Raw genomic sequence first — 56,038 nt, 5'->3', positions numbered from 1 at the left:
GAGGGCCGCCACCGCCAGCAGGGCCCGGACCGGCGCGGCGCGGAGCACGGCGGACCGCTGGTCCATGCCGCCTCCTCCTCCGCCGTCCTCGGCCGCCCTGCGCCGGCACCCTCCGGCACCGTCGGGGCACCGCCGGTGCCCGCCCGCATCCTCCCGCATCCCCCGGCGGGCGCGGAACCGGGATCAGGGCTCGATCAGCCCCGCGCGGATCGCGTAGCGGGTCAGCTCCAGGCGGTCGCGCAGCCCGAGCTTGTGCAGCATGTTCGCACGGTGCCTCTCCACCGTCTTGACGCTGATGACCAGTGTCTCGGCGATCTCCTTCGAGGAGTGGCCCTCGGCGACCAGTTTGAGGACCTCCTCCTCCCGCGCGGTGAGCACCCGTTCGGGGACGTCCCCGCCCTGCCGGACGCGGTCGAGGTAGCTGCGGATCAGCGCGGTGACCGCACCCGGGTAGAGGAACGGCTCGCCGCGCATCGCCGCCCGGCACGCCTCCACCAGGTCCCGGTCGGCCACCGACTTCAGCACGTATCCCGAGGCCCCCGCCTTGAGCGCCTCGAAGAGGTACTGCTCGTTGTCGTACATCGACAGGATCAGGATGCGCAGACCGGGATGGCGGGCGGACAGCTCCCGCGCCGCCTGCAGACCGGTCATACGGGGCATGGCGACGTCGAGGACGGCCAGGTCGACGGGGTGCTCGCGGGCCGCGGCGACGGCCTCGGCACCGTCGCCGGCCTCGGCGACGACGCTCAGGTCCGGTTCGCCGTCGAGGATGAGCCGCACCCCGCGGCGCACCAGTGCGTGGTCGTCGGCGAGCAGGATGCGGGTGACGGCGGGCTCGGGCGCGTTCACGCGGCCGCCTCCTCTCCGGTCGTGTTCGTGCCGCCGGTCGTGTTCGTGCCGCCGGCCGGCGGTGCCGCGCACGGGGGCCCGCCGTCCACGGGCACCGCCAGGCGTACCCGGGTGCCGCCCTCCGGCGCCGGGCCGATGTCCAGGTCCGCGCCGACGAGCAGCGCGCGCTCCCGCATGCCGCGGATCCCGGCGCCCTCCCGGGCGGAGCCGATGCCCCGGCCGTTGTCGCACACGCTCAGCACCACCCCGCCGGCGGTGCGCCGCAGCCGCAGCTCGACGCTGTCGGCACCGGCGTGGCGGGCGGCGTTGGTCAGGCTCTCCTGGGCGACGCGGTACAGGACCAGCTCCCGCTCGCCGTCCAGCGGCGGCAGCCCGCCGCCGAAGCGGCGGCGCACCGTCAGCCCGGTGTGGGTGGAGTAGTCGGCGGCCAGCGCGGTGAGGGCGCTGACCAGGCCGAGGTCCTCCAGCACGCCGGGGCGCAGCCTGCGCGCCAGCCGCCGCACCTCGTCCAGGCTGCCGCGGGTGGTCTCCTGGGCGTGCTGGAGTTCGGCGCGCAGCTCCTCGTCCGGGGTGCGGTCGGCCGCCCGCTTCAGTTCCAGCAGCACGGCCGTCATGCTCTGGCCGACCTCGTCGTGGAGCTCCTGGGCGATACGGCGGCGCTCGGCCTCCTGCGCGGACAGCACCCGGGCGCTGCTGGCGGCCCGCTCGGCCTCCAGCCGGTCGAGCATGTCGTTGAAGGTGCGGATCAGATCGGCCACCCCGCCGTGCCCGGCCACCGGCAGCCGGTGGCCGGGCCTGAGCAGGTCGACCTCGGTCATCAGCCGGGTCAGCCGTTCCAGCGGCGCCAGGCCGACGCGCAGCAGGGCGGCGTTGGCCACCAGCATCACGGCCAGGCCGGTGACCAGGACGACGGCCTCGGTGAGCAGCACCGGCACCGAGACGGTCACCGGCGCCCACAGCAGCAGCGCCGTGGCCGCACCGAGCACCAGGGCGTTGAGCCCGAAGATCCGCCAGAACAGGGACACGGCGTGCACTTCCTCCTCGATCACCTGCGTCCCCACCACTATCCGCCACCGGCGCGGTCCGACCGGCCTCGCCCGGCCCTCCCCGCCAGCCTGCCGCGGCGGGGCGGCGCGGTCGATCGGTGGCACGGGCCATCCCTTCCGGGTCCGGCTCCTCTCCCCCATCCGGTGCGTGCAGCCCTCCCCCACCCCGGAATGGGTGACACCACCGATGGACCGCACGCGGCGCGCCGTCCATGGTGGGAGCGCAGGGGCGCGTGGCCCCTCTTCGGGGACGGGCCGCGCGCCCTCCCGTATGCCATCGGTCTCCCTCACCCTCAGCCCGGAAGGAACACGACCGCGATGACGATCGACGCGGGCCGCTCCGCGGACCCTCCCGAACGCCTCCGGGCGCACGACGTGCGCCTGCGCCTGGAACACGAGCGCGACTCCCGCCTCTCCCAGCTCGACGCCGTCGAGGAGGCCGCGGACCAGGCGTCCGCGGACCTGCTGGCCGTCCGGACGGACGCCGTACGCCGGGTGCTGGGGGAGATCGACCTGGCGTTCGCCCGGCTGGAGAACGGCACCTACGGAGTCTGCGAGGGCTGCGGCAGCGCCATCCCCGCCGAGCGGCTGGAGATCCTGCCGTACGCGAGCCGCTGCGTCGGCTGCCAGCAGCGCACCACCTGACGCCATGGGGGGCGCCGGGGCGTGGACACCGTACGCCCGCGCCCCCCGTGACGCCCGCCCCCGCGTACCATCCGCGCCCGCAGAGGACGTGACCCATTGAACGACCAGGCCGCCGGCGTCCACGACGCCGCCCTCACCCAACGGGAACTGGCCGCGCTGCGCGAGGACCTGGAGGAGCAGCGCCGCTTCCGCCTCGACCAGTTGCGGGAGTTCGGCCGCCACCGGCCCGTCTCCCCCTCCGCTCCCCGGCAAGGGCCCGCCCGGGCCGGGACGGCGCGGGCGGATACGGCGCGGGCGGATACGGCGCGGGCCGAGATCGACGCCCGGCTCGCGGAGTCCGCCCGGATGGTGCTGGCGGACGTGGAGGCCGCTCTGGAACGGATGGACCGGGGCGGCTACGGACGCTGCCTGCTGTGCTCCCGCCCCATCCCCGCGCGGATGCTGGAGATCGTCCCGCAGACCCGGTACTGCGCGCACTGCCGGCGGACCGGAGAGACGCGGCGGTGACACCGGGGGGCGCCGCCCCTCCACCTCCCGTACAAGACGGCGGGGACCGCGGCCTCCGCCGCGATCCCCGCCGAGTTCAGTCCGGCCCGTCCGGCCCGTCCGGCCCGGTTCAGCCGAGTGCCTGCGCCAGATCCGCCACCAGATCATCGGCGGCCTCGATGCCGACCGACAGGCGCACCAGGTCCGAGGGCACCTCCAGCGCCGAGCCCGCCGCCGAGGCGTGCGTCATCCGGCCCGGGTGCTCGATCAGGGACTCCACACCGCCCAGCGACTCCCCGAGCGTGAACAGCTCCGCCCGGTTGCACACCTCGACCGCCGCCTCCTCGCCCCCGGCGACACGGAAGGAGACCATGCCGCCGAAGTCGCGCATCTGCTTGGCCGCCACCTCGTGCCCGGGGTGCGTCTCCAGCCCCGGGTAGTACACCTGGGCGACCTTGGGGTGGGAGACGAGCAGTTCGACGACCCGCGCGGCGTTGGCGCAGTGCCGGTCCATGCGCACCGCCAGCGTCTTGACACCGCGCATCACCAGCCAGGAGTCGAACGGCCCGGCGATGGCCCCCATCGCGTTCTGGTGGAAGGCCAGTTCGTCGCCCAGCCCGGTGTCGGCGGTGATCAGCGCACCGCCGACCACGTCGGAGTGGCCGCCCATGTACTTGGTCGTGGAGTGCACCACCACGTCCGCGCCGAGCGCCAGCGGCTGCTGGAGGTAGGGGCTGGCGAAGGTGTTGTCCACCACCAGGCGGGCGCCCCCCGTACGGGCCACGTCGGCCAGCGCCGCGATGTCGGCGATGCCCAGCAGCGGGTTGGACGGCGTCTCCACCCACACCGCCTTCGTACGCGGGCGCAGCGCGGCGCGTACGGCCGCCGGATCGGAGGAGTCCGCCACGTCCCACTCCACGCCCCACCGCTCGGCGACCTTCGCGAAGAGCCGGAAGGTGCCGCCGTAGGCGTCGTTCGGGATGACGACGTGGTCGCCGGGGGTGAGCAGGGTCCTCAGCAGGCAGTCCTCGGCGGCCAGTCCGGAGGCGAAGGCCAGCCCGCGCCGGCCGCCCTCCAGCGCGGCGAGGTTCTCCTCCAGGGCGCTGCGGGTCGGGTTGGCGCTGCGGCTGTACTCGTAACCGCCGCGCAGGCCCCCCACCCCGTCCTGTTTGAACGTGGAGACCTGGTGGATCGGCGGCACCACCGCTCCGGTCGCGGCGTCGGGCTCCTGCCCGGCGTGGATGGCGAGGGTCTCGAAGTGCTGCGCCGGGGTCCGCGCGGTGTTCCGCGCCTCGTCCCGTGCTGCGTGCTCGTCACTCATGGCCACGAGCCTAGTACCGCGGGCCGTACGGTGGAGGTATGGAAGCCCTGCTGTTCCTCATCGCCATCGCCGCCGTCGTCGGGCTGCTGATCGTGCCCGCGGTCCGCCGCCGCCGGGAGCTGAACGGCTCCGGGGGCTCCCCCGGGGTCCGGGCCGCCGGCGATCCGGACCGCTACGGCCTCGTACCGCCGGAACGGCTCGACGTGAGGCTGCCGGGCCCCGACCCGGAGCTGGTCGAGGCACTGGAGGAGACCCAGCGGACCCAGGACTGGCAGCCCGTCGCCCGGCTGCTCGCCCTGACCGGCGACGACTGGGAGCTGCGCTGGCAGCGCGTGCAGTCGCTGGCGGGCGCCGCGGCCGTGGAACTGGCGCGCTCGCGCACCACCCCCGCGCCCCCCGAGGCTCCGGCGGGCCCGGCCCCCTCGGCGGACCAGCCCCCCTCCCTCACCAAGGAGCAGCCGGCCCCCGCGCCCGCCCCGGACGCGCGCTGGCTGCGGAACTGGCGCACCGCCTCCCCGCGCGACGCCGGCTGCGCACAGGTGTACGCGCAGTTCCTGGTCTGGCAGGCGCTGGGCGACACCGGCTCGGCCGACCGGCGGATCATCCTGGAGGAGGCCCGCGAGATCGCCCGCGAGGCGATCCGGCTCGCCCCGGCCGACCCCACCGCGTACATCACCGACCTGTTCGCCGCCCGCGCCCTGGGCGTGCGCCGCCCCGAGTTCGAGGAGCGGTGGGAGGAGGTGCGCAGGCGCGCGCCGCACCACATGGGCGCGCACCTGGTGGCGCTGCCGTACTGGTCCGCCAAGGGCCACGGTTCCAAGGAGGACGCCTACGCCTTCGCGCAGCGCGCCGCGGGCGAGGCCCCCGAGGGCAGCCTGCTGCCGGCCCTGCCGCTCTTCGCGGTCTACGACCACCTGCCGGAGGCCAACATGGTGCGCGGCCTCTACCGGAGCGCGGTGGTGGAGCAGGCCGTCGAGGGCGCGCGGTACGCCCTGCACCACGCCCCCGCAGACCATCCCGTCGCCCCGCACGTGCGCCATCTGCTGCTGTGCTTCCTGGTGCGCGCCGAGCGGTACGCGGAGGCCGTGGAACAGGTGCGGGCCGTCGATGGTTATGTCGGTGCGCTGCCCTGGGTCGACGGCGGCGACCCGGTGGCGGAGTACGCGGCGTACCGCGCCCTGGCGGTCGCCGGCTACGAGAGCCTGGGCGGCGACGCCGCGCACACCCCGCCGGCGCACTGAGACGTACGACGGCGTACGGCGGACGACACACGCCGTACGCCGCCCGAGGCGGCACCGGGCCCACCGGGCCCGCCGAGGCCACGAGGAGAGTTGAGCATGCTGTTCGGCCACTTCAAGAAGTCCCTCCCGACGGCGGAGGAGGCCCTCAAGGGCCGCCCGGAGCGCCCCTACACCGTCCCCGAGACCCACACCGTCCTGGGCAACCCCCTGCTGGGCCCCTACCCGGAGGGGCTGGAGACCGCCGACTTCGGCCTGGGCTGCTTCTGGGGCGCGGAGCGGAAGTTCTGGCAGACCGACGGGGTGTGGACCACCCTGGCGGGCTATCAGGGCGGTCACACCGAGAACCCGACGTACGAGGAGGTCTGCTCGGGTCTGACCGGCCACACCGAGGCCGTCCGCGTCGTCTTCGACCCCTCGAAGGTCACATACGAGGAGCTGCTGCGGGTCTTCTGGGAGTCCCACGACCCCACCCAGGGCTTCCGCCAGGGCAACGACGTGGGCACCCAGTACCGCTCGGCGGTCTACACCCACTCCCCGGAGCAGGAGGCCGCGGCCAAGGCGTCCCGCGACTCCTACCAGGCCGTCCTGACCTCCTCCGGCTACGGCGAGATCACCACGGAGATCCTCCCCGCCGGTCCCTTCTACCCTGCCGAGGCCTACCACCAGCAGTACCTCGACAAGAACCCCGGCGGCTACTGCGGCATCGGCGGCACGGGCGTGAGCTGCCCGGTGGGCGTGGCCCGGGCCGAGGGCTGAGCCCCGGGTCGGCCGCTGCCCCGGCCACGTCACCGCGATGCCCCCGGCCTGCCCGCACAGGACCGGGGGCATCGTCGTCTCCCTTGCGTGTCAGCCGAGGTAGGGCCGGTCGCGGTGCTCCAGGAAGTGCCGGAGCCTGAGGCGCTGGGTGTGGTGCATGGGCAGGGAGTCGATCTCTCCGGGTGGCACGAACCGCAGCTCGGTGGACTCGTCCGAGATCGCCGGTTCGCCCCCGGTGACGCGGGCGGTGAAGCAGACGTTGAACTGCCGCCGGACCTCGCCGTCGCTGTAGGCGATGACGTGGCGGGGGTCGGTGTAGGTGCCGACCAGGCCGGTGATCTCCACGTCGAGTCCGGTCTCCTCCTGCACCTCGCGCACGGCCGTGCCCGGCAGGGAGTCGGTCATCTCCATGCCCCCGCCGGGCAGGGCCCACAGATCGTTGTCTCGGCGGCGCTGGAGCAGGATGCGGCCCTCCTCGTCGGTGACGACGGCGGAGGCGGCGACGACCAGGCTGTTGGGTTCGGGGGCGTCGGGGTCGTCGTAGTACTCGGTCCGTGCCATGCCTCACTCTTCCCGTACCGGTGTCGCCGTCGCCCAGACGGCGTCGAAGCTCTGCGCGTAGGTCCCGAAGACCTTGCCGCTGTCGTGGCGGCGCAGGTGCCACACGGGCGCCCCGTAGGCGTTGACACCCCACACGTGGGCGTTGACCAGCATCTGGCCGTCTGCCCGGTAGAGGGAGTTGTAGAGCGTGGTCCCGTCCGTGCGCCGGAACGGCCCCGGGGGGCGCGGGCCGGTCGTATCGTCCTATGCTGCGCGCAGTCATGGCGGTGCGGCCGTCCGGAAGCGGGTTCACGCCGTCCGAGCGCCGGGGTCCGCCGGTTCCCCGAAGGTTCTGAGCGACACCAAGGAGACTTCCAGTGCTCTCACGGGACGAAGCCATCGGCTCGGCACGCCGGTTCCTCGACGAGGCGTTCCCCGAGGGGGAGTTCACGATCGTCGTACAGCCCGAGCTGACGCAGGAGCACCCGGTGGCGTGGGCGGTTCGGTTCGACTCGCAGGAGCACATCGACACCGGGAACATGGCGCTGGCGCCTTTCGTCCGCGTGGTGGTCGTGCCCAAGGACGGCAGCGGGCCGCACTTCCCCCCGACCCACCAGCCCCTCGGCGAGTACCTGGGGGAGCTGGCCAGGGACACCTACACCACCGGCGCCTGACGGGCTGTCGCCCGAGGACGGACGCACCCCCCGGCGGCGGCGCCGGAGGCGGCCACTAGTGTGTGCCCCCGTCATCGGGGCGCCCGGCGCGCCCCGCCGGGTCTGTGGGGGTTGTTCTCGTCGTGCTCAGGTATCTGCCGTTCCTCCTCGTGCTGGCGTTGTGGATCTACGCGTTCATCGACTGCCTGCTGACGCCGGAGGAGGAGGTGCGGCACATACCCAAGCCGGCGTGGGTCCTCATCGTCCTGTTCTTCGGCCAGGTGCTGATCGGCCCGATCGCCTGGTTCGCGGTGGGCCGGGCGCGGCGCACCCACCAGGCGCGCCGGTACGGCAGCACGCCCTCCGAGTGGCACCGCAATCACCGGGGTGTGCCCGCGCCGCAGAAGGCTCCCGACGACGACCCGGAGTTCCTGCGGTCGCTGCGCGAGGACAACCGGAGGGACGAGTCCCTGCTGAAGGACTGGGAGGCGGACCTGCGCCGCCGCGAGGAGGAGCTCCGGCGGCGCGGCAGCGGCACGGGCGGCGAGGGCGACGCGTCGCGGGGCTGAGCGCCCGCCGGGCGGCGGTGAGCCCGGGCGCCGGTGCCCGGGCTCACGGCACGTCCTCGTCCGTCGCCGTCACGCAGGCGCGGGGCCAGCGGGGCTTCCCCTCCGCCGCGTCGGCGTCCACGCACGCCGTCAGCTCGAACTCCCCGGAGGCGGGGACCATCCGCGTGTAGGCGTCGTGCCCGAACTCCACGTTGTCCACCGCCACCTTGTCGTCGGCAGTGGTGATCCGCACCCTGTCGCCGATCGCGGCCTGGCGGATCCGCCCCCACGCCGCCTCGCAGACGGCGCTGTATCTGATCTGCAGGCTCACCGGTTCCGTCCGCTCCGCCAGGGTGACCACCTCCGTGTCGCAGCCCGGTTCCTTGGGGTCCAGGTGGAGGCAGGTCGCCCCGGAGCAGCTCTCGCTCGGGACCGGTATCTGTTTGCCGTCGGCGGGAGGCGTCACCGCCTTCGGCGCGTCGCCTCCCCAGACCTTCTCCACCACCACGGGTGTGAGGGCTCCCAGGAGGGTGATCAGGAGCGCTCCCATCAGCGTCTGCGGGCTGTGCCGGGAGGCCCGGTCCGCCAGCCGCCGCCACCGCGGCCGCCGGGCGGGCGGGTCCCCGGGGGTGCCGGGTTCGGGCGGGGCGGTGTCCGGCGCTCCGCGCTCCGGGGAGCGCGCCTCGTCGCGGTCGGTCACGCCGTCTCTCCTCTCGTCCATGTGCGGTGCGGGGGTACAACGTGGTTTTTCCCGCACCGTTCGTCACCGAGGGGGAACGGCGGATCACTTTCGGCCAGATGTTCTCGGCCCGGAGCGGACGCGCGCGTGGGCCGCCCGCGCGCGGCGGGCAGCCCACACCGGGCGGGGCCGTGTGGCGGGGTCAGGCCGAGACGGTCTGGAACTCCCGCACGAACGCCTCGTTGAACGCCTTGAGGTCGTCCGGCTTGCGGCTGCTGATCAGGGTGTTCGGTCCTTCGGTGCAGACGGAGACCTGCTCGTCGACCCAGTTGGCGCCGGCGTTGCGCAGGTCGGTCTTCAGGCTCGGCCAGGAGGTGATCTTCCTGCCGCGCACCACGTCCGCCTCGACCAGCGTCCACGGGCCGTGGCAGATCACCGCCACCGGCTTGCCGGTCTGGAAGAACTCCCGGACGAAGGAGACGGCGCTGTCGTCCGTCCGCAGGAAGTCGGGGTTGGCGACGCCGCCGGGCAGTACCAGCCCGTCGTAGTCCTCGACCGCGGCCTGGCCGACCTGCTTGTCCACCTCGAAGGTGTCGGCCTTGTCGAGGTGGTTGAAAGCCTGGATCCGCCCGCCGGTGGTGGACAGCAGGCTCGGGGTGCCCCCGGCGTCGATCACGGCCTGCCACGGGTCGGTCAGCTCGATCTGCTCCACGCCCTCGGGGGCGACGAGAAAGGCGACCTTCACTTCTGCCACGTCCTTTCGGCAGCTCGGGTCCTCGGTGCATGCTCTGTACTCCCCCGTACTCGGGTACGGGTTTCCGCCGGAAGCCGTCCTATGCCGCTTTCCATGCCTTTCCGGGCAGAACGTTCCCGTTCTCCGGCCGGGAACGCGGACGGCCCGCCGGAGCGGATGCTCCGGCGGGCCGCCGCCCGTGTCGCGGGCCGCCCTGTCACCGGTGGCTCATGCTTGTCACCGGCGGCTCATGGGCACGGTGTCGCCCGGGTGACCGCGGAGGTCACCTGGTGCGGTAGGCGTTGACGATCGTCTGGGACAGGGTGTTGCCCTTCTTGTCCTTCACGTTCGCCTTGAAGGAGACCGTCCCCTTCCTGCCGGGGTTCTTGAAGGTGATCTTCCCCTTCCTGACGGTGGTCTTCTTCCAGTTCTTGCCGCCGTCGAAGGAGACGTGGACGGTCAGCGACTTCAGGTTCTTGCCCGCGGCCGATCCCTGGACGGTGACCGGTACCGGCATGGTGGCCTTCGCCTTGGCCGTGCCGTCCAGGGCCAGCTTCGGCGTGAAGCGCACCGCCGTCGCCGGGAGGGCGGTCTCCTGGGAGGTGCGGGCCGAGGTGAAGGTGTAGGAGGCGCTCACCTTGGTGCTCAGCCTGGAGACCTCACCGCGGCTGAGGGTGGTGACCAGCTTGTACTGCGCCTTGCCCTTGGGGAGGGTGAAGCCGGTGTAGTCGAGGATCTCCTTCTCCTCGGCGTACTTCTTGCCGTTGCGGTACAGGGTCGTCCGCGCCGAGTCGTACAGGCTGTCGCCGTGGTTGCCGGCGCCGTCCGCGAGCGGGTTCAGCGTGCCGTAGAGGTCGTCGCCGTCGCGGAAGATGCCGCTGTACTCGTCCAGGTGGGGCCCGAAGACGCCGTTGTTGAAGGTGCGCTCGTAGGTCCTGCCCGCGGTGTACTTCCGCTCGTCGGCGTAGTAGCCGGCCTCGAAGTCGCCCTTGGCGTCGAACTGCATGAAGTACTGCGACCACCGGGCGCCCTTGGCCTTGACGTAGACCGTGGTGGTGCGCGGGAGCTTGCGCTCGGCCCCGGTGAACGAGCCCGTGTGGGACGGCACGGTGGCCAGGACGCCGAGGCGGCCGGGGACCGAGGCGCCCTGCCGGACGTTCAGCCTGGCCATCTCCGACTTCTCGGTGTGCGTCTTCAGGCCTGTGTAGAAGCCGCCCTCGCGGACGTGGAAGGTGTTGTAGTCGGTGTCCTTGCGGGTCCACACGGTACTGGCGGTCGAGGTGGCCTCGACGCGGCCCGTGCCGCCGACCTGCGCGGTGCGCAGACCCCGGTCGCCGTCCCCCGTGCCGCCGTAGACGCCGACGAAGCCGTCGTCGCCGAGGGCGCCGGTGTACTCGACGGACAGGTCGATCTGCTTCGCCTTGCGGTCCGGCACCGTCATCCTCACCTCCTTGGCCTTGCGGGCGTCGAAGGTGAGGGTGGTGTCACGGTCGAGCTCGACCGCCGGGGCCATGAGCCAGTCGCTGCCCTCGTACTCCTCCTCCGTGCTGCCCGGCAGGGCGATGTCGGTGGACAGGACGTAGGTGCCCTTGGGCGCCCGGACGGTGGTGGTGCCGTCCTTGCCCGTCAGGCTCTTGAACATGTCGGTCCGGTAGCCGATGAGCATGCTGCTCCACAGGGGAGCCGGCCTGCCGTCGCGGCCGAGGGTGCGCACGGTCAGGTCGTAGGACTCCACCTCGCGGTCGACGGCGCCCGCGGTACGGACGCTCTGGCCGCCGCCGGTCGCGGTGACGGCCACGCTGTAGCCGCCGTTCACGCTGCCGCCGAGCCGGGTGTCGGCGGTGATGCCGACCGCGGCCGTACCGCCCGCGGGGACGGTGACCTCGTCGGCGGCCAGGGTGAACATGCCCTTGGGCGCGGCCTTGCCCCGGGGGCCGGTGCCGGTGGCGGTCAGGGAGAGGGTGACGTCCTCGGTGCCCAGGTTGCGGTAGGTGATGTCCTTGGTGATCGGCTTGTCGTCGCCGTGCGGCCACTGGGCGGTGCCGAAGGCGATCGACACCGGTTCGGCGACGATCGTCTGCTTCAGCGCCTTGTTCACGTCGGCCCGGCCGGATCCCTGCTGGAAGGCGGAGTAGCCCTTGCCTGGCTTGGTGGAGGCCGTCAGCGCGCCCTTGATCCGCTCGCCGGTCCAGTCGGGGTACCGCTGGGCCAGCAGTGCCGCCGCGCCCGCGACGTGCGGGGTGGCCATGGAGGTGCCGGAGATGGAGACGTAGCCGGCGGCGACCGGGTCGCCCTCCTGCTCGACGATGCTGCCCTTGGCGGCCGCGGCGCCGATGTCCACGCCGGGGGCGGTCAGGTCGGGCTTGACCGCGCCGTCTCCGGTGCGCGGGCCGATGGAGGAGAAGTCGGCGAGCGCGTCCTGCTTGTCCACGGCGCCGACGGTCAGCGCGGCGTCCGCGCTGCCGGGGCTGGAGATGCTGGAGGCGTAGGGGCCCTCGTTGCCGGCGGCGATGACGAAGAGGGCGCCGCTGTCCCGCGACAGCCGGTTGACGGCGTCCTCCATCGGGTCGATCTCGGGGGTGTCGCCGCCGCCGAGGCTGAGGTTGACCACCTCGGCGCCCTGTGCGACGGCCCACTCCATCCCGGCGATGATCTCGGAGTCGTTGCCGTAGCCGTCGTCGTCGAGGACCTTGGCGTTGAGCAGCTTCGCGCCGGGGGCCACGCCCTTGTACCGGCCCTTGGACTTCGCTCCGGAGCCGGCCGCGATGGAGGCGACGTGGGTGCCGTGCCCGTAGCGGTCCCTGGTGTCCTCGGAGGCGGAGAAGTTCTTCTCCGCGGCTATCCGTCCGGCGAAGTCGGGGTGGGCGGCGTCGATGCCGGTGTCGAGGACGGCGATGGTGACGCCCTTGCCGTCGTAGCCGGCCTTCCAGGCCGCCGGGGCGCCGATCTGCGCGGTGCTCTTGTCGAGCGCCGCCTTGCGGATGCCGTCGAGGGAGACGGTGGCGACTCCGGGCGCCGCCGCGAGCTGTCCGGCCGTGGACGGGCGGGTCAGGGCCTTCCACGCGTCGGCGGCCCGGTTCTCGGCGACGGCCAGCGCCTCGCCGTTGACCGACCGGAGGGTGGCGCGCACGGTCGGGTCGGCCTCTGCGTGGAGTTCGGCCCTGGCCGCGGGCTTCGCGCCGCGGTAGGTGACGATGACCGGTACGTCGGTGCCGGTCCTGTCGCGGTACTGCCCGCGGCTCAGCTCTGTGACGTCGAACAGCCGCCGGTCGAGCCTGCGTTCGGCGATGAGCCGGGTGACGTCCTGCGGGATCACATAGGTGTGGCCCTTGGTGCGGACGACCCGGACGGGTACGTCCTCGCGTCCTTCGGCGCGGACCATCCCGGTGACCCTGCCGCGCCGGTCCAGCACGACCCGGTCGCCGGTGACGAGGGTGACGGAGTGCCGGCCGCGCTCGGTCCGGTCGGCCTCCTGCGGTGAACCGGCCCGGGACGGCTGTGCGTTCGGGGCGTCGTTCGGACCGCTCTTCGGGGCGGCGGACGATGCGGTGGTCAGCCCCATCGTCAGTGCGACGGCCACGGCGGTGGCTATCGCGGCGGCGCCCGCTCTCTTGCGTTGTGTCAATTTTCCCCCTGGTGAGTTCATCACCATGCGTGGGGGACCCCTGCGGCCCCCCGGCGCGATCAGTCTGCGGGAGGCCGGGACGCCCGCACCATACGGCCTCGTATGGGACAGGTGTTCTGGGTGTGACGCCGCGCCGGTCCCCCTCGGTCCGGGTGGTCGGCGCGGGCACTTCCGGCTCTCGCGACGGTGAGGACGCTCCCGGGGCTCCTCCGGGTTCACCTTCGGTCCGGTCTTCTGCGACATCCCCCGTGATTTTTCCCTTTCATGGTTTTCCGGGGTCCGGCCGCGGACCGCCCGGCGAGGGCCGCGGGAGACGGCGGGAGACGGCGGAAGGCGGCGGAAGGCGGCGGAAGGCGGCGGAAGGCGGCGGAAGGCGGCGGAAGGCGGCGGAAGGCGGCGGAAGGCGGCGGAAGGCGGCGGGGAACGGCGCACCGCGCCGTTCCCCGCCGCCTTCCGGTGGAGCTGTGCCCGGGAGCGGGGGATGCCGTCAGCGGGCCGTCACGGGGCCCTGGAGGGGATCAGAGGGCGGATCCGGCCTTCCAGTCCTCCCAGGACATGTTCCAGCCGTTGAGGCCGTTGTCCGGGGTGATCTGCTTGTCGGGCGAGTTCTTGACCACGACCACGTCGCCCAGGAGCGAGTTCTCGAAGAACCAGGCGCCGTCCTGGCTGGGGTCGTTCGCTCCCTGGACGTCGTTCAGTCCGACGCAGCCGTGGCTGGTGTTGACGTTGCCGAAGACCGAGTCGGCGCCCCAGTAGTTGCCGTGGATGAAGGTGCCGGAGGTCGACAGCCGCATGGCGTGCGGCACGTCGGGGATGTCGTACTCGCCCTTGCCGTCGTCGTCGGTGAAGCCGACGGTCGCGCCGTTCATCCGGGTCTCCTTGTACTTCTCGGAGATCACCATCTGGCCGTTGTAGGTCGGGGTCTCGGGCGCGCCCGCGGAGATCTTGAAGGTCTTGACGGTCTTGCCGTCCCGGACGACCTTCATGGTCTTGGTCTTCACGTCGACCGTGCTGACCTGCGAGCGGCCGACGGTGAAGCTGAAGCTCTTGTCCTGGACGCCGGTGATGCCGTCGGAGCCCTCGACGCCGTCGAGGTTGAGGTCGACGGTGACCTTGGAGCCGGCCTTCCAGTAGTCCTTGGGCCGGAAGTCCAGGCGGGTGTCGCTGAACCAGTGGCCCACGACCTCCTGGCCGCTGGTGGTGTTGACCTCGATCGCGGCCTGGACGTCCTTCTTGTTGGCGATGCCCTTGTCGAAGTTGATGGAGACGGGCATGCCGACGCCGACGGTCGAGCCGTCCTCGGGCGTGAAGTAGCCGATGAAGCTGCTCTCGGGCGAGACCGTGGTGAAGGTGGAGTTCTCCAGCGCCTTGCGGCCCTCGGCGTCCTCGGCCTCGGCGGAGATCGTGTACCGGGTGGCGCGCTCCAGCTGGCCGTTGGGCTTCCAGCCGCTGCCGTCGGCCGCGAGGGTGCCCTCGACCTCCTGGCCGGTCGCGGTGGCCTTCATCGTCACCGAGGTGAGCTTGCCGCCCTTCACCTCCACCCGGGCCGCGTGGATGCTGGCGTTGTCCGCGCCGTTCTTGGGCTTGATGACTATTCGGGCCTCGGAGGACTTCTCCGCCGCCGCCCTGTCCACCTGGGCCTGCCCCTTGTCCGGCTTCTTCGCGGAGTCGGCGTCGGAGTCGCCGCCGCTGCCGCTCTCACCCCCGCACGCCGACAGTGTGAGCACTCCACTGAGCAGCGCGGCCGCCGCCACGACACCCCTGCGGCGCTTGCCGTCCCTCATCACACGCTTCTCCATCCGCTTACGAACCTCTGGCTCCCCGTTCCGCGTCCCACGCCGTCCGGTGAAGGCGAAGCGGGACGTCCACCCCACGGCCGCACGTACGAGAACGCGAGGGAACTGTGACCCGTTCCACCCAGGGTAAGACTGTGGGGTAAGACACCCTTCCGTCACCAGGGGTTGCACTGGCGGGCGGGAATTCCCCCGCGGTTCCGGATCGTTACCGGCAGGCCCGCTCCCTGTGACACCCGATCACATCACAGCACTTTCCTCCTGTCACGGCGCTTATATGGCAATGTGACCGATTTCGCATGAGATGGCCGCGCGGCGGGGGCCGCGGACGCCGACCGCCCTTCACGCGGCCCCCCTCCCGTCGTTAGCATCGGTCGCAGCACCGCCTGTCCGCTGTACCGAGGGGGCCCTTCCGTGCGAGCACACCGTCGACCGCTGGTGACCGCCGCCGTCGCGGGCGGCCTCCTGTGCGGTCTGTGGTTCGTACCGTCCGCGAACGCCACCGGCGACGGCGAGCCGGCCGCAGCCGCCTCCCGGGCTCAGGCCGGGGCGCAGGTCCAGACCCAGGCCCAGACCCAGACCGGTTCCGGGGGCGAGGTGCTGCTGGCCGACACCGGCAGCTTCGACACCACGCCCTACCTCGTCGGCGGCCTCGGCTTCCTCGGCGCGGGCGCCGCCCTGCTGGTCAGCGCCCGCGTCCGCGCCGGCCGCGAGGGTCTCACGCCAGCGGCCCGGTGACGGCCTCGGCCGCCGCCACCAGCCCTCCCCCGCGGACGAACGCCTCCGCCGCCGCCAACTCCGGCGCCAGATAACGATCTTCCCCCGGGCCCCGCACCCCGGCCTCGCGCGCCGCGGCCACCACCGCCGAGGCGGCGGGCGAGGGGGTCAGCCCGTCCGCCGCGCGCAGCTCGACCGCGCGGGCGGCGGCGCACAGCTCCACGGCCACCACGCGGGTCAGCCCGTCGACGGCGGTGCGCAGCTTGCGGGCGGCCGACCAGCCCATCGAGACGTGGTCCTCCTGCATCGCCGAGGACGGGATCGAGTCCACCGAGGCCGGGACCGCCAGCCGCTTCATCTCGCTGACCAGGGCGGCCTGGGTGTACTGGGCGATCATCAGCCCCGAGTCCACGCCCGCGTCGCCCGCCAGGAAGGGCGGCAGCCCGTGGCTGCGGTTGCGGTCCAGCAGCCGGTCGGTGCGGCGCTCGGAGATGGAGGCCAGGTCGGCCGCGGCGATGGCGAGGAAGTCCAGCACGTAGGCGACCGGAGCGCCGTGGAAGTTGCCGTTGGACTCCACCCGCCCGGTCTCGGGAAGCACCACCGGGTTGTCCACGGCCGCCGCCAGCTCCCGCTCGGCGACGGTGCGGGCGTGCGCCAGGGTGTCGCGCCCGGCACCGGCGACCTGGGGGGCGCAGCGCACCGAGTAGGCGTCCTGCACGCGCGGGGCGTCGTCCTGGTGGTGGCCGGTGAGCCCGGAGCCGGCCAGGACCTTGAGCATGTTGGCGGCGGAGGCGGCCTGGCCGGGGTGGGGGCGGACGGCGTGCAGCTCGGGCGCGAGCACCCGGTCGGTGCCCAGCAGCGCCTCCAGGGTGAGGGCGGCGGTGATGTCGGCGCAGGTGAACAGCCGGGCGAGGTCGTCGCAGGCCAACACCAGCATGCCGAGCATGCCGTCGGTGCCGTTGAGGAGGGCCAGCCCCTCCTTCTCCCGCAGTTCCACGGGGGCCGGCCCGTGCTCGGCCAGCAGCTCGGCCACCGGCCGCACCCGCCCGTCGGGGCCCTCGGCCTCCCCCTCGCCCATCAGCGCCAGCGCGCAGTGCGACAGCGGCGCCAGGTCGCCGGAGCAGCCGAGCGAGCCGTACTCGTGGACGACGGGCGTGATGCGCGCGTTGAGCAGGTCCGCCATGGCACGGGCCACCTCGGGCCGCACCCCGGTGCGGCCCGAGGCCAGCGTCTTCAGCCGCAGGAACATCAGCGCCCGCACCACCTCGCGCTCCACGCGCGGGCCCATGCCTGCGGCGTGCGAGCGGACGATGTTGCGCTGGAGCTGCACGCGCAGCCCGGCGGGGATGTGGCGCACGGCCAGGGCACCGAAGCCGGTGGAGACGCCGTAGACGGGGTCGGGGGCCGCGGCCAGGTCGTCGACGATCCGGCGGGCGGCGGCGAGGGCGGCCAGCGCCTCGTCGGACAGTTCGACGCGGGCCAGGCCGCGGGCGACGGCGACGACGTCCTCGGCGGTGGTGCCGGAGGGGCCGATCACCACGCGGTTCTGCATATCCATATTCAGGAACACTAAAGAGTGAATCGAGTTCTGTCACGACCTTGCCGGGACCGCGCCGGTCCACGTGAGCCGCCGGGTCCGCGCACCGGTGCTCACACGTCCAGGCCGCGCAGCCGGCGGCGGTCGCCCGGAGCCCCGATCCGCCCCTGCTCGGCCTGGTCCGCCAGGCGGACCACGGCGTCCCCGGCGCAGCCCGCACCGCCCTCTCCCCCGGCCTCCCCGGCGTCCGCTCCGCCCTCGCGCCCGGCCACCACCGGCTTGTCGGTGCGGGCGGCCTTGGCCCGGTACTGGGCGGCGTCGGCGAGGCGGAACAGCCGGCGGGCCGAGCGGACCGGGCCTATCGGGTCGCCCGTCGAGGCGACCCCGCAGGCCACCCCCTGCCCGGTCTCCAGCTCCGCGGCCCGGCGGCACACCTCGTCCGCCACCCGGACCACCTCGTCCGCCGACGGCCCCACCGCCAGCAGGCAGAACTCGTCCCCGCCCAGCCGGGCGGCCAGGGTGTCCGGGAGCATCGCGCCGCACAGGGACAGCACCGAAGCGAAACGTTCCAGCAGCCGGTCGCCCGCCTCGTGGCCCAGCACGTCGTTGACCCTCTTGAGCCCGTTGACGTCGCAGACCAGCAGGCTGACCACCGTCCCGTCCGCACGGTGCCGCTCCAGCGCCTCGTCCAGCCCCACGTCCACCGCCCGGCGGTTCGCCAGGCCGGTGAGGGGGTCGGTGAAGGCCAGCCGGCGCACCTCCTCCAGCCGCTCGGTCTGGGCGATCCCGGCCGCGATCACCGACGCCAGCGCCTCGGCGAAGTCCGCGTCGGCACGGTCGAAGACCGGCTGCCCGATCTCGCGCGCCACGTACAGCTCGCCCCACGCCCGCCCGTCCACGACGACCGGGGCGATCACGCAGCAGCCCCGCCCCCTCCGGCGCAGCGCCGACGGCCGCCGCTCGTGGGGCGCCCCGGGTCCGTACCGGGACGCCCGGCTCCCGCCGGAGGCCGTCTCCACCCAGGCGCGCGTCCCGGCCCCCGGGCCGCTCCCGGGGCGCAGGCCGGTGATCTCGGGGAAGTCGTGGACCGGGTACGTCTCGTCCTCGGGGAACTCCTCCTCGTCCCCGCGCCGCTCGCCGGCGTTCACCAGCACCCGCAGCAGGCCGCGCTCGCGCTCCCAGACGGACAGGGCCGCGAAGGAGCCGCCCAGCGCGGCCCGCGCGCCCTCGGCGGCCGTGCGGGCGAGGTCGCGCAGGGTGTGGGCGGCGGCCATCTCCTGCGCCAGCCCCACCACGGTCCTCAGCCGCGCGTCGTCACCCATGCCGTACCCGATCCACACGACCCAGGTTATGGGCCTTCACTCCGGGTCGCCGACCGGCTCGCACCGGCCCGCTCCGGCTCACCGGGCTCGTGCCCGCTCAACTCCGGGTCACTCCCCCGGCCAGCGCGGGGCCCGCTTCTCGTTGAAGGCGGCCACGCCCTCGGCCCGGTCGCCGGAGAACGCCACCGAGCGCCAGGCCGCGTCCTCGACCTCCAGACCGGCGCGCAGGTCCATCCCCCATCCGGTGCGCAACGCCCGCTTGGCCGCCCGCAGGCCCACCGGGGAGTTGGCGGCGATGCGCCGGGCCAGCTCCAGCGCCTCGGCGCGGTCCTCGCCGCGGGCCGCCAGACGGTCGACCAGACCCAGCTCACGGGCCTCCTCGGCCTCCACCCTGCGCGCGGTGAAGATCAGCTCGGCGGCGCGGGCGGCGCCCACCCGGCGCGGCAGCAGCTGGGTGCCGCCGCCGCCGGGGATCACCCCGACCGACACCTCCGGCAGGCCGACCACCGCGGTGGGGTCGGCGACGATCAGGTCGCAGGACAGGGCCAGCTCGAAGCCGCCGCCGAGCGCGAACCCGTGCACGGCCGCGATCGTCGGCACCGGCAGCTCCAGCACCCCGGTGTAGGCGGCGCGGGCGTACGGCCGCTGCCGGGACAGGTCGGCGTCGCTGAAGGAGTTGCGCTCCTTCAGGTCCGCGCCCACGCAGAAGGCCCGCTCGTGGGTGGAGGAGAGCACCACGGCGCGCACCCGCCGGTCCGCGGCGAGCGCGGCGCAGGCGTCCCCGATGTTGCGGGCCATCTCGGTGGAGACGGCGTTCATCGCCTTCGGCCGGTCCAGCACCAGCTCGGCGACGTGCCCGTCCGGCTCCCGCCGCACCGCGACCCACTCGCCGAACCGCTCCTCGCCCACGCCCTCGCCCTCGCGCACGCTCACGTCGTCCACACAGCCCTTCCGGTTAACGATCGCTCACTGGTGTACGGGCGCATCATGCCATCCGCCCCGCCCGGCGGTCAGGGGGCGAGCGGCGGACGACGGGCGTGCGCAGGGGCGGGGGGGAAGGGGAGGGGAGGCGGGACGGCGGTCAGGATCCGGAGGGGCGGCGGGTCAGCAGCCAGGGCTCGATGACGCCGAGACCGCGTACCGGGCGCTGGTAGAGGGGACGGAGCGCGAAGCGGTACGACGCGCCGGCGTCCGTCTCCTTCTCCGACTCCGGCGCCTCCCCGGCGGCGACCAGCTCGGCGCGCAGCGCGCCGTCCACCAGCACCGCGTCCTTGGGCGCTATCGAGGTCAGCCGGCTGGCCAGGTTGACCGTGTTGCCGAAGACATCGCCCATCCGGGTGGTGACCGTGCCCAGGGCCATGCCCACCCGCAGCTCGGGCATCGTCGCGTCGTTGGCCAGGGTCTCGATCAGCCGCAGCCCGATCTCGGCCGCGGTGCCCGCGTCGTCGGCGACGTAGAGCACCTCGTCGCCGAGCGTCTTGATCAGCCGGCCGCCGTGCGCGGCGACCAGGTCGGCGGCGGTGGTCTCGAACGCCTCGACCAGCTCGCCCAGCTCCTCCTCCTCCAGCCGGCGCGTCAGCCGGGTGAAGCCGACCAGGTCGGCGAAGGCGACCGCCAGGCGCCGGTCCACCATCTCCTCGTCGTCGGCCGCCTGCACCACCCGGCCGGTGGCGGCGGCGAGCTGCCGCCGCCAGACGTACACCAGGAACTCCTGGAGCTCCGGCAGCAGCAGCTCGACCAGCGGGTAGGCCACCTCGGTGCGGGTCATGCCCGGCTCGGGCGGCTCGGTCAGGCCCTCCAGGAAGGAGTCGATCTGCCACTCGGCCAGCCGCGCGGTGGTCTGCCCGGTGGACCGCGCCACCTGCACCGCCATCGCCTCGCTGAGCAGCCCCGCCTCCACCAGGCCGGCCAGCCGCCGCAGTGCGATCACGTCCGTCTCGGTGAGCGCCTTGGCCTGGCCGATGTCGGCGAACCCCATCGCGCGCCAGAAGCGGGCGGCCAGCTCCATCGGGACGTCGGCGGCGCGGGCCGCCTGGAAGGGCGTGTACTGCCGCCCGGCGCCGAGGATCAGCTGCTCGATGCGGAGCGCGAGGGGGTCCTCCTCCGGATGGGCCGGGTCGCCGGCCGCCTCGCCGTCCGTCGTCGGCTCTTCGGCTGGGGTGCCCGAGTCGTCCACTGCCCTTCCGATCCACTCACTGCCGCCGCGCCCGCCGCGCTGGGTCGACTCAACGATACGGCAGGTGTGCCCTGGCTCACTCTCCCGGCGACCGCCCCCGCGGCCGTCCCGGCGACCGCCCCTACGCCCCCTCCGGACCGGGCCTGAGGTGCACGATGTCGCCCGCGCCCACCGGCTGCTGCACGCCCTCGCCGCCGGCCAGGACCAGCCGTCCGCCGTCGTCCACCGCGACCGCCTCGCCCAGCAGCTCCCGCTCCCCGGGCAGCACCGCGCGCACCCGCCGGCCCAGCGTGGCGCAGCCGGCGGTGTACGCCTCGCGCACCCCGCTCGCCTCCGGGTCGCCGTCCGCGTCCCGCCAGCGGCCGTACCACTCCTGCAGCGAGCGCAGCACCGCGCGCAGCAGGGTGTCGCGGTCGGTGACGCGCGCGCCCGCCAGGGCCAGGGAGCCGGCCCCGGGCACCGGCAGCTCCTCCTCGCGCAGTGTGACGTTGAGCCCGATGCCCAGCACCACGGCGGCGGGGCCGCCGGGGCGCTCGACCCGTTCGGAGAGGATGCCGCCGATCTTGCGCTCCTCGTCCCCGAAGCGCACCAGGACGTCGTTGGGCCACTTCAGCACCACGTCCGCCCCGGCGGTGCGGGACAGCGCGGAGGCGGTGGCGACCCCGGCGAGCAGCGGCAGCCAGCTCCACCGCTCGGCGGGCACCTCGGGGACCAGCACCGCGGAGAGGAACAGCCCCGAGCGGGCGGGCGCCGTCCAGGTGCGCTCCAGCCGCCCGCGCCCGGCCGTCTGCCGCTCGGCGACCAGCACCTGTCCCTCGCGCGCCTCGCCGCGGGCGGCCCGCGCGGCGAGGTCGGTGTTGGTGGAGCCGGTGGAGTCCACCACCTCCAGCGAGGTCCACAGCGATTCGGGCCGCACCAGCGCACGGCTCAGCGAGGCGGCGTTCAGCGGTGGGCGTTCCAGGTCCGACCAGGGATTGTCCGACGGGTCGTTCGGTGTCATGCAAGACAGATTAGGTGTGGCAAACGCCGCACCGCCGGATCACTCCCGCGCCGATACGCTACGAGTCGGTAGCCAGACGCCATGACGACCAGACGCCACGACGAGGAGCCGCAGCCCGTGTCCGAGCAGCAGAGCCCAGCCCCCGAGGACCAGGATCGTCACACGACCGCGGGCAGGATCGCGGATCTGCGACGGCGCATCGAGGAGGCCACGCACGCGGGTTCGGCGCGCGCGGTGGAGAAGCAGCACGCCAAGGGCAAGCTGACCGCCCGCGAGCGGATCGAACTGCTGCTGGACGAGGGCTCGTTCACGGAGCTGGACGAGTTCGCCCGCCACCGCTCGACCAACTTCGGCCTGGACGCCAACCGCCCCTACGGCGACGGCGTCGTCACCGGTTACGGCACGGTCGACGGCCGCCCGGTGGCCGTCTTCTCCCAGGACTTCACCGTCTTCGGCGGCGCGCTGGGCGAGGTCTTCGGCCAGAAGATCGTCAAGGTGATGGACTTCGCGCTGAAGACCGGCTGCCCGGTCATCGGCATCAACGACTCCGGCGGCGCCCGCATCCAGGAGGGCGTGGCCTCCCTGGGCGCCTACGGCGAGATCTTCCGCCGCAACACCCACGCCTCCGGGGTGATCCCGCAGATCTCGCTGGTGGTCGGCCCGTGCGCGGGCGGCGCGGTCTACTCCCCGGCGATCACCGACTTCACGGTGATGGTCGACCAGACCTCGCACATGTTCATCACCGGCCCCGACGTCATCAAGACGGTCACCGGCGAGGACGTCGGCTTCGAGGAGCTGGGCGGCGCCCGCACCCACAACTCCACCTCCGGTGTCGCGCACTACATGGCATCCGGCGAGGAGGACGCGGTCGAGTACGTCAAGGCGCTGCTGTCGTACCTGCCCTCCAACAACCTCTCCGAGCCGCCCGCCTTCCCCGAGGAGGCGGACCTGGAGACCTCCGAGACCGACCGCGAGCTGGACACGCTGATCCCGGACTCGGCCAACCAGCCGTACGACATGCACGACGTGATCGAGCACGTGCTGGACGACGGCGAGTTCCTGGAGACCCAGCCGCTGTTCGCGCCGAACATCCTCACCGGCTTCGGCCGGGTGGAGGGCCACCCGGTCGGCATCGTCGCCAACCAGCCGATGCAGTTCGCCGGCTGCCTGGACATCGACGCCTCCGAGAAGGCCGCGCGCTTCGTGCGCACCTGCGACGCCTTCAACGTCCCCGTGCTGACCTTCGTGGACGTGCCCGGCTTCCTGCCCGGCACCGACCAGGAGTACGGCGGCATCATCCGGCGCGGCGCCAAGCTGATCTACGCCTACGCCGAGGCGACGGTGCCGCTGATCACCGTCATCACCCGCAAGGCGTTCGGCGGCGCGTACGACGTGATGGGCTCCAAGCACCTGGGCGCCGACCTCAACTTCGCCTGGCCCACCGCCCAGATCGCGGTGATGGGCGCGCAGGGCGCGGTCAACATCCTGCACCGCAGGACGCTGGCGGCGGCGAAGGACGACGAGGAGCGCGAGGAGCTGCGGGCCAAGCTCACCGCCGAGTACGAGGACACCCTGCTCAACCCGTACGTGGCCGCCGAGCGCGGGTACGTGGACGCGGTGGTGGTGCCCTCCGAGACGCGCCGCCACATCGTGCGGGGCCTGCGCTCGCTGCGCAACAAGCGCGAGTCGCTGCCGCCGAAGAAGCACGGGAACATCCCGCTCTGACCGCCCGCGACAGCGAGGAGACCGTGACCATGATCAAGGTCGTACGCGGCAATCCGACCCCCGAGGAACTGGCCGCCGCCCTGGCGGTGGTGCGCACCCGGGCCGCGGCTCTCGCGGCGGCGGGGTCCGGCGGGTCCGGCGCCGAGCGCGGCTCGGAGTGGTCGGACCCGGCCCGCACCGTCCCCGGCCGCCGTCTGCCGCACCCGGGCCCGCGGGCCTGGCGGACGGCGTACTGGCCCGCCTGAACCGGCCCGCAACGGGGCGCACGCGCCGCGCACGGGCGGGCGGGGGCGCCTGAGTACGCGTACTCAGGCGCCCCCGCCCGCCGTGGCGCAGGATCGGGAGCATGCTCTGGTCCGACCCGGCCGACGAACCCCCCGAGGAGCTGCGCACCACCCAGGCGATGCTCCGCCGCGCCGGCTGGCTGCTCGCCGTCGCCATGGTGGCGGTCTTCCTGCTGCTGTGAGCGCGGCCCCGGACCGGGGCGGCCGGGAGGCTTCCTAGGATGGGCCCATGGCCCACAACACCGCGCCCCGCCGCCGTCTCGTCCTCGCCTCCCAGTCCCCCGCCCGGCTCGGGCTGCTCCGGCAGGCGGGGATGGCTCCCGAGGTGATCGTCAGCGGTGTGGACGAGGACGCCCTGGACGCCCCCACCCCGGGCGAGCTGGCCCTGCTGCTGGCCGAGGCGAAGGCCGACGCCGTGGCCGGGCGGCCCGAGGCCGCCGGCGCGCTCGTCGTCGGCTGCGACTCGGTGCTGGAGCTGGACGGGCGGCCGCTGGGCAAGCCGGCGGACGCCGAGGAGGCCACCGCCCGCTGGAAGGACATGCGCGGGCGGGCCGGCGTCCTGGTGACCGGGCACTGCGTGGTGGACACCGCCACCGGCCGCCGCGCCTCGGCGACCGCCGCCACCACCGTCCGCTTCGGCGAGCCGAGCGACGAGGAGATCGCCGCCTACGTCGCCAGCGGCGAGCCGCTGCACGTCGCGGGCGCCTTCACCCTCGACGGCCGTTCGGCGCCCTTCGTGGACGGCATCGAGGGCGACCACGGCAACGTCATCGGGCTGTCGCTGCCGCTGCTGCGCCGCCTCCTGGCCGAACTGGGCGTCCCGATCACGGAGCTGTGGGCCTGAGGGGCGGCCCGGCCGGCCCACCCGGCGCGGCGGCCGGTCCACCCGGCGCGTCCGGTTCCCCCGGCGCGCCCCGTTCCGCCGTACGGCCGCGGGGGGCGTAGGCCACCAGGGTCAGCACCAGCAGTCCCAGCACGAGCATCACGGCCGCGAACGCCGCCCAGCCCACCAGCCCGACGGTGAGGGCGCCGACCACCCCGTGCACCACGGCCGCGCCGGCCAGCATCGCGCGGGCGAAGCGGGCGGGGGGCCGGTCGGCCAGCCCCGTACGCAGCAGCAGGCAGGCGCACAGCAGCAGATAGGCGCCGAAGACCGCGCCGCCGATCCAGGTGGAGACGGCCATCAGACGCGGGTCCAGCCCGGCCAGGGACATGTCCTGACGGTCGACCATGAGACCCAGGACCCAGTGCAGCCACCCGGCGCCGGCGGCTTCGGCCGCGAGCACCGCGGCCGCGGTCAGGGCCACCGGTCTTCTGTGCGCCATCCCGTCCCCCACCCGTCGTCCCGTGGGCGCGCGGCGCGCCGCCCCTTCGACAGCGCGCATGCTACTAACGGGTAACGGCTCGGGAAAGACCCCGCACCCCGGCAAAGAATCACCCCGCCGTTCGTAGGAATCCCACAAAAAGTCGGAGACGCTCGCTTCCCGCCTGGACAGTAACCTTGACCACACCGAAGATCTCCAGCCGGATGCGAGATCCCGGCGTACCGTGTACCCACAAGGGATTTGGGCTCCCCGGGTCCCCCGGGATCACATTCCGTGTGGGCAAGCTCACGCCCCTGGGCGACTCGGCCTGCGGTGTCGCCGATACCTAAACTCACATCGCTCATACTGTTGCGGCCCAGCGCCAAGGAGGAAGCCATCGTGCGCAAGGTGCTCATCGCCAATCGCGGTGAAATCGCTGTCCGGGTCGCCCGGGCCTGCCGGGACGCCGGGATCGCGAGCGTGGCCGTCTACGCCGACCCGGACCGGGACGCACTCCATGTGCGGGTGGCGGACGAGGCCTTCGCGCTCGGCGGTGACACCCCCGCCACCAGCTACCTGGACATCGCCAAGGTGCTGAAGGCCGCCGCCGACTCCGGCGCGGACGCGGTCCACCCCGGCTACGGCTTCCTGTCGGAGAACGCCGAGTTCGCCCAGGCCGTCATCGACGCCGGGCTGAACTGGATCGGTCCGCCTCCGCAGGCCATCCGCGACCTGGGCGACAAGGTCGCCGCCCGCCACATCGCCCAGCGCGCCGGCGCCCCGCTGGTGGCCGGCACCCCCGACCCGGTCTCCGGCGCGGACGAGGTGGTGGCCTTCGCCAAGGAGCACGGCCTGCCGATCGCCATCAAGGCCGCCTTCGGCGGCGGCGGGCGCGGCCTGAAGGTCGCCCGCACGCTGGAGGAGGTCCCCGAGCTGTACGACTCGGCCGTCCGCGAGGCGGTGGCCGCCTTCGGCCGCGGCGAGTGCTTCGTGGAGCGCTACCTGGACCGGCCCCGGCACGTGGAGACCCAGTGCCTGGCCGACAAGCACGGCAACGTGGTGGTCGTCTCCACCCGTGACTGCTCGCTGCAGCGCCGCCACCAGAAGCTGGTGGAGGAGGCCCCCGCGCCGTTCCTGACGCCGGAGCAGAACGCCGAGCTGTACCGCGCCTCGAAGGCCATCCTGAAGGAGGCCGGCTACGTCGGCGCCGGCACCTGCGAGTTCCTCGTCGGCCAGGACGGCACCATCTCCTTCCTGGAGGTCAACACCCGCCTGCAGGTCGAGCACCCGGTCACCGAGGAGGTCACCGGCATCGACCTGGTGCGCGAGATGTTCCGCATCGCCGACGGCGAGGAGCTGGGCTACGACGACCCGCCGGTGCGCGGCCACTCCTTCGAGTTCCGCATCAACGGCGAGGACCCCGGCCGCAACTTCCTGCCCGCCCCGGGCACCGTGACGAAGTTCGACCCGCCCACCGGTCCGGGCGTACGCCTGGACGCGGGCGTGGAGTCCGGCTCGGTCATCGGCCCGGCCTGGGACTCGCTGCTGGCCAAGCTGATCGTCACCGGCGCCACCCGGCAGCAGGCCCTCCAGCGCGCCGCCCGGGCGCTGGCCGAGTTCCAGGTCGAGGGCATGGCCACCGCCATCCCCTTCCACCGCACGGTGGTCGCCGACCCGGCCTTCGCCCCCGAGGTCAACGGCCGCCCCGAGGACCCGTTCACCGTCCACACCCGGTGGATCGAGACCGAGTTCGTCAACGACATCAAGCCCTTCGCCGCGCCCGGCGCGGACGAGGAGGACGACGAGCCCGGCCGCGAGACGGTGGTCGTCGAGGTCGGCGGCAAGCGCCTGGAGGTCTCCCTGCCCGCCTCGCTGGGCATGACCCTGGCCCGCACCGCCGCGGCCGGAGGCGCCCGCCCCAAGCGGCGCGCGGCCAAGAAGTCGGGCCCGGCCGCCTCCGGTGACGCGCTGGCCTCCCCGATGCAGGGCACCATCGTCAAGGTCGCCGTCGAGGAGGGCCAGACGGTTGCCGAGGGCGAGCTGATCGTGGTGCTGGAGGCGATGAAGATGGAGCAGCCCATCAACGCCCACCGCGCCGGCACCGTCAAGGGCCTGAACGCCACCGTCGGCGCCTCCCTCAGCTCCGGCGCCGTCATCTGCGAGATCAAGGACTGAGCCCGCACCACCCGGCACACGGAAGGGGGCGGGACGGCCACGGCCGTCCCGCCCCCTTCCGCTCGTACGCGCGGTGCGCGCCGCGGGCGGGCGGCCTCAGTGGCGGCGGGGGGCCAGATCCGCGACCCGGCCCATCATCTGGCCCTCTCCCGGGGCGACCGGTGGGGCCGCGCGCAACTGGGCGCCGCCCCCGCCGCCCGGCGGGTGGTGCCTGCCGCGCTGGCCCGGCAGCGGCACCTCGCGCCGCGGCCGGCCCCCCGGGCCGCCGGCCGCGCCCTCGCCCTCGGCTCCGGCCGGCCCGCCCTGGCCGCCCTGCCCCGCCGCTCCGGCCGGCCCGGGATGCGCCACCGCGGTGCCGGGCACCGCGCCCATCGCGCCGGACGGCGCGCCCGCCGCACCGGCCACCGTGATCTGGACGCCCTGGTCCGCCAGCGCCTGGAGTTCGGCCGCCGCCCGGTCCTCGTGCGGCGGTGGCTCGTCGGTCACCAGGCGGGCGATGGCCTCCGGGGGGACGGTCTGGAACATCGTGTCGACACCCAGCTTGGTGTGGTCGGCCAGGACGACCACCTCCGCGGCGGCCTGCACCAGCGCCCGGTCCACACTCGCCGACAGCATGTTGGAGGTCGACAGGCCGCGCTCGGCCGTCAGCCCGCTGCCGGACAGGAAGGCGCGCGAGACCCGCAGCCCGTGGAGGGACTGCTCGGCACCGCTGCCGACCAGCGCGTAGTCGGCGCCGCGCAGCGTGCCGCCGGTCATCACGACCTCGACGCGGTTGGCGTGCGCCAGCGCCTGCGCCACCAGCAGGGAGTTGGTGACCACGGTCAGGCCGGGAACGCGCGCCAGGCGGCGGGCCAGTTCCTGCGTGGTCGTCCCGGCGCCGACGACGACGGCCTCGCCCTCCTCCACGAGGCCCGCGGCGACGTCGGCGATCGCGCTCTTCTCCGCGGTCGCCAGGTGCGCCTTGTGCGGGAAGCCGGATTCACGTGAGAAGCCGCCGGGCAGCACCGCGCCGCCGTGCCGACGGTCCAGCAGCCCTTCCGCCTCCAGCGCCCGGACATCACGACGCACGGTCACTTCGGAGGTCTGGACGACACGTGCGAGTTCGCGGAGCGACACGGCTCCGTTGGCCCGCACCATTTCGAGGATCAGTTGACGACGTTCTGCAGCGAACACGGAACAGACAGTAACCCGCGCGACCGTCTGCTTTCAGCTGTTTCCGCTGAATAACGGAAATTGTTCGTAGGCGGAACCCTGCCGTGGTATACGCGGACGGCCCGGTGGAACCCGGGCCGACGGCCGACCGCCGGTCAGCCGCCCTCGGCCGCCTTCCGCGTCTGCAGCTGCCGCGCCACCTCGGCGATCGAACCCGACAGCGAGGGGTAGACCGTGAAGGTGTTCGCGATCTGCTCGACCGTCAGGTTGTTGTCGACCGCGATCGAGATCGGGTGGATCAGCTCGCTGGCTCGCGGCGCGACCACCACGCCGCCGACCACGATCCCCGTGCCCGGACGGCAGAACAGCTTCACGAAACCGTCCCGCACGCCCTGCATCTTCGCCCGCGCGTTGCGCAGCAGCGGCAGCTTGACGGCGCGGGCGTCGATCCGGCCGGCGTCCACGTCGGCCTGGGTGTAGCCGACGGTGGCGATCTCCGGGTCGGTGAAGACGTTCGCCGAGACCGTCTTGAGGTCCAGCGGGGCCACCGTCTCGCCCAGGAAGTGGTACATCGCGATCCGGCCCTGCATGGCCGCGACCGAGGCGAGCGCGAACACGCCCGTGCAGTCGCCGGCCGCGTAGACGCCGGGCGCGGAGGTGCGCGAGACCCGGTCGGTGCGGATGTGGCCCGAGTCCTTCAGCGTCACCCCGGCCTCCTCCAGGCCGATGCCCGAGGTGTTGGGGACGGCGCCGACGGCCATCAGGCAGTGGCTGCCGGTGATGACCCGGCCGTCGGAGAGGGTGACCTCCACCCGGTCCCCGACGCGCTTGGCGGAGGCGGCCCGGGAGCGGGACATCACGTTCATGCCGCGGCGGCGGAAGACGTCCTCCAGCACGACCGCCGCGTCCGGGTCCTCGCCCGGCAGCACGCGGTCGCGCGAGGAGACCAGCGTCACCCGGGAGCCGAGCGCCTGGTAGGCGCCGGCGAACTCGGCGCCGGTGACGCCGGAGCCGACCACGATCAGCTCCTCGGGCTGCTCCTCCAGGTCGTACACCTGCGTCCAGTTCAGGATGCGCTCGCCGTCGGGGCGGGCGTCGGGCAGCTCGCGCGGCTTGCCGCCGGTGGCGATGAGCACGGCGTCGGCCGTCAGCCGCTCCTCCTCGCCCCCGGCCGTCTCCACGACGACCTGCCGCGTGCCGTCGGCCGCCTGGCCCGGCTCCAGCCGGCCGCGGCCGCGCAGCACGCGGGCGCCGGCGCGGGTGACGGCCGCGGTGATGTCGTGCGACTGGGCCAGCGCCAGGCGCTTGACGCGCCGGTTGACCTTGCCCAGGTCCACGCCGACGACCCGGGCCGGGCTGTCGGGGTCGGGGGTGCCGTCCTCGACGATGATGCCGAGCTCCTCGTAGGAGGAGTCGAAGTTCGTCATCACCTCGGCGGTCGCGATGAGCGTCTTGGAGGGGACGCAGTCGGTCAGCACCGACGCGCCGCCCAGACCGTCGCGGTCGACGACGGTCACTTCCGCTCCGAGCTGCGCGGCCACCAGCGCCGCCTCGTAGCCGCCGGGTCCACCACCGATGATCACGATCCGAGTCACGTACTCCAGTCTCGCACGCGCCCTTCCGGCGGCCGCCACCACCCGCCGTGCGCATGACGGCGTACACGGCGGTGCGCATGACAGGGCACGCGGCAGGGCACACGACGGCGGTCCGCCCGGGCGGCGGAGGCCGCTGCCTATACCCTCGTCGCATGTCGCTCTACGCCGCATACGCCGGAAACCTCGACGCCCGGCTGATGTCCCGCCGCGCCCCGCACTCGCCGCTGCGCGGCACCGGGTGGCTCAGCGGCTGGCGGCTGACCTTCGGCGGCGAGCACATGGGCTGGGAGGGCTCGCTGGCGACCATCGTCGAGGCCCCGAAGGCGACGGTCTTCGTCGCGCTCTACGACATCGCGCCCATGGACGAGGACTCCATGGACCGCTGGGAGGGCGTCGGCATGGACATCTACCGCCGCATGCGGGTGCGGGTGCACACCCTGGACGGCGAGGAGCCGGCCTGGTGTTACGTCCTCAACGGCTACGAGGGCGGGCTGCCCTCGGCCCGCTACCTGGGGGAGATCGCCGACGCGGCGGAGTCCGCCGGGGCCCCGCACGACTACGTGACGGAACTGCGCAAGCGCCCCTGCTGAACGGAGCGGACGGAGCGGACGGGGCGGACGGACCGCACGGGTCTCCCGCCGGCCGCTTCGGGACACTTCGGGGCGTTCCGGTCCGCCCAGGTCCACTTTCGGCCGCTTCCGGTACCACTCCCGGACACCCGTCTACGCGCGTAGGCGATTACCGGCTACCCTCATCGGCGTGAACGCTTCTGCCACCACCGACTACTCCGGCGACCCGTACGCCGCCGCCGGCACCGCAGCGGCCCGCCTGCGCGAGCTGACCGGCGCGGAGACCCACGACGTCGCCCTGGTCATGGGCTCGGGCTGGGTGCCGGCCGCCGACGCGCTCGGGGAGCCGGAACACGAGTTCCCGGTCACCGACCTGCCCGGCTTCCCGCCGCCGGCGGTCGAGGGCCACGCCGGGAAGGTCCGCTCGCACCGCCTCGGCGACAAGCGGGCGCTGGTCTTCCTCGGCCGCACCCACTACTACGAGGGCCGTGGCGTCGCGTCCGTCGTCCACGGGGTCCGCTCGGCCGTGGCCGCGGGCTGCAAGACCGTCGTGCTGACCAACGGCTGCGGCGGACTGCGCCCCGGAATGCGTCCCGGCCAGCCGGTCCTCATCCGGGACCACATCAACCTCACCGGCGTCTCGCCGATCGTCGGCGCCAACTTCGTCGACCTCACCGACCTGTACTCGCCGCGGCTGCGCGCGCTGTGCCAGGAGGTGGACGCCACCCTGGAGGAGGGCGTCTACGTCCAGTTCCCCGGTCCGCACTACGAGACGCCCGCCGAGATCGGCATGGTCCGGGCGATCGGCGGCGACCTGGTGGGCATGTCCACCGTCCTGGAGGCGATCGCCGCCCGCGAGGCGGGCGCCGAGGTGCTGGGCGTCTCCCTGGTCACCAACCTCGCCGCGGGCATGACCGGTGAACCGCTCAACCACGAGGAGGTCCTCCAGGCCGGCCGCGACTCGGCCGCCCGGATGGGCTCGCTGCTGGACCGGGTCCTCAGACTCATCTGATCCGGTCCGACCCGGTCCGATCCGGCGCACCCCGCGGTACGGGCCCCCCACCGGGCCCCTCGGACAGCCCACCCCGCGGCGGGTCCCGCCGGCTTCCCGGGTACCGGTGGACATCGGAGGAGCCCGCGCCCACCGGCGCGGAGCGCAGCGAAGCAGGAGCGGCGTACGGCGCCGCCCACAGGCGACACGCGAGAGGCGGAGAGACCGTGGCAACCGTGCACGAGGACCTGACCGCGCAGGCGCGGTCCTGGCTGGCCGAGGACCCCGACCCGCAGACCCGTGCGGAACTGGCCGCCCTCATCGAGGCGGGAGACCTGGAGGAGCTGAAGGCCCGCTTCTCCGGCACCCTCCGGTTCGGCACCGCCGGACTGCGCGGGGAGCTGGGCGCCGGCCCGATGCGGATGAACCGCGCGGTCGTCATCCGCGCGGCCGCCGGGCTCGCGGCGTACCTGCGGGCGCACGGACACGGCGGCGGCCTGGTCGTCGTCGGCTACGACGCCCGCCACCGGAGCGAGGACTTCGCCCGCGACACCGCGGCCGTGATGGTCGGCGCCGGCCTGCGGGCGGCCCTGCTGCCGCGCCCCCTGCCCACGCCCGTACTGGCCTTCGCCGTCCGGCACCTGGGCGCCGTCGCGGGCGTCACCGTCACCGCCAGCCACAACCCGCCGCGCGACAACGGCTACAAGGTCTACCTCGGCGGGGGCTCGCAGATCGTGCCGCCCGCCGACGGGGAGATCGCCGACGAGATCGCCTCCATCGGCTCCCTCGCGGACGTCCCCCTGGCCGGGTCCGGCTGGGAGGTGCTGGGCGAGGAGGTCGTGGACGCCTACCTGGAGCGCGCGGTCTCCGTCCTCACCCCCGGCGGGCCCCGGGACGTGAAGGTGGTCCACACCTCGCTGCACGGTGTGGGCGGCGCCACGGTCGCCGCCGCCTTCGAGCGCGCGGGCTTCCCCGTCCCGGTGCCGGTGGCCGAGCAGGCCGATCCCGACCCGGACTTCCCCACCGTGGCCTTCCCCAACCCGGAGGAGCCCGGGGCGATGGACCTGGCCTTCGCCACGGCCCGCGAACACCGGCCGGACCTGGTGATCGCCAACGACCCCGACGCCGACCGCTGCGCGGTGGCCGTCCCCGACCCGGAGGCGGACGCGGGCTGGCGGATGCTGCGCGGCGACGAGGTGGGGGCGCTGCTGGCCACCCACCTGGTGCACAAGCGGGCGCGGGGCACCTTCGCCACCACGATCGTCTCCTCCTCCCTGCTGTCGCGCATCGCCGAGGCGGCGGGCGTGCCGTACACCGAGACGCTGACCGGCTTCAAGTGGCTGGCCCGCGTCGACGGGCTGCGCTACGCCTACGAGGAGGCGCTGGGCTACTGCGTGGACCCCGAGGGCGTGCTCGACAAGGACGGCGTCACGGCGGCGCTGCTCGTCGCGGAACTGGCCGCCGAGCTGAAGGGGAGCGGGCGCTCCCTGACCGAGCTGCTGGACGACATCGCGGTGGAGTACGGCCTGCACGCCACCGACCAGCTCTCGGTGCGGGTGGAGGACCTGTCCGTGATCGCCGGCGCGATGCGCCGGCTGCGCCAGGCGCCGCCGGCCCTGCTGGCCGGCCTGACGGTGCTCTCGGCCGAGGACCTGAGCCGGGGCGCCGGGGACCTGCCGCCGACCGACGGCCTGCGCTACCGGCTGGCGGGCGATCCCCGGCAGCGGGTGGCCGGCGCCCGGATCGTCGTCCGCCCCAGCGGCACGGAGCCGAAGCTGAAGTGCTACCTGGAGGTGGTCGTCCCCGTGGCGGACGCCTCGGAGCTGAGCGCGGCCCGCGCCACGGCGGAGCGGGCGCTGGACGCCCTCAGGACGGACCTCGCCGCCGCCGCGGGCATCTGACGTACGCCGCGGCCGGGGTGGGGCCGGGCGGCCCGCCCCGGCCGGCACGGCACCACGGGCCCGTGGAAGCCCGTGGAAGCACGTGGAAGCAAGCCGCGCCCCGGCCCCGGCGGCGTGGGAAGCCCCACCGGGGCGGCGGCACGGCGCCGCGCGGACGGTCCGGGGCCCCGGGACCTCAGCCCAGGAAGAGCAGGGCCAGCAGGGCCGCCCCGCCAACCGCCGCCGGGACGATGATCTCGTAGGCCCAGCGGACACTCGGGGCGCCCTGCGCCGCCTCGTCCGAGGCGTGGCGCTCGGCCAGGACGCGGATCTCGTCCACCGCCTGGTCCGCCTGGGCCCGGTAGCCGCCGGTGTCGGACATCCCCGGGGCGAACACCGCCCCGGGGCCCGACAGGTTCGCCGAGGCCGCGCCGCCGCCCCGGCTCTGCCGGAGCGCCTTCTTGCGCTGGCGCAGCGAGACCGGGATCGCCCACATCTGGTACTTGCCGTCGCCCGCGAAGACCTCGGCGGAGTACGCCGCCCGTACGCCCTCGACCGACGCCCACGGCAGCGTGATCGTGCGGAACGGGTTGCGCACCCGCAGCCGCTCGCGCCCGGCGTACACGGCGGGCCGCAGGGAGAAGGCGAAGATCAGCGGCACGAACGCCACCAGCGCGGCCAGCGAGATCCACCGGGTGCGGCCCGCGCCGTTGGCGATCCCGTCGGCGGCCAGCAGCACGACGAGCGCCAGCAGCAGCGTGCCCCCCACCATCCCCATGGCCGAGCGGTAGGTGTGGTCCGCGTACCCGGTCTGCTCACTCATGCCTCCGATTCTGCACGACCCCGCCGCACGGGCGTCCGGCCGGTGGGGCGCCTCACGGGCCGGACGTGCGCCCGTGGGGGCCCGGCCGGGATACAGGGAGGGGATGACAGTTTGCTACGCGCGTAGATATGCTCATCTGGTGACCATGCCTGCTTCGTCTCCCACCGCACCTCCCGCACCGCCTCCCGCCGCGCCCTCCGCACTGGCGGACGCGACCGCTTCCGACGCCGCGCTGCGCCGCTTCCTGCACGGCCTGCCCGGGGTCGACGCCGTCGGCCTGGAAGCCCGCGCGGCCCAGCTCGGCACCCGTTCGATCAAGACCACGGCGAAGGCGTACGCCATCGACCTCGCCATCTCGATGATCGACCTGACGACCCTGGAGGGCGCCGACACCCCGGGCAAGGTCCGGGCGCTGTGCGCCAAGGGCGTCAACCCCGACCCCACCGACCGCACCGTGCCGAAGGTCGCCGCGATCTGCGTCTACCCGGACATGGTGGCCACCGCCAAGGAGGCCCTGGCCGCCGCCGGCGGGCAGGACGTCAAGGTCGCCTCCGTCGCCACCGCCTTCCCCTCCGGCCGTGCCGAGCTGGACGTCAAGCTGGCGGACACCCGCGACGCGGTGGCGGCCGGCGCCGACGAGATCGACATGGTGATCGACCGGGGCGCCTTCCTCTCCGGCCGCTACATGAAGGTCTTCGAGGAGATCCGGGCCGTGAAGCAGGCCTGCGCCCGCCCCGGCGGCGAGGACGCGCACCTGAAGGTGATCTTCGAGAACGGCGAGCTGTCCACGTACGACAACATCCGCCGCGCCTCCTGGCTGGCGATGCTCGCCGGGGCCGACGTCATCAAGACCTCCACCGGCAAGGTCGCGGTCAACGCCACCCCGGCGAACACCCTGGTGATGCTGGAGGCCGTACGCGACTTCCGCGCCGCCACCGGCACGCGGATCGGGGTCAAGCCCGCGGGCGGCATCCGCACCACCAAGGACGCGATCAAGTACCTGGTGATGGTGAACGAGGTCCTCGGGGACGACTGGCTGCACCCCGACTGGTTCCGCTTCGGCGCCTCCAGCCTCCTCAACGACCTGCTGATGCAGCGCCAGAAGCTGACCACCGGGCGCTACTCCGGCCCCGACTACGTGACGGTGGACTGATCACGATGAGCCCCATGTTCGAGTACGCACCCGCCCCCGAGTCCCGTGCCGTGGTGGACATCGCCCCCTCCTACGGCCTGTTCGTCGACGGCGAGTTCCGCGAGGCCGCGGGCGGCAGGTCCTTCAAGACCCTCTCGCCGTCCACCGAGGAGGTCCTGGCCGAGGTCGCCCACGCCGGAGCCGAGGACGTGGACGCCGCCGTGGCCGCCGCCCGCCGCGCCTTCGCCTCCTGGTCGGCGCTGCCCGGCTCCGAGCGCGCCAAGTACCTGTTCCGGATCGCCCGGATCATCCAGGAGCGCTCGCGCGAGCTGGCCGTCCTGGAGACCCTGGACAACGGCAAGCCGATCCGCGAGACCCGCGACGCGGACCTGCCGCTGGTGGCAGCGCACTTCTTCTACCACGCGGGCTGGGCCGACAAGCTCGCCCACGCCGGGTACGGGCCGGACCCGAGGCCGCTGGGCGTGGCCGCCCAGGTCATCCCGTGGAACTTCCCGCTGCTGATGCTGGCCTGGAAGGTCGCCCCGGCGCTGGCCTGCGGAAACACCGTGGTCCTCAAGCCCGCCGAGACCACCCCGCTGTCGGCGCTGTTCTTCGCGGACGTCTGCCGCCAGGCGGGGCTGCCCGGGGGCGTCGTCAACATCCTCACCGGCGACGGCTCCACGGGAGCGGCGCTGGTGGCGCACGAGGGCGTCGACAAGGTCGCCTTCACCGGCTCCACGGCCGTCGGCAAGCAGATCGCGCGCACGGTCGCCGGGACGCGCAAGAAGCTCACCCTGGAGCTGGGCGGCAAGGGCGCCAACATCGTCTTCGACGACGCACCGATCGACCAGGCCGTCGAGGGCATCGTGAACGGCATCTACTTCAACCAGGGCCAGGTGTGCTGCGCGGGCTCGCGCCTGCTGGTCCAGGAGTCGGTGCAGGACGAGCTGCTGGAGGCGCTGCGGCGCAGGCTGTCCACCCTGCGGGTGGGCGACCCGCTGGACAAGAACACCGACGTCGGCGCGATCAACTCCGCCGAGCAGCTCGCCCGCATCACCGAACTCGCCGACAGCGGCGAGGCCGAGGGCGCCGAGCGGTGGTCCCCGGCGTGCGAACTGCCCGAGCGGGGCTTCTGGTTCGCGCCGACGGTCTTCACGAACGTCACCCAGGCCCACCGGATCGCCCGCGAGGAGATCTTCGGCCCCGTGCTGTCGGTGCTGTCCTTCCGCACCCCCGACGAGGCGGTGGCCAAGGCCAACAACTCGCAGTACGGCCTGTCCGCCGGCGTGTGGACGGAGAAGGGCTCGCGCATCCTGGCGATGGCGAACAGGCTCCGGGCCGGCGTGGTGTGGGCCAACACGTTCAACAAGTTCGACCCGACCTCGCCGTTCGGCGGTTACAGGGAGTCGGGCTTCGGCCGCGAGGGCGGCCGTCACGGTCTGGAGGCGTACCTCGATGTCTGAGCAGTCCGGCAACCCCGGCGGCGCCGCGCGCACGCGGCTGGGCGTCCTGAAGACCTACAAGCTGTTCGTCGGGGGGAAGTTCCCCCGGTCCGAGAGCGGACGGGTGTACGAGGTGACCGACACACGCGGCAACTGGCTGGCCAACGCCCCGCTCGCCTCCCGCAAGGACGCCCGGGACGCGGTGGTCGCGGCCCGCAAGGCGTTCGGCGGTTGGTCGGGGGCGACCGCCTACAACCGCGGCCAGATCCTCTACCGGATCGCCGAGATGCTGGAGGGCCGCCGCGAGCAGTTCACCGCCGAGGTGGCCGCCGCCGAGGGGCTGTCGAAGGCGAAGGCCGCGGCCCGGGTGGACGCGGCCGTGGACCGCTGGGTGTGGTACGCGGGCTGGTCCGACAAGATCGCCCAGGTCGCGGGCGGCGCCAACCCCGTCGCGGGCCCGTACTTCAACCTCTCCACGCCCGAGCCGACCGGTGTGGTCGCCGTGCTGGCCCCGCAGGAGTCGTCCCTCCTGGGCCTGGTCTCGGTGCTGGCCCCGGTGATCGTCAGCGGCAACACGGCCGTCGTCGTGGCCAGTGAGCGCGCGCCGCTGCCCGCGCTGTCGCTGGCCGAGGTGCTGGCCACCTCCGACCTGCCCGGCGGGGTGGTCAACGTCCTGTCCGGGCGGACCGCGGAGATCGCCGCGCCGCTCGCCGCCCACCAGGACGTCAACGCGATCGACCTGGCGGGCGCGGACGCGGATCTGGCGAAGGAGCTGGAGACGGCCGCCGCGGACAACCTCAAGCGGGTGCTGCGCCCGGCGGACGGCGGGTCCGCGGCCTCCGACTGGTCCACCGACCCGGGTGTGAAGCGGATGCTGGCCTTCGTCGAGACCAAGACCGTCTGGCACCCCGTCGGCGTCTGACGGGCCGTCCGCCCGGGGCCGCGCCTCCCCGAGGGAGCCGCGGCCCCGGACGGGTACTCGCCGGGCCGGACGCCCGCTCAGCCGGGCAGCAGCCCCGCCACCGGGCCCGTCACCGGAAGGGTGCGGATCGTGCCCCCCTCGCTGACCGGCCCCGTGACGGCCCCGCTGCTCACCGGCCGGAAGTCGGCGATCTGGGTGCCGACCGTGTTGTCCAGCGGATCGACGCCCGTGCCCGCCAGCGGATCGATCCGCGCGTCCTTGACCGGGCGTGCCGCACCGGCCGCCGCGTGCTCGGTGGCTCCCACGCCCTCGGCCAGGCCGTGCACGCTCGACCCGAGCGAGTCCGGCGAGAGCGCCGACGTCAGGCCCGAGAGCTGTACGGGCGCCCCGGAGCCCTGCGCGGGAGCCGCTGCCGCCGCCCCCGCGCCTGTGGCCACCGCGGCCCCGACCGCGGAGACGGTCAACCCGGCCCGCAGCAGGGCGCGCTGGACGCCGCTGCTCCCCGTTTGCCTCTCCCGCGCGTGACGGCGGCGCTGAGCGGTCATCGGTACACCTGCCAAGAGAACTCGAAGAATGTGACTGTACGGTGACGCAGCGTATACGAGCCGGGCGTCACACGCACACGCGCACCGGCGCCCCTGTGGATGGCCGACAATGGTCTTCCGTGAGCTCCCACGACACCGCCCGCGTGATCCTGCTGACCGGTCCCTCGGGCTCCGGCAAGTCCTCGCTCGCCGCCCGCACCGGGCTGCCCGTACTGCGCCTGGACGACTTCTACAAGGAGGCCGGCGACCCCACTCTCCCCCGGCTCGCCGGGGGCGGTCCGGTGGACTGGGACCACCCCGGCTCCTGGGACGCCGACGCGGCGGTGGCGGCGATCGCCGCCCTGTGCGGGAGCGGCCGGGCCACCGTCCCGGTGTACGACATCTCCACGAGCGCCCGGACCGGCGAGGACGCGCTGGACCTGCGCGGCGCGCGCCTGTTCGTCGCCGAGGGGATATTCGCCGCCGAGATCGCCGCACGCTGTCTCGGACTCGGCCTGCTGGCCGACGCGTTGTGCCTGCGTGGCCGCCCCTCCACAACCTTCCGGCGGCGACTGGTGCGCGATGTGCGCGAGGGCCGCAAGTCGCTGCCCGTCCTGGTGCGCCGCGGCTGGACCCTGATGCGCGCCGAGGGCTCGATCGTCGCGCGCCATGTCGCCCTGGGCGCCCATGCCTGCGGCCGGGACGAGGCACTGGCGCGGATCGAGGCGCTCGGCGCGCCCGGGAGGCGTACGCGTGGACGTGAGCGCCCGAGGGTCGTGCGCGCGTGAGAGCGGGCCGGGTCGGACCCCCCGGCCGACCCGGCCCGCTCACGGAGCACCCCCGTGCTCTCCCCCGTGTCCCCCCGCTTGTCCCCCCGTCTTCCCCCGGCGCCGGTGCGTCAGGCGACCAGTTCGCCGAAGCTCTCCTCCAGATCGCGCCCGAAGCTGAGCGCCTCGTCGCCGCGCAGCCGGCGCAGGGAGCGCCAGATGCTGCTCTTGACCGTGCCGACGCTGATGTTCAGGATGTCCGCGATCTCCGGGTCGGTACGGCCCTCGTAGTAGCGCAGGACCAGCATCGTGCGCTGGAGTTCGGGCAGCCGCGCCAGCGCCTGCCACAGCACCGCGCGCAGTTCGGTGCCGCGCATCGCGTCGCTCTCGCCGGCCGCCTCGGGCAGCTCCTCGGTCGGGTACTCGTTGAGCTTGCGGCGCCGCCAGGCGCTGATGTGCAGGTTCGTCATGGTGCGGCGCAGGTATCCGCCGACCGCGGCCTTGTCGGTGATCCGGTCCCAGGCGCGGTAGGTGGAGAACAGCGCGCTCTGCAGCAGGTCCTCGGCCTCGTGGCGGTCCCCCGTGAGGTGGTACGCGGTGGCGTACAGGGAGGCGCGGCGCTCGCGGACGTAGGCGGTGAACTCCGCCTCCGTCACACCCCCCCGGCGCCGCTCCCCCGATGCCTCCCCGTGCGCTTCCTCCCCCCGGATGCCCCCCGGGACCGGCTCGGGCGCGGCGGCGATGTGCGCCGGCCGCCTGCGGCCGGTACCCCGGTCGCACGCCGAAGCCCCCGCCGCGCCGGACTTCTCCCCGCCCTGCGCCGGAACCACGGGAGTGTGCAGACGCGTGTGGATAACCGCGCTGGTGATGTTGCGGTGCAGTGTGTTCATCTCGCGCCCCCCTTTGTGGAACCGGCCTGTGCGCTCGATCCGTGCCGAGTACGCGGAATACACTGCCGGGGCAGTTTCATCGCCGGGTCCGCCGTCTGTCACAGGGGTGTCACAGAGGCGGGGAGGGCCGTGACCCGCCCGCGTTCGCGCTCCGTTCACCGGCCGGTCGAAGCACGGGCACCGGATGCGCCAGAATGGCGCGCGTGCCTTTCCTGTTGCTGATCGAGGACGACGAGGCCGTCCGTACCGCCCTGGAGATGGGGCTGACCCGGCAGGGCCACCGCGTGGTGACCGCTGCGTCGGGCGAGGACGGCCTCAAGCTGCTGCGCGAACAGAGGCCCGACCTGATCGTGCTGGACGTCATGCTGCCCGGCATCGACGGTTTCGAGGTGTGCCGCCGCATCCGGCGCACGGACCAGCTGCCGATCATCCTGCTGACCGCGCGCAGCGACGACATCGACGTCGTGGTCGGCCTGGAGTCCGGCGCGGACGACTACGTGGTCAAGCCGGTGCAGGGACGGGTGCTGGACGCCCGCATCCGCGCGGTGATGCGGCGCGGCGAGCGGGAGGCGAACGACTCGGCGACCTTCGGCGCGCTGGTCATCGACCGCTCGGCGATGACGGTGACGAAGAACGGCAGGGACCTCCAGCTCACCCCGACCGAGCTGCGGCTGCTGCTGGAGCTGAGCCGCCGCCCCGGACAGGCCCTGTCGCGGCAGCAGTTGCTGCGGCTGGTGTGGGAACACGACTACCTCGGCGACTCCCGGCTGGTCGACGCGTGCGTCCAGCGGCTGCGCGCCAAGGTCGAGGACGTCCCCTCCTCGCCGACGCTGATCCGCACGGTGCGCGGCGTCGGCTACCGGCTGGACCCCCCGGCGTGACAGGGGCGCACGAGGCCGGCGGGCGTCCGGCGCCGATACCCCGACCCGCGTCCGCGCCCCGGCGCGGCCGAGCCCGGCGGGAGGCGCAGTGAGCGGCTCCCGGGACAGGATCGCCGGGTCGCTGCGGCTGACGAGCCTGCGGCTGCGGCTGGTGGTGGTCTTCGCGCTGGTCGCGCTGACCGCCGCGGTGGCCGTCTCCGGCATCGCGTACTGGATCAACCGCGACGCCGTCCTGACCCGGGCGCAGAACGCGGCGCTCAACGACTTCCGCGAGTCGCTGGGCGACAACGCCGGGGCCATGCCCCGCCGTCCGCCCTGCGACTCGCTGCGGGACACGGCCGGCGCCATGGCCAACACCACCCAGCGGTACGAGGTGGTGCTGATCGGGGAGCAGGCCGACGGCTCGCGGTGCGAGGCGGTGTCCGACCCGGAGTTCACCCTGGAGGACGTGCCCGGGGCGCTGCGCTCGGCGGTCGCCGAGAAGCGCCCGGTCGACGCCGTCAACAAGGCCCCGTACCACCTGTACTGGCAGCGGATCACGGTGGGCGGCGAACCGTATCTGGTGGGCGGTGCGACCGTGATCGGCGGCGGGCCGACGGGCTACATGTTCAAGTCGCTCGCCCCCGAGCGGGACGACCTCAGCTCCCTGGCCTGGTCGCTGGGGATCGCCACCGCGCTGGCCCTGGTCGGCTCCGCCCTGCTGGCGCAGGCCGCCGCCACCACGGTGCTGCGGCCGGTGCAGCAGCTGGGAGAGGCGGCGCGGAGGCTGGGCGAGGGGAAGCTGGAGACCCGGCTGAGGGTGTCGGGGAAGGACGAACTGGCCGAGCTGTCCAGGACGTTCAACCGCACCGCCGAGGCGCTGGAGCAGCGGGTGGCCGAACTGAGCGCCCGCGAGGAGTCCAGCCGCCGCTTCGTGGCGGACATGTCGCACGAGCTGCGCACTCCGCTGACCGCGATCACCGCCGTCACCGAGGTCCTGGAGGACGAGATCGACTCGCTCGACCCGATGATCGCGCCCGCGGTCACCCTGGTCGTCAGCGAGACCCGGCGGCTGAACGACCTGGTGGAGAACCTGATGGAGGTCACCCGCTTCGACGCGGGGACGGCCCGCCTGGTGCTCGACGACGTCGACGTCGCGGACCAGGTGACGGCCTGCATCGACGCCCGGGCCTGGCTGGACGCGGTCGAGCTCGACGCCGACCGCGGCATCACGGCGCGGCTCGACCCGCGCCGTCTGGACGTGATCCTGGCCAATCTGATCGGCAACGCGCTCAAGCACGGCGGTTCCCCGGTGCGGGTGTCGGTGCGCACCCGCGAGTCCGCGGCAAAGGACGAGGAACCGGGCGGGAAGCCGGGTGAGGGGCCGGGCGAGGACGAGCTGGTCATCCGGGTCGCCGATCGCGGCCCCGGCATCCCCGAGGACGTGCTGCCGCACGTCTTCGACCGCTTCTACAAGGCCAGCGCCTCCCGGCCCCGCTCCGAGGGCAGCGGGCTCGGGCTGTCGATCGCCATGGAGAACGCCCACATCCACGGCGGTTCCATCACCGCCGGGAACGCGCCCGAGGGGGGCGCGGTCTTCACCCTGCGGCTGCCGCGCGACGCCAGCCACCTCGCGCCGGAGCAGGACCGCGACACGGGCAGGGACACGGACACCGTCCCGGACCCGGACGGCGGCGGGGCGTACCGGGAGGACGGACGATGAGCACCACGCGCCGTACGGCCCCCGGCCTCCGCGCGGCCGCCGCGGCCCTGGCCGCGCTCGCGCTGGGCGGGTGCGGCATACGCTCCACGCCCGTGCCGGTGGACGCCGGCCCGGCACCGTCGCGGGCCTCGTGCGCGGCCCCCGCCGCCGAGGAGGAGCGGCGCCCCGGCGACGGGACCGTCCGGGCGGACGTCTTCCTGGTGTGCGGCGGAGCCGTCTCCGCGGTGGAGCGCACCGTGCCGCTGGGCGGCTCGGAGCCCGGCCCGGACACCCGGCTGGAGACGGCCCGCGAGCTGCTGGACGAGTTGCGGGAGAACCCGTCCCGGGCCGAACGGGAGGCGGGCTTCGGCAGCTCGGTCCCCGGGGAGCTGGAGATCGACGGGCCCGGGGACGGCGACCCCGGGGGGACGCTGCGGCTGAGCCGGGACCCCGGCGGACTGCCGTCCTTCGCGCTGGCCCAGATCGTCTGCACGTTCACGGGCACGGCCGCCGCCGGCCAGGAGGACTCGGTTGTGCTCGGCGGCCCGGCGCGGGACGGCGGCGGGGACCCCCCGCTGCGCTACTCCTGCACCGAAGCGCTGCGCGGCAGCCCGGAGGCGGCGAAGACCGCGGGCACTCCGCTCCCGTAGGCGCCGGGCGCCGGATGCCGGCCGCCCGCGCCCGCCGCCGATGCCCTCCAGCGTCGCCCGGTGCCCGCCCCGCGCACCGGCGTGTCCGAGGGTGCGGAACCGCCGCGCGCGCCGTGTGCGTCTGTGTCGCCGTGCAGCGTCATCACCCCGGCGGCTCCGCCGCCCACCGCATCCGTGCAGCGGGCCTCGTACTCCTCTGCTGCCACCTGCTGTTCGTCGGCTGGCTGACGCTGCGGCCCCTGTCCGTTCCCTGGGTCTCCCCCGCGAACCTGCGGCCCTTCGCCTCGATCCACGCCGATCTGGCGGACGGGCCCCGGGCGGCGCTGGAGGGCGTCGGCGGCGGGCTGGCGCTGCTCGCCCCGCTGGGGGTGCTGCTGCCGATGGCGGCGGGCCGGGCGGCGTCGCGGCTGGGCTCGTGGGCGCGTACGGTCTTCGCCGCGGCGACGATCTCGCTCGGCATCGAGCTGGTGCAGCCCGCGGTGCCGGGACAGGTGGCGGACGTGGACGCGCTGCTGCTCAACACCACGGGCGTGGCCCTGGTCCATCTGCTGTGCTACCCGGCGCTGCGCACCCGGCTGCGCGCGGCGGCGCGGCAGGAGGACCCCGGCGCACGGCGGCCCGGCTCCCCGGGCAAGGGGGATCAGGGTGCGCCCCCGAGGACTTCCAGGGTCGGGATCGCACCGTAGAGGGAGGCTTTCGACCGTAACACTCGCCTACGGTGGATCTGTCCCCGCCGAGCGACGGCGTTCCGTCAAGAGCGAAGGAGTCCCGCCATGGCAGCAATCGTCCGCCCCAGCGACGACCGGATGATCGGCGGTGTGTGCGCCGCGCTGGCCCGCCGCTTCGGCACCACCCCGAACACGATGCGCGTGATCTTCCTGGCCTCCTGCCTGCTGCCGGGGCCGCAGTTCCTGCTCTACATCGCCCTGTGGGTCCTGCTGCCCGACGAGCGGAAGGCGCACCGCACCGGCTGATGACGCGCTCGCCCGTACACGCCCCGCGCACAGGGGAACGGGCCGCGCGCCGGGGACGGCCCGGTGCGCGGCCCGTGGCGCCTCCCGCGGGTGGGGTGGAGGGAGGGGGGAGGCGCCGGAAGGGGAGAAGGGGGAGGTGCGTCAGCCCAGCAGTTTGCCGGTCTGCAGGGCGCCGGTGAGCTTGCCCGTCGGCAGGTTGAGCATCGTCGGCTTCTCCGGGCTGCCCAGCGGCAGGCCGCCGAGCAGGTCGCGCACCGGGTCCTGCTTCTTGGTGTTGGGCTGCTGCCCGGCCTTGCCCTCGGCGGGAGCGGGAAGCGTCCTGGCCTGCTGGGGCGCGTCGGGGGCGGGCAGCGTCCTGGCGACCTCCTGCACGGGCAGGCTCTTCACAGCGCCTCCGGCGGTCTTGCCGAGCCCCAGGGTGTCCGCCGCGGAGGCGGTCCCGGCACCGGTGGCGGCGAAGGCGGCGCCGAGCACGGCGACACCGATCGTCTTCATCGTTCGCTGCTTCATCAGCTGGTACGTCCTCGTGTGGATGGCTTGAGCGGCCTCGCGAACGTAGCCAGGGCGCCGCACCCGCCGCAAACACCCCGAAACGGCCGGACGCCCGCCTCCGCCGTCGCGCCCGGCCGCCTCCCGTCTCCTCCCCCGGCCGCCTCCGGCCGGAGGAACCGCTGGTCACAGGCCCTTGGCGGCGGCCTCCCGGAACAGCCACTCGGCCTTCAGCTCGGCGTATCCGGGCTTGATCACCTCGTTGATCATGGCCAGACGTTCATCGAAAGGGATGAACGCGGACTTCATGGCGTTGACGGTGAACCACTGCATGTCGTCCAGCGTGTAGCCGAACGTCTCCACCAGGTGCCCGAACTCGCGGCTCATGCTGGTGCCGCTCATCAGCCGGTTGTCGGTGTTGACGGTGGCGCGGAAGCGCAGCCGCCGCAGCAGCCCGATGGGGTGCTCGGCGTACGAGGAGGCCGCTCCGGTCTGGATGTTGGAGGTGGGGCACAGCTCCAGCGGGATCCGCTTGTCGCGCACGTACGCGGCGAGCCGGCCCAGTTTCACCGTGCCGTCGCCGGCGACGTGGATGTCGTCGATGATGCGCACCCCGTGGCCGAGCCGGTCGGCGCCGCACCACTGGAGCGCCTGCCAGATGGACGGCAGCCCGAACGCCTCGCCTGCGTGGATGGTGAAGTGGTTGTTCTCGCGCTTGAGGTACTCGAAGGCGTCCAGGTGGCGGGTGGGCGGGTGGCCCGCCTCGGCACCCGCGATGTCGAAGCCGACGACGCCCGCGTCCCGGTAGCGGTTGGCCAGTTCGGCGATCTCCAGCGAGCGGGCGGCGTGCCGCATGGCGGTGAGCAGGACGCCGACGCGGATGCGGTGACCGGCCTCGCGGGCCCGGCGCTCGCCCTCGCGGAAGCCCTCGTTGACGGCCTCGACGACCTCCTCCAGCGTCAGCCCCGCCTCCAGGTGCTGCTCGGGGGCGTAGCGCACCTCGGCGTAGACCACGCCGTCGGCGGCCAGGTCCTCGGCGCACTCGGCCGCGACCCTCACCAGCGCCTCGCGCGTCTGCATCACGGCGCAGGTGTGGGCGAAGGTCTCCAGGTAGCGCTCCAGGGAGCCGGAGTCGGCCGCCTCGCGGAACCAGGTGCCCAGCGCCTCGGGGTCGGTCTCGGGCAGACCGCCGTAGCCGCACTCGCGGGCGAGTTCGGCGACGGTGGCCGGACGGAGGCCGCCGTCGAGGTGGTCGTGGAGCAGCACCTTGGGGGCGCGGCGGATCTGGTCCGGGGTGGGGGCGGTGGTGACAGTCTCGCTCGTCATTGCCGCACTCTAGCGCCTACGCGCGTAGATATCACCCTTGGGCAGGTACCGCCCCCGCCCGCACGCCGCCCGTACACCGCCCGCACGCGGTCCAGGACGCTTTCGATACCCAACGGTGACCGCCCGGCACCGCTCGTACACCCCCGCTTCTGCCATCGTTTTCGCCGTGACTCAGCAGGCGTTGCCGCGTCGGGATGCGCGGCTGGGGCGGGCGTTCGGGGACGACCACGCGGTACAGGGCGTGGTCCTGCTGCTCCCGGGAGGGGTGGCCGCGAGCACGCGCGGCCGCTCCCGCCGGGCCGCGGCGGCGATGCTGCCGCTGGCGCGGCGGCTGGTGCGGGCGGGGGAGGGACACGACGTGGCCGCGCACGTCCTCCACTACCGCTACCGCGGCTGGAACGGCGCGGACGCCCACCCCGTACGGGACGTCGAGTGGGCGCTGGAGGAGGTCGTACACCGCTACGGCGACGTCCCCGTGTGCCTGGCGGGCCGGGACATGGGCGCCCGGGCGGCGCTGCGGGCCGCGGGCCACCCGGCGGTGGTCTCCGTCCTGGCGCTGGCCCCCTGGCTGCCGGAGACGTCCGAGGACGGCGGGGAGGAACCGGTGCGGCAGCTCACCGGCCGGCGGGTGCTGATCGTGCACGGCACGGACGACGAGCACACCGGCCCGGACCTCTCCTACCGGCTGGCCATGCGGGCCAAGAAGATCAACCCGGACGTCTGCCGCTTCGAGGTCCACACCGACGGCCACGCGCTGCGCCAGCACCGCGCGGAGGTCCTCGCCCTGGCCGAGGACTTCGCCCTGGGCTCGCTGTGCGACCGGGACTTCGCCCGCCCGGTGGCCGACGCGCTGGCGGCCCCGCCCCCGCTGGGCCTGCGGATGCCGCTGGCGGCCGGCTTCGGCCGCTCCCTGCGCCACTGAGCGCGCCCTCCGGCGCGTACGGCCGCCCACGGGCCCCTTACGCCAGCAGCCGCCCCCGGCGGCTGAGCAGGAACGCCCGGAACGCCGCCACCGGCGGGGTGTCCGGTCGGCCGTCCACCCAGGCCACCCCGATCTCCCGCACCGCCCGCGGCTGGGTGACCGCCAGCTCCCGCACCCCCGGCCGGGGCACGGCGGGGGGCGGCAGCAGGGCCACCCCCAGTCCGGCGGCGACCAGTCCGCGCAGCGTCTCGGCCTCCTCCCCCTCGAACGCGATCTTCGGCTTGAAGCCCGCCTCGGCGCACAGCGCGTCGAAGATCCGCCGCATCCCGTAGCCCGGCTCCAGGGTGATGAACGGCTCCTCCGCCGCCTCCGCCAGCCGCACCCGCCTGCGCCGCGCCAGCGGATGCTCCTCGGGCACGACCAGCCGCAGCCGCTGCTCGTCCAGCCGCCGCGCGGCCAGATCCGGGGCGTCCGGCACCGGGGAGGTCAGGCACAGGTCCAGGTCCCCGGCACGCAGCCGCTCGATCATCGCCTCGCCGTACGTCTGCACCAGCGAGAAGCGCACCCGGGGGTGGTCGGCGCGGAAGGAGCGGATCAGCGCGGGCACGGTCTCCGACCCCAGCGTGTGCAGAAAACCGAAGGCCACCTTGCCCGAGGCCGGGTCCGCGTCCGCCCGCACCGCCTCCGCCGCCTGCTCCACCGAGCCCAGCGCCCGCTCCACCGAGGCCAGGAACGTACGCCCGGCGGGCGTCAGCGCGACCGTCCGCCCCCGCCGCGCGAACAGCGCGACCCCCAGATCGTCCTCCAGCCGCGCCATCGCCCGGCTGAGCGTGGACTGCGGCACCCCCAGCTCGCCGGCCGCCCGCGTGACGTGCTCGTGCCGGGCCACGGCGACGAACTGCGCCAGCCTCGGGGTGAGCACGGCGGCCCAGGAACCGGGGTCGATGTGGGGGGCACCGCTGGATGTGTCGGATGTAACCGAGATGTCTTTTCTGTTGCCGACCGGTGACACGACACCCTCCCATCTCGCCTTATGCGCTCATGCATAAAGACAAGTACCTTTGTGCATTGGACGCATCAGGTCGATGATCGTACGTTCGAGGCATGCCTTCCGTCGATACCGGGGCACCTGCCCGCACAGGTGCCTCTCCCGAGCGTTTCCCGTCCTCCCCCCGGCGCATCAGCCTCGCCCTCTTCGCCGTGGGCCTGGCCACCTTCGCCCTGCTGTTCTCCACCCAGCCCCTGCTGCCCGCGCTCTCCGCCGACTTCGGCGTGACGCCGGGGCAGGCGAGCTGGACCGTCTCGGCCGCCACCATCGCCCTGGCGGTGGCCGTGCTGCCGCTGTCCGCCCTCTCCGAGCGCTTCGGACGGCGCACCCTGATGACGGGCTCCCTCGCGGTCGCGGTCGCGGTGGCGCTGGCTCTGCCCTTCGCCCCCGACATGGAGGTCCTGATCGCGCTGCGCGCCCTGCAGGGCGTGGCGATCGCGGGCATCCCGGCCTCGGCGACGGCGTACCTGGCGGAGGAGGTACGGCCCGCCGCACTGGTCGGGGCGATCGGCCTGTTCGTGGCGGGCAACAGCGTCGGCGGAATGACCGGCCGCGTCCTCACCGGCTGGGTCGCCGAGGGCTGGGGCTGGCGCGTCGGACTGGCGGCGGTCGGCGCGCTCGCCCTGCTGTGCGCCCTCGCCTACCGGCTGCTGATCCCCCGGGCGCACAACTTCACCCCGGCCTCACTGCGCCCCGCCGAGCTGCTGAGCACCGTGCGCGGCCACCTGTCCGACGGGCTGCTGGTGCGGCTGTACACCCTCGGCCTGCTGTTCATGACCGTCTTCGGCGCGGTCTACACGGTGGTGGGCTACCGGCTGACGTCCGAGCCCTTCGGCCTCCCCCAGGGCCTGGCCGGCTCGGTCTTCGTGATCTACCTCGTCGGCACCGTCTCCTCGGCCGCCGCCGGGCGCCTGACCGGACGGCTCGGCCGCCGCGGCGCCCTCTACCTGGCCATCGGCGCCACCGCCACCGGCCTGCTGCTGACCCTCGGCGACACCCTCGCGGCCGTACTGCTGGGCCTGGTCCTGGTCACGGCCGGTTTCTTCGCGGGCCACGCGGTCGCCTCCGGCTCGGTGGGCCGCACGGCGAAGACGGGCCGGGCCCAGGCCTCGGCGCTGTACCAGATGGCGTACTACGTCGGCAGCTCCCTGGGCGGCACGCTGGGTGCGATCGCCTACCACGCGGCGGGCTGGAGCGCGACGGTCGCCTTCTCCCTGACCGCCCTGGTCCTCGCCGCGGGCGTCACCCTCTACGCCACGCGCCGCGCGGTGGTCCAGCGGCGCCTGGAGGTCGCGCGGACCTGCTGAGCCCCGTCCCGCGGGCGTCCTTCCGGCCGGTTCGGCCGGCGGGGAGGACGCCCGTGTCGACCTCCGGGTCGGAGGGGGTTCTGGCGTGTGCCGGCGCGTGGCGGGGGCGGGCGCCCGGAAAACAAACGCCCTCCTCCGCGTTAATCCGGGGTTGCGGAATCGGTCTCACCGGGGGAATTCCTTCCCGATTCGGAATTCGAACGGAATCGGCCCGCTGGAGGAAGGCGTCCGCCGATAGTCTGGCGCTGCCTCGTGGAACAGAGCGGGGCAGCCGCGGGAGCGTCCGAGGGGAGGGCGTTCCGATCGCGGTTCCGGGGGGCGCAGCGAAAGCAGGGGGGAAATCACCGCGCGGGGGACCGCGCGTTCCGGCACGCGCAGGCGCCCGAAGGCGCCGAATTCGCTTTTCCGCCGCCCCGGAATCATCACCGCCGATTCACCGAAGGTGAGGACGACCCGTGCGACGCATGACCTCCGTTCTTCTGGCCCTGAGCGCTCTGGTGGGGGCCTCCGCGCTGACCGCCCCGGCGGCCGGAGCCGCCCCGCAGACCGGCCGCCCGGCCGCCGCGCAGGCCGCCGTGCCGGCCGGCTGGGAGGTGGTCGAGGGTGACGAGATGGCCGCTCTGGACGGCAAGCGCTCCTCCGCCGCCCAGGGCCTCACCGCGCAGGACCTCACCGCACAGGACGCCGCCGCGGACGAGGTCTCCCTCATCGCGATGCAGTCGGTCCGCAACGAGCTGTTCGTCGCGACCGAGAAGAACTACCCGGCTCCCGACACCGGTGCGCTGCGCGCCCGTTCCGCCACCGTCGGCGGCTGGGAGGGATTCGCCTTCGAGTGGGACCAGACCACCGAGACCTATGCCCTGAGGTCGCTGGCCAACGACCGCTACGTGGCGGTGGAGAAGAACTTCACCGGCAGCTCCCAGAACCTGCTGCGCGCCCGCTCCACCGGTGTGGGCGGCTGGGAGCGGTTCGTCGTGTACTACAACGAGACGCTGGACCGCTGGGCCCTCCAGTCCACGCTGAACGGCCTCTTCGTCGCTATGGAGAACGGCTACACCGGCTCGCTCCAGTACGCGCTGCGCGCCCGTTCCGCCCAGATCGGCGGTTCCTGGGAGGAGTTCGTCCTCTACGACCTGGGCGCCTGAGCCCGTCCGGACCGGAGGTGCCCGTACCCCACGTCCCGGGGGTACGGGCACCTCCATGCGAGCCCGGCCTACCGTGTGCGCTCCGCGATGCGCATGAACGTGATCGAGTGGGGCGGGAAGGTGTGGGTGAAGGCGGTGTCCACACCGTCGATCACCGACTCCTCCGGTCCGATCGGCCGCTCGTCTGCGGTGTTGACCGCGTCCGGGTCGCCGCGCAGGACGGTCAGGCGGGCGGTCGGCCCGACGGCCGCGCCCGGCCCGAGGTCGATCCTCGTACGGGCCGGGGCCTCCTGCGCGTTGACGACCTTGACGATCAGCTCGCCGGTCGCCTCGTCGCGGGCGACGACCTGGCGGAAGGGCTCGGCGACCGCGTCGTCGGTGAAGCTCCCCCACTCCCGGCCGTCGAGGTAAAGGGTCACCTGGCGGCCGCGGACCTCGATCCGGATGTCGTAGGTGCGGCCGGTCTCGATCACCGTGCCGTCCTCGATCATCGTCTGCTTGCCGCCACCGGCCGACTTCTCCACCGCCGAGCGGGTGTTGTTCCAGCCGCCGAGGTTCCACCAGTAGTGGTTGCCGGTGTCCTTGACGCCGAAGGCGATCAGGAAGCCCTCGCGGCCCTCGCGCTTGGTGGCCTTCACATGCAGGTCGTAGTCGCGCCAGTCGGGGTCGCCGGCGGTGACCAGGGTGTCCTCGGCCGCGGTGTCGCTCTGGACGTACGCGCCGCCCTCGACCGCCCAGCTGCCGCGTCCGGCGGCCTCGGTCCACCTGTCCGCGCCGCCGGAGAAGTCGTCGGCGAACAGCTCCGCGCCGTCCGCCGAGACGACCCGGACGTCGTCGTACGCGGCGCTGGTGGCCCAGGTGGACAGGCCGATCGCGCCGGTGATCGGGCCCCTGGCGACCGGGGTGGACGACGCCCGGCTCGGCACGACGCGGTCGCCGGTGTTGGTCATGAAGAGCTTCTGGGTCTCGTAGCTGGTCGAGCCCCAGGAGCGGGCGTTGTCGAACCAGATCAGGTCCGGGCTCCACTGCACGTAGCCGGTGTTGGCCAGCAGGGGCGCGTAGGCGGCCATCTTCACGATGTCGGCGTTGCGCTCCAGGCCGGTCATGAACGCGGCCTCGGCAAGGGAGTTGCGGAAGCGGTTGTCCTGGGAGGCGTACTCGCCGAGGAACACCTCGGGCCCGTGGCGGTCGTAGGAGTCGTAGCGCTCGTTGTTCTCCAGGAACCAGCTCGGGCTGTTGTAGTAGTGCTCGTCGACCATCTCCACACCGGAGGCGCGGGCCAGTTCCCAGGCGCGGTCGAACACCGCGCCGGTGTCGTCGGGGCCGGAGTTGGCGATGACCGTGATCTCGGGGTGCTCGGCCTCGACGGCCTCGCGGAAGGCGGCCAGCCGCTCGTAGTAGGCGTCGGGCAGGTTCTCCTCGTTGCCGACGGCGAGGTGGGTGAGTCCGAAGGGCTCGGGGTGGCCCATCTCGGCGCGCAGGGCTCCCCAGGTGGAGGTGGCGGGGCCGTTGGCGAACTCGATCAGGTCCAGGGTGTCGGCCACGTGGCGGCGCAGCAGTCCGGGATCGTCGGTGGCCCGGTTCTCGCCGCAGCCGGTGACCAGGGCGGGGACGACGGGCAGCGGCATCGCGCCGATGTCCTCGGCGAACTGGAAGTACTCGTAGTAGCCCAGGCCGTAGGACTGGTTGTAGCCCCAGAAGTTGGCGTTGACGGCCCGCTCCTCGACGGGGCCGACGGTGTCCTTCCACTGGTAGGAGCGGCGGCGTTCCCAATCCGGGGCCTCGTACGCCTGGTGGCTGCCGGTGTTGACCAGGCAGCCGCCGGGGAAGCGCAGGAAGCCGGGCTCCAGTGCGGCGATCTTCTCGGCGAGGTCCTTGCGCAGTCCGTTGGCGCGGCCCTTGTAGGTGTCGCGGGGGAAGAGCGAGACCATGTCGAGGCGGAGCGTGCCGGCGCCGCCGGCGGCCACGGTCAGGCGCCCTTCCGTGCCGGTGGCGCGGGCGGTGAGGGTGCCGGTGTACTTCGTCCAGTCATCGCCGCGCACGGTGCGGCGCAGGGGGGCGGCCAGGGCCCGGCCGGAGGCGTCGTGGAGGGTGACGGTCAGCGGAGTGCCGCGCCTGGCACCGGTGCGGGCCCACACGGAGAAGTCGTACTTCTCGCCTTCCTCCACGGCGATCCCGGAGTTGTAGCCGGTGTTGGTGACGCCGTAGCGGGCGCCCGCGCCGCCGGTGCCGTCGAGGTCGAGGCGGAGGTGGTTGCGGTTGCGCTCGTTCAGCCGGTGCTCGTCGTCCACGACCCGCGCGGTGCCGGTGGCGCCGCCGGTGGCGGTCCCGGTCCAGGCGGTGAGGCCGGTGTAGGAGGGGTTGTCGGCGGGGGCGTACTCGAAGGAGCGGTTCTGGACGAGTTCGGCGTACAGCCCGCCGTCGGCGGCGCGGTTGATGTCCTCGTAGAAGACGCCGTACATCCGCTCGCCGATCTCGGGGCCGTTGCGGGTGCGGTCGACGGCCAGGGTGTAGTCGCCGGGGTCGGCGGCCGGGGCCCCGGTGGCGGGCGCGGCGGCGAGCGTGCCCGCGAGGAGCACGCCGGTGAGGAGGGGGATGAGGGGGGATGGTCTGGGTCGTGTGCGCGGCATGAGGCTCCCGACTCTTCGTCGTTCGAAATCTCGTACGCTGACCAGAACTTCGAACGTGAAGATAGGCATCTTCGGTACGGCCGTCAACGCCCCGCGCGGTGAACGGTCTCCGCGCCCGTGACCGCGCCCCGCCGCCGGACCCGGGCGCGGGAGCGGTGTTCCACCCGCAGAAGGGCGCCACCCGCCCCCCGGCGTGCGGGGGCGGGTGGCGGGTGGCGGGGACGGGCGGGCGTCAGGCGATGCGGTCGAGGATCAGGGGGGTGGGGGCGAAGGCGGTGCCTTCGGTGCCCCCGGTGATGCCGATCGCGTCGCCGGTGAGGGCTTCGAGCGCGTAGTCGAAGCGCTCGGGGGTGTCGGTGTGGAGGGTCAGCAGCGGGGCCCCGGCGGTGACCCGGTCGCCGGGCTTGGCGTGCAGTTCCACCCCGGCCCCGGCCTGCACCGGGTCCTCCTTGCGGGCGCGGCCCGCGCCCAGGCGCCAGGCGGCGACGCCGACGGCGTACGCGTCCAGCTCGGTGAGGACGCCGGAGGTCTCGGCGCGCAGGACGTGCTGCTCGCGGGCGACGGGCAGGGGCGCGTCCGGGTCGCCGCCCTGGGCGGCGATCATGCGGCGCCAGTGGTCCATCGCCGAGCCGTCGGCCAGCGCCTTGGCCGGGTCGGCGTCCGGCAGCCCGGCGGCGTCGAGCATCTCGCGGGCCAGCGCCAGCGTCAGCTCGACGACGTCGGCCGGGCCGCCGCCGGCCAGGACCTCCACCGACTCGCGGACCTCCAGGGCGTTGCCCGCGGTCAGGCCGAGCGGGGTGGACATGTCGGTGAGCAGGGCGACGGTGCGCACCCCGTGGTCGGTGCCGAGCCCGACCATGGTGGAGGCCAGCTCCCGGGCGTCTTCGAGGTTCTTCATGAACGCGCCGGAGCCGACCTTGACGTCCAGGACGAGCGAGCCCGTCCCCTCGGCGATCTTCTTGGACATGATCGAGGAGGCGATCAGCGGGATCGCCTCGACGGTGCCGGTGACGTCGCGCAGCGCGTAGAGCTTCTTGTCGGCCGGGGCCAGCCCGTCGCCGGCCGCGCAGATCACCGCTCCGACCGAGCGCAGGACGTCCATCATCTCGTCGTTGCTCAGCAGCGCCCGCCAGCCGGGGATGGACTCCAGCTTGTCCAGCGTCCCGCCGGTGTGGCCCAGGCCGCGGCCCGAGAGCTGGGGGACGGCCGCGCCGCAGGCGGCGACCAGCGGGGCCAGCGGCAGGGTGATCTTGTCGCCGACGCCTCCGGTGGAGTGCTTGTCGGCGGTGGGCCGGGGCAGGGCGGAGAAGTCCATCCGCTCGCCGCTGTCGATCATCGCGGCGGTCCAGCGGGCGATCTCCCGGCGCTCCATGCCGTTGAGCAGGATCGCCATGGCCAGGGCCGACATCTGCTCGTCGGCGACCTCGCCGCGGGTGTAGGCGTCGATGACCCAGTCGATCTGGGCGTCGCTGAGACGGCCCCGGTCGCGCTTGGTGCGGATGACGGAGATGGCGTCCATCGGTCGGTGCTCCTCCTCGGGAGGGGTCGGGGGGCGCGGGCTCGGTGATCGGCCGGCGGTCGGCCGGGGGCGGCGATCGGGGGTCAGCGGCCGTCCGCGTCGGCGAGGTCGTCGGGGCCGAAGGCGTCCGGCAGGAGGTCGGACAGCGGCCGGACGCCGGAGGCGGTGTCGACCGCCAGGTCCGGGCCGCCGTGCTCCCACAGCAGCTGGCGGCAGCGGCCGCACGGCATGAGGATCTCGCCGCGGCCGTCACAGCAGGTGAAGGCCACCAGCCGGCCGCCGCCGGTGGCGGCCAGCTCCGAGACCAGGCCGCACTCGGCGCACAGCGCGACGCCGTAGGCGGCGTTCTCCACGTTGCAGCCGCCGACGATCCGGCCGTCGTCCACCAGCGCGGCGGCGCCGACCGGGTACTTGGAGTACGGGGCGTAGGCCCGGGACATCAGCTCCCGGGCCCGCTCCCGCAGCGCCGGCCAGTCGGCCCGGCCGGCGCCTGTCGTACGGGACTCGCTCACCTACTTGCCCTCGCCCTTCCGGTAGGCGTGCCCGTTGGCCTTCGGCATCCGCAGCCGCTGCGCGGACATGGCCAGTACCAGCAGCGTGGCGACGTACGGGGCGGCGCTGACGAACTGGCTGGGCACCTGGTCCACCGAGGAGTACCAGACGAACAGCACCAGGCCGGTGACCGCCGCGACCGCGCCGGTCAGGTACTTCTTCCGGTAGATCGCCCAGGCGGTGGCCAGCACCAGCAGGATCGCCAGCAGCAGGAGCAGGGCGTGGACGTTCTGCCCGCCGCCGCGCAGGTTGAGGCTGTCGGTGTAGCCGAAGAGGCCGGCGCCCAGGGCCAGTCCGCCCGGCATCCAGTTGCCGAAGATCATCGCGGCGAGGCCGATGTAGCCGCGTCCGCCGGTCTGGCCCTCCAGGTAGATGTTGGAGGCGACCTCCGCGAGGAACGCGCCGCCCATGCCGGCGAAGCCGCCGGAGATCATCACGGCGATGTACTTGTACTTGTAGACGTTGACGCCCAGGCTCTCGGCCGCGATCGGGTTCTCGCCGCAGGAGCGCAGCCGCAGGCCGAAGCCGGTGTTCCACAGCACCCACCGGCTGAGCGGGATCATGGCGACGGCCACGATCGTCAGCAGGGAGAGGTTGGTGACCAGCCCGCCCAGCAGCCCGGCGACGTCGGAGACGACGAACCAGTGCTTGGCGTTGAGCGCCGTCAGCGCGTCGGAGACCCCGGGGACGGTGATCTGCCCTATCGACTCGATGGGCGGGGACTGCTTGCTGGTGCCGCTCTCCATCTCGGCGAAGGTGAAGCTGGACAGGTAGCGGGTGGCGCCGACGGCGAGGATGTTGATGGCCACGCCGGAGACGATGTGGTTGACGCCGAAGGTGACGGTGGCGATCGCGTGCAGCAGACCGCCCAGCGCGCCGCCGACGATGCCCATGACCACGCCCGTCCACGGGCCCCACTGGACGCCGGCCCAGGCGCCGAACCAGGTGCCCAGGATCAGCATGCCCTCCAGACCGATGTTGATCACACCGGCCCGCTCGGCCCACAGGCCGCCCAGTCCGGCCAGCCCGATGGGCACGGCCAGTCGCAGGGCGGTGGAGGTCTGCCCGACGG

At 73.7% G+C, this 56,038-nt stretch carries 54 protein-coding genes and 1 pseudogene (2 of these 55 running past the window's edge); 27 read left to right on the top strand and 28 right to left on the bottom strand.

What is annotated here, in order from left to right; translation table 11 throughout:
* From BMY40_RS20430 to BMY40_RS20420, 3 genes are all read right to left on the bottom strand, one after another.
* A protein-coding gene (locus BMY40_RS20430; protein WP_093661706.1) for a hypothetical protein crosses the window boundary here: on the bottom strand, positions 1-66 show its beginning. It extends 312 nt beyond the left edge of the window; the window shows 66 of its 378 coding nt (coding positions 1-66); the start codon lies at positions 64-66; the stop codon falls past the left edge of the window.
* A gap of 117 nt (positions 67-183) precedes the next feature.
* The gene (locus BMY40_RS20425) at positions 184-849 is read right to left on the bottom strand and encodes a response regulator (RefSeq protein WP_093661768.1); all 666 of its coding nucleotides are present in this window, start codon (positions 847-849) and stop codon (positions 184-186) included.
* Complete coding sequence (locus BMY40_RS20420) at positions 846-1,874, bottom strand: HAMP domain-containing sensor histidine kinase (RefSeq protein WP_093661766.1); 1,029 nt, start codon at positions 1,872-1,874, stop codon at positions 846-848. Before BMY40_RS20420 ends, BMY40_RS20425 begins: the two co-directional genes overlap by 4 nt.
* Positions 1,875-2,213: 339 nt before the next feature.
* Here BMY40_RS20420 and BMY40_RS20415 point away from each other — a divergent pair, with 339 nt between their 5' ends.
* Positions 2,214-2,540 (top strand): TraR/DksA C4-type zinc finger protein, encoded by a 327-nt coding sequence (locus BMY40_RS20415; RefSeq protein ID WP_093661704.1) that lies wholly within the window; start codon positions 2,214-2,216, stop codon positions 2,538-2,540.
* A 96-nt stretch (positions 2,541-2,636) separates the two neighbouring features.
* Entirely contained in the window at positions 2,637-3,047 is a 411-nt protein-coding gene (locus tag BMY40_RS20410; RefSeq protein WP_093661702.1) for a TraR/DksA family transcriptional regulator, read from the top strand.
* A 109-nt stretch (positions 3,048-3,156) separates the two neighbouring features.
* Here BMY40_RS20410 and BMY40_RS20405 read toward each other — a convergent pair whose 3' ends face one another.
* Positions 3,157-4,347, bottom strand: a complete 1,191-nt coding sequence (locus BMY40_RS20405) for a cystathionine gamma-synthase (protein WP_093661764.1) — start codon at positions 4,345-4,347, stop codon at positions 3,157-3,159.
* Positions 4,348-4,385: 38 nt separating this feature from the next.
* Between BMY40_RS20405 and BMY40_RS20400 the strand changes: the two genes are divergently transcribed.
* Together BMY40_RS20400 and msrA are read left to right on the top strand one after the other, a co-directional pair.
* The gene (locus BMY40_RS20400) at positions 4,386-5,588 is read left to right on the top strand and encodes a hypothetical protein (RefSeq protein ID WP_093661700.1); all 1,203 of its coding nucleotides are present in this window, start codon (positions 4,386-4,388) and stop codon (positions 5,586-5,588) included.
* 96 nt (positions 5,589-5,684) lie between these two features.
* Entirely contained in the window at positions 5,685-6,344 is a 660-nt protein-coding gene (gene msrA, locus BMY40_RS20395; RefSeq protein ID WP_093661698.1) for a peptide-methionine (S)-S-oxide reductase MsrA, read from the top strand.
* Positions 6,345-6,434: 90 nt separating this feature from the next.
* On the opposite strand, the gene BMY40_RS20390 is transcribed toward msrA, so the two are convergent.
* Together BMY40_RS20390 and BMY40_RS20385 are read right to left on the bottom strand one after the other, a co-directional pair.
* Complete coding sequence (locus BMY40_RS20390; RefSeq protein ID WP_093661696.1) at positions 6,435-6,905, bottom strand: NUDIX domain-containing protein; 471 nt, start codon at positions 6,903-6,905, stop codon at positions 6,435-6,437.
* A 3-nt stretch (positions 6,906-6,908) separates the two neighbouring features.
* Positions 6,909-7,124 (bottom strand): annotated as a pseudogene (locus BMY40_RS20385) (XRE family transcriptional regulator); the annotation flags it as partial.
* A gap of 137 nt (positions 7,125-7,261) precedes the next feature.
* Between BMY40_RS20385 and BMY40_RS20380 the strand changes: the two are divergent.
* Complete coding sequence (locus BMY40_RS20380; RefSeq protein ID WP_093661694.1) at positions 7,262-7,558, top strand: YrhB domain-containing protein; 297 nt, start codon at positions 7,262-7,264, stop codon at positions 7,556-7,558.
* Positions 7,559-7,680: 122 nt separating this feature from the next.
* Positions 7,681-8,106 carry a PLD nuclease N-terminal domain-containing protein gene (locus BMY40_RS20375; RefSeq protein WP_093661692.1) on the top strand — a complete coding sequence of 142 codons (426 nt, stop codon included), beginning with the start codon at positions 7,681-7,683 and terminating at the stop codon, positions 8,104-8,106.
* 43 nt (positions 8,107-8,149) lie between these two features.
* Here the strand turns inward: BMY40_RS20375 and BMY40_RS20370 are convergent, their stop codons facing one another.
* The 4 genes from BMY40_RS20370 to BMY40_RS20355 all read right to left on the bottom strand — a co-directional run bounded on the left by BMY40_RS20370 (position 8,150) and on the right by BMY40_RS20355 (position 14,921).
* Complete coding sequence (locus BMY40_RS20370; protein ID WP_107436784.1) at positions 8,150-8,785, bottom strand: DUF2690 domain-containing protein; 636 nt, start codon at positions 8,783-8,785, stop codon at positions 8,150-8,152.
* 181 nt (positions 8,786-8,966) lie between these two features.
* Complete coding sequence (locus BMY40_RS20365; RefSeq protein WP_093661688.1) at positions 8,967-9,509, bottom strand: type 1 glutamine amidotransferase domain-containing protein; 543 nt, start codon at positions 9,507-9,509, stop codon at positions 8,967-8,969.
* Positions 9,510-9,780: 271 nt separating this feature from the next.
* The gene (locus tag BMY40_RS20360; RefSeq protein ID WP_342745083.1) at positions 9,781-13,122 is read right to left on the bottom strand and encodes a S8 family peptidase; all 3,342 of its coding nucleotides are present in this window, start codon (positions 13,120-13,122) and stop codon (positions 9,781-9,783) included.
* Between the two features lie 518 nt (positions 13,123-13,640).
* A complete protein-coding gene (locus BMY40_RS20355) occupies positions 13,641-14,921 on the bottom strand; it encodes a L,D-transpeptidase (RefSeq protein WP_093661686.1) in 1,281 nt (426 codons plus the stop codon).
* A gap of 408 nt (positions 14,922-15,329) precedes the next feature.
* Here BMY40_RS20355 and BMY40_RS20350 point away from each other — a divergent pair, with 408 nt between their 5' ends.
* Positions 15,330-15,653 carry a hypothetical protein gene (locus BMY40_RS20350; protein ID WP_093661684.1) on the top strand — a complete coding sequence of 108 codons (324 nt, stop codon included), beginning with the start codon at positions 15,330-15,332 and terminating at the stop codon, positions 15,651-15,653.
* Here BMY40_RS20350 and hutH read toward each other — a convergent pair.
* The 5 genes from hutH to BMY40_RS20325 all read right to left on the bottom strand — a co-directional run bounded on the left by hutH (position 15,634) and on the right by BMY40_RS20325 (position 21,667).
* Positions 15,634-17,190, bottom strand: coding sequence for a histidine ammonia-lyase (gene hutH, locus BMY40_RS20345; protein ID WP_093661682.1), 1,557 nt, complete (start codon positions 17,188-17,190; stop codon positions 15,634-15,636). The two genes, BMY40_RS20350 and hutH, sit on opposite strands and share 20 nt — an antisense overlap.
* Before the next feature lie 92 nt (positions 17,191-17,282).
* A complete protein-coding gene (locus tag BMY40_RS20340; RefSeq protein WP_093661760.1) occupies positions 17,283-18,491 on the bottom strand; it encodes a GGDEF domain-containing protein in 1,209 nt (402 codons plus the stop codon).
* Positions 18,492-18,599: 108 nt separating this feature from the next.
* Positions 18,600-19,400: an enoyl-CoA hydratase/isomerase family protein gene (locus BMY40_RS20335; RefSeq protein ID WP_093661758.1), complete on the bottom strand. Its 801-nt coding sequence runs from the start codon at positions 19,398-19,400 to the stop codon at positions 18,600-18,602.
* Between the two features lie 172 nt (positions 19,401-19,572).
* Positions 19,573-20,571 (bottom strand): adenylate/guanylate cyclase domain-containing protein, encoded by a 999-nt coding sequence (locus tag BMY40_RS20330; RefSeq protein ID WP_245770213.1) that lies wholly within the window; start codon positions 20,569-20,571, stop codon positions 19,573-19,575.
* A gap of 217 nt (positions 20,572-20,788) precedes the next feature.
* On the bottom strand, positions 20,789-21,667 hold the full coding sequence (locus tag BMY40_RS20325) for a biotin--[acetyl-CoA-carboxylase] ligase (RefSeq protein WP_093661678.1): 879 nt from the start codon (positions 21,665-21,667) through the stop codon (positions 20,789-20,791).
* 81 nt (positions 21,668-21,748) lie between these two features.
* Between BMY40_RS20325 and BMY40_RS20320 the strand changes: the two genes are divergently transcribed.
* The 4 genes from BMY40_RS20320 (at position 21,749) to BMY40_RS20310 (ending at position 24,520) form a co-directional block, all read left to right on the top strand.
* Complete coding sequence (locus BMY40_RS20320) at positions 21,749-23,392, top strand: acyl-CoA carboxylase subunit beta (protein ID WP_245770199.1); 1,644 nt, start codon at positions 21,749-21,751, stop codon at positions 23,390-23,392.
* Between the two features lie 29 nt (positions 23,393-23,421).
* Entirely contained in the window at positions 23,422-23,637 is a 216-nt protein-coding gene (locus tag BMY40_RS20315; protein WP_093661674.1) for an acyl-CoA carboxylase subunit epsilon, read from the top strand.
* Positions 23,638-23,738: 101 nt separating this feature from the next.
* Entirely contained in the window at positions 23,739-23,858 is a 120-nt protein-coding gene (gene mmpB / locus BMY40_RS29165; RefSeq protein WP_410536839.1) for a morphogenic membrane protein MmpB, read from the top strand.
* A gap of 47 nt (positions 23,859-23,905) precedes the next feature.
* The gene (locus tag BMY40_RS20310; RefSeq protein WP_093661672.1) at positions 23,906-24,520 is read left to right on the top strand and encodes a nucleoside triphosphate pyrophosphatase; all 615 of its coding nucleotides are present in this window, start codon (positions 23,906-23,908) and stop codon (positions 24,518-24,520) included.
* Here BMY40_RS20310 and BMY40_RS20305 read toward each other — a convergent pair.
* A complete protein-coding gene (locus BMY40_RS20305) occupies positions 24,501-25,001 on the bottom strand; it encodes a hypothetical protein (RefSeq protein ID WP_093661670.1) in 501 nt (166 codons plus the stop codon). The genes BMY40_RS20310 and BMY40_RS20305 overlap by 20 nt on opposite strands.
* Before the next feature lie 378 nt (positions 25,002-25,379).
* Between BMY40_RS20305 and BMY40_RS20300 the strand changes: the two genes are divergently transcribed.
* Positions 25,380-27,155 carry an acetyl/propionyl/methylcrotonyl-CoA carboxylase subunit alpha gene (locus BMY40_RS20300; protein WP_093661668.1) on the top strand — a complete coding sequence of 592 codons (1,776 nt, stop codon included), beginning with the start codon at positions 25,380-25,382 and terminating at the stop codon, positions 27,153-27,155.
* Positions 27,156-27,251: 96 nt separating this feature from the next.
* Here BMY40_RS20300 and BMY40_RS20295 read toward each other — a convergent pair whose 3' ends face one another.
* On the bottom strand, positions 27,252-28,292 hold the full coding sequence (locus tag BMY40_RS20295; protein WP_245770212.1) for a DeoR/GlpR family DNA-binding transcription regulator: 1,041 nt from the start codon (positions 28,290-28,292) through the stop codon (positions 27,252-27,254).
* Between the two features lie 170 nt (positions 28,293-28,462).
* On the bottom strand, positions 28,463-29,911 hold the full coding sequence (locus BMY40_RS20290) for an NAD(P)H-quinone dehydrogenase (RefSeq protein ID WP_093661756.1): 1,449 nt from the start codon (positions 29,909-29,911) through the stop codon (positions 28,463-28,465).
* Between the two features lie 143 nt (positions 29,912-30,054).
* Between BMY40_RS20290 and BMY40_RS20285 the strand changes: the two genes are divergently transcribed.
* The 3 genes from BMY40_RS20285 to BMY40_RS20275 all read left to right on the top strand — a co-directional run bounded on the left by BMY40_RS20285 (position 30,055) and on the right by BMY40_RS20275 (position 33,363).
* Positions 30,055-30,492, top strand: coding sequence for a gamma-glutamylcyclotransferase family protein (locus BMY40_RS20285; RefSeq protein WP_093661664.1), 438 nt, complete (start codon positions 30,055-30,057; stop codon positions 30,490-30,492).
* Positions 30,493-30,661: 169 nt separating this feature from the next.
* Positions 30,662-31,483 (top strand): purine-nucleoside phosphorylase, encoded by an 822-nt coding sequence (locus tag BMY40_RS20280; RefSeq protein ID WP_093661662.1) that lies wholly within the window; start codon positions 30,662-30,664, stop codon positions 31,481-31,483.
* Between the two features lie 206 nt (positions 31,484-31,689).
* Complete coding sequence (locus tag BMY40_RS20275; RefSeq protein WP_093661660.1) at positions 31,690-33,363, top strand: phospho-sugar mutase; 1,674 nt, start codon at positions 31,690-31,692, stop codon at positions 33,361-33,363.
* 175 nt (positions 33,364-33,538) lie between these two features.
* Here the strand turns inward: BMY40_RS20275 and BMY40_RS20270 are convergent, their stop codons facing one another.
* Positions 33,539-34,165: a PH domain-containing protein gene (locus BMY40_RS20270; RefSeq protein WP_093661658.1), complete on the bottom strand. Its 627-nt coding sequence runs from the start codon at positions 34,163-34,165 to the stop codon at positions 33,539-33,541.
* 145 nt (positions 34,166-34,310) lie between these two features.
* On the opposite strand from BMY40_RS20270, the gene deoC reads away from it, so the two are divergent.
* Genes deoC through BMY40_RS20255 form a run of 3 tightly spaced genes read left to right on the top strand, consistent with a single transcriptional unit; the run spans position 34,311 to position 37,661 of the window.
* Positions 34,311-35,318, top strand: coding sequence for a deoxyribose-phosphate aldolase (gene deoC / locus BMY40_RS20265; RefSeq protein WP_245770211.1), 1,008 nt, complete (start codon positions 34,311-34,313; stop codon positions 35,316-35,318).
* A 5-nt stretch (positions 35,319-35,323) separates the two neighbouring features.
* Positions 35,324-36,760 (top strand): aldehyde dehydrogenase family protein, encoded by a 1,437-nt coding sequence (locus tag BMY40_RS20260; RefSeq protein ID WP_093661654.1) that lies wholly within the window; start codon positions 35,324-35,326, stop codon positions 36,758-36,760.
* Complete coding sequence (locus BMY40_RS20255; protein WP_093661652.1) at positions 36,753-37,661, top strand: aldehyde dehydrogenase family protein; 909 nt, start codon at positions 36,753-36,755, stop codon at positions 37,659-37,661. Before BMY40_RS20260 ends, BMY40_RS20255 begins: the two co-directional genes overlap by 8 nt.
* A 77-nt stretch (positions 37,662-37,738) precedes the next feature.
* Here BMY40_RS20255 and BMY40_RS20250 read toward each other — a convergent pair whose 3' ends face one another.
* Entirely contained in the window at positions 37,739-38,206 is a 468-nt protein-coding gene (locus BMY40_RS20250; RefSeq protein ID WP_093661650.1) for a hypothetical protein, read from the bottom strand.
* Between the two features lie 119 nt (positions 38,207-38,325).
* Between BMY40_RS20250 and BMY40_RS20245 the strand changes: the two genes are divergently transcribed.
* Positions 38,326-38,973: an ATP-binding protein gene (locus BMY40_RS20245; RefSeq protein WP_093661648.1), complete on the top strand. Its 648-nt coding sequence runs from the start codon at positions 38,326-38,328 to the stop codon at positions 38,971-38,973.
* Between the two features lie 110 nt (positions 38,974-39,083).
* Here the strand turns inward: BMY40_RS20245 and BMY40_RS20240 are convergent, their stop codons facing one another.
* The gene (locus tag BMY40_RS20240) at positions 39,084-39,842 is read right to left on the bottom strand and encodes a SigE family RNA polymerase sigma factor (RefSeq protein ID WP_093661647.1); all 759 of its coding nucleotides are present in this window, start codon (positions 39,840-39,842) and stop codon (positions 39,084-39,086) included.
* A gap of 203 nt (positions 39,843-40,045) precedes the next feature.
* On the opposite strand from BMY40_RS20240, the gene afsQ1 reads away from it, so the two are divergent.
* The 5 genes from afsQ1 to BMY40_RS20215 all read left to right on the top strand — a co-directional run bounded on the left by afsQ1 (position 40,046) and on the right by BMY40_RS20215 (position 44,028).
* Complete coding sequence (afsQ1, locus tag BMY40_RS20235; protein ID WP_173915081.1) at positions 40,046-40,723, top strand: two-component system response regulator AfsQ1; 678 nt, start codon at positions 40,046-40,048, stop codon at positions 40,721-40,723.
* Between the two features lie 88 nt (positions 40,724-40,811).
* The gene (locus BMY40_RS20230; RefSeq protein ID WP_093661642.1) at positions 40,812-42,425 is read left to right on the top strand and encodes a sensor histidine kinase; all 1,614 of its coding nucleotides are present in this window, start codon (positions 40,812-40,814) and stop codon (positions 42,423-42,425) included.
* Positions 42,422-43,054 carry a hypothetical protein gene (locus BMY40_RS20225; RefSeq protein WP_093661640.1) on the top strand — a complete coding sequence of 211 codons (633 nt, stop codon included), beginning with the start codon at positions 42,422-42,424 and terminating at the stop codon, positions 43,052-43,054. Before BMY40_RS20230 ends, BMY40_RS20225 begins: the two co-directional genes overlap by 4 nt.
* A gap of 131 nt (positions 43,055-43,185) precedes the next feature.
* Positions 43,186-43,740: a VanZ family protein gene (locus BMY40_RS20220; protein ID WP_177214078.1), complete on the top strand. Its 555-nt coding sequence runs from the start codon at positions 43,186-43,188 to the stop codon at positions 43,738-43,740.
* A gap of 87 nt (positions 43,741-43,827) precedes the next feature.
* Positions 43,828-44,028 carry a PspC domain-containing protein gene (locus BMY40_RS20215; protein WP_093661636.1) on the top strand — a complete coding sequence of 67 codons (201 nt, stop codon included), beginning with the start codon at positions 43,828-43,830 and terminating at the stop codon, positions 44,026-44,028.
* A gap of 141 nt (positions 44,029-44,169) precedes the next feature.
* Here the strand turns inward: BMY40_RS20215 and BMY40_RS28085 are convergent, their stop codons facing one another.
* Both BMY40_RS28085 and BMY40_RS20205 read right to left on the bottom strand, forming a co-directional pair.
* On the bottom strand, positions 44,170-44,538 hold the full coding sequence (locus BMY40_RS28085) for an ATP-binding protein (protein ID WP_177214077.1): 369 nt from the start codon (positions 44,536-44,538) through the stop codon (positions 44,170-44,172).
* Positions 44,539-44,703: 165 nt separating this feature from the next.
* The gene (locus BMY40_RS20205) at positions 44,704-45,843 is read right to left on the bottom strand and encodes an adenosine deaminase (protein WP_093661634.1); all 1,140 of its coding nucleotides are present in this window, start codon (positions 45,841-45,843) and stop codon (positions 44,704-44,706) included.
* Positions 45,844-46,009: 166 nt separating this feature from the next.
* Here BMY40_RS20205 and BMY40_RS20200 point away from each other — a divergent pair, with 166 nt between their 5' ends.
* Positions 46,010-46,765, top strand: a complete 756-nt coding sequence (locus BMY40_RS20200; protein WP_093661754.1) for an alpha/beta hydrolase — start codon at positions 46,010-46,012, stop codon at positions 46,763-46,765.
* A 37-nt stretch (positions 46,766-46,802) separates the two neighbouring features.
* On the opposite strand, the gene BMY40_RS20195 is transcribed toward BMY40_RS20200, so the two are convergent.
* A complete protein-coding gene (locus BMY40_RS20195; RefSeq protein ID WP_245770210.1) occupies positions 46,803-47,750 on the bottom strand; it encodes a LysR family transcriptional regulator in 948 nt (315 codons plus the stop codon).
* Positions 47,751-47,869: 119 nt separating this feature from the next.
* On the opposite strand from BMY40_RS20195, the gene BMY40_RS20190 reads away from it, so the two are divergent.
* The gene (locus BMY40_RS20190; protein WP_093661630.1) at positions 47,870-49,120 is read left to right on the top strand and encodes an MFS transporter; all 1,251 of its coding nucleotides are present in this window, start codon (positions 47,870-47,872) and stop codon (positions 49,118-49,120) included.
* 464 nt (positions 49,121-49,584) lie between these two features.
* On the top strand, positions 49,585-50,265 hold the full coding sequence (locus tag BMY40_RS20185; RefSeq protein ID WP_093661628.1) for a fascin domain-containing protein: 681 nt from the start codon (positions 49,585-49,587) through the stop codon (positions 50,263-50,265).
* Positions 50,266-50,333: 68 nt separating this feature from the next.
* On the opposite strand, the gene BMY40_RS20180 is transcribed toward BMY40_RS20185, so the two are convergent.
* The 4 genes from BMY40_RS20180 to BMY40_RS20165 form a co-directional block, all read right to left on the bottom strand.
* Complete coding sequence (locus BMY40_RS20180) at positions 50,334-52,895, bottom strand: alpha-L-arabinofuranosidase C-terminal domain-containing protein (protein ID WP_093661626.1); 2,562 nt, start codon at positions 52,893-52,895, stop codon at positions 50,334-50,336.
* A 232-nt stretch (positions 52,896-53,127) separates the two neighbouring features.
* The gene (locus BMY40_RS20175) at positions 53,128-54,414 is read right to left on the bottom strand and encodes a thymidine phosphorylase (protein ID WP_093661624.1); all 1,287 of its coding nucleotides are present in this window, start codon (positions 54,412-54,414) and stop codon (positions 53,128-53,130) included.
* A gap of 83 nt (positions 54,415-54,497) precedes the next feature.
* Complete coding sequence (locus tag BMY40_RS20170) at positions 54,498-54,854, bottom strand: cytidine deaminase (RefSeq protein WP_093661752.1); 357 nt, start codon at positions 54,852-54,854, stop codon at positions 54,498-54,500.
* Positions 54,855-54,926: 72 nt separating this feature from the next.
* Positions 54,927-56,038, bottom strand: the 3' portion of a protein-coding gene (locus tag BMY40_RS20165) for an ABC transporter permease (protein WP_093661622.1). It continues 154 nt past the right edge of the window; the window shows 1,112 of its 1,266 coding nt (coding positions 155-1,266); its start codon lies beyond the right edge, outside the window; its stop codon occupies positions 54,927-54,929.

The organism is Streptomyces radiopugnans (assembly GCF_900110735.1).
Lineage (GTDB): Bacteria > Actinomycetota > Actinomycetes > Streptomycetales > Streptomycetaceae > Streptomyces > Streptomyces radiopugnans.
This window is presented reverse-complemented; position numbering and strand designations above follow the sequence as displayed.

Coding starts and splice junctions, on each gene's coding strand:
- BMY40_RS20415 (WP_093661704.1), top strand. CDS start 2,214: ATGACGATCGACGCGGGCCGCTCCGCGGACCCTCCCGAACGCCTCCGG.
- BMY40_RS20405 (WP_093661764.1), bottom strand. CDS start 4,347: ATGAGTGACGAGCACGCAGCACGGGACGAGGCGCGGAACACCGCGCGG.
- BMY40_RS20400 (WP_093661700.1), top strand. CDS start 4,386: ATGGAAGCCCTGCTGTTCCTCATCGCCATCGCCGCCGTCGTCGGGCTG.
- msrA (WP_093661698.1), top strand. CDS start 5,685: ATGCTGTTCGGCCACTTCAAGAAGTCCCTCCCGACGGCGGAGGAGGCC.
- BMY40_RS20390 (WP_093661696.1), bottom strand. CDS start 6,905: ATGGCACGGACCGAGTACTACGACGACCCCGACGCCCCCGAACCCAAC.
- BMY40_RS20355 (WP_093661686.1), bottom strand. CDS start 14,921: ATGGAGAAGCGTGTGATGAGGGACGGCAAGCGCCGCAGGGGTGTCGTG.
- hutH (WP_093661682.1), bottom strand. CDS start 17,190: ATGGATATGCAGAACCGCGTGGTGATCGGCCCCTCCGGCACCACCGCC.
- BMY40_RS20340 (WP_093661760.1), bottom strand. CDS start 18,491: ATGGGTGACGACGCGCGGCTGAGGACCGTGGTGGGGCTGGCGCAGGAG.
- BMY40_RS20325 (WP_093661678.1), bottom strand. CDS start 21,667: ATGACACCGAACGACCCGTCGGACAATCCCTGGTCGGACCTGGAACGC.
- BMY40_RS20320 (WP_245770199.1), top strand. CDS start 21,749: ATGACGACCAGACGCCACGACGAGGAGCCGCAGCCCGTGTCCGAGCAG.
- BMY40_RS20315 (WP_093661674.1), top strand. CDS start 23,422: ATGATCAAGGTCGTACGCGGCAATCCGACCCCCGAGGAACTGGCCGCC.
- mmpB (WP_410536839.1), top strand. CDS start 23,739: ATGCTCTGGTCCGACCCGGCCGACGAACCCCCCGAGGAGCTGCGCACC.
- BMY40_RS20310 (WP_093661672.1), top strand. CDS start 23,906: ATGGCCCACAACACCGCGCCCCGCCGCCGTCTCGTCCTCGCCTCCCAG.
- BMY40_RS20305 (WP_093661670.1), bottom strand. CDS start 25,001: ATGGCGCACAGAAGACCGGTGGCCCTGACCGCGGCCGCGGTGCTCGCG.
- BMY40_RS20295 (WP_245770212.1), bottom strand. CDS start 28,292: ATGGTGCGGGCCAACGGAGCCGTGTCGCTCCGCGAACTCGCACGTGTC.
- BMY40_RS20285 (WP_093661664.1), top strand. CDS start 30,055: ATGTCGCTCTACGCCGCATACGCCGGAAACCTCGACGCCCGGCTGATG.
- BMY40_RS20270 (WP_093661658.1), bottom strand. CDS start 34,165: ATGAGTGAGCAGACCGGGTACGCGGACCACACCTACCGCTCGGCCATG.
- deoC (WP_245770211.1), top strand. CDS start 34,311: ATGCCTGCTTCGTCTCCCACCGCACCTCCCGCACCGCCTCCCGCCGCG.
- BMY40_RS20260 (WP_093661654.1), top strand. CDS start 35,324: ATGAGCCCCATGTTCGAGTACGCACCCGCCCCCGAGTCCCGTGCCGTG.
- BMY40_RS20255 (WP_093661652.1), top strand. CDS start 36,753: ATGTCTGAGCAGTCCGGCAACCCCGGCGGCGCCGCGCGCACGCGGCTG.
- BMY40_RS20250 (WP_093661650.1), bottom strand. CDS start 38,206: ATGACCGCTCAGCGCCGCCGTCACGCGCGGGAGAGGCAAACGGGGAGC.
- BMY40_RS20240 (WP_093661647.1), bottom strand. CDS start 39,842: ATGAACACACTGCACCGCAACATCACCAGCGCGGTTATCCACACGCGT.
- BMY40_RS20225 (WP_093661640.1), top strand. CDS start 42,422: ATGAGCACCACGCGCCGTACGGCCCCCGGCCTCCGCGCGGCCGCCGCG.
- BMY40_RS20215 (WP_093661636.1), top strand. CDS start 43,828: ATGGCAGCAATCGTCCGCCCCAGCGACGACCGGATGATCGGCGGTGTG.
- BMY40_RS28085 (WP_177214077.1), bottom strand. CDS start 44,538: ATGAAGCAGCGAACGATGAAGACGATCGGTGTCGCCGTGCTCGGCGCC.
- BMY40_RS20205 (WP_093661634.1), bottom strand. CDS start 45,843: ATGACGAGCGAGACTGTCACCACCGCCCCCACCCCGGACCAGATCCGC.
- BMY40_RS20190 (WP_093661630.1), top strand. CDS start 47,870: ATGCCTTCCGTCGATACCGGGGCACCTGCCCGCACAGGTGCCTCTCCC.
- BMY40_RS20185 (WP_093661628.1), top strand. CDS start 49,585: ATGACCTCCGTTCTTCTGGCCCTGAGCGCTCTGGTGGGGGCCTCCGCG.
- BMY40_RS20180 (WP_093661626.1), bottom strand. CDS start 52,895: ATGCCGCGCACACGACCCAGACCATCCCCCCTCATCCCCCTCCTCACC.
- BMY40_RS20175 (WP_093661624.1), bottom strand. CDS start 54,414: ATGGACGCCATCTCCGTCATCCGCACCAAGCGCGACCGGGGCCGTCTC.
- BMY40_RS20170 (WP_093661752.1), bottom strand. CDS start 54,854: ATGTCCCGGGCCTACGCCCCGTACTCCAAGTACCCGGTCGGCGCCGCC.